This is a genomic window from Chromobacterium sp. Rain0013, assembly GCF_015291765.1.
Taxonomy (GTDB): Bacteria; Pseudomonadota; Gammaproteobacteria; order Burkholderiales; family Chromobacteriaceae; genus Chromobacterium; species Chromobacterium haemolyticum.
The window spans coordinates 4,088,672-4,145,334 of record NZ_CP031514.1; the positions used below are offsets into that span (position 1 = coordinate 4,088,672).

Here is a 56,663-nt window from a genome sequence, read left to right on the forward strand (position 1 = left end):
CTTAAGCGTAGGGCATCATTGCGCGAACAGAGGCCATGTTGGTGCTATCTACCATGGTAGTGCCACGCAGTTGGCGCTTGTTCTTGGTGGTTTTCTTGGTCAGGATGTGACGCTTGAACGCGTAAGAGCGCTTTACACCACCATTGCCCAGTACTTTGAGACGCTTTTTCGCGCTCGACTTGGTTTTCATTTTCGGCATGGACTGCTCCTGCTGAATTTTGATTAGATTAGACGCGAGGTGGTTGCCAGACGGATCTGGAAACGCTTGAAAAACCATCGTGTCACGCTTTTGGGCAGATCGTTGCCGACCTACAAAATCAACACGGCAGAGCGAACCCTGCCGTGTCGATTTGATGATTATACCGATTATTTCTTCTTCGGCGCAATCATCATGACCATCTGGCGGCCTTCGAGCTTGGGAAACTGCTCAACAACCGCAATTTCAGACAAGTCGGCTTCGACTCGCTTAAGCAATTCCAAACCGATGTTCTGGTGGGCCATCTCACGACCGCGGAAGCGCAGGGTGACCTTGGCCTTGTCGCCGTCAGCCAGGAATCGGGTCAAGTTGCGCAACTTGACGTTGTAGTCGCCGTCGTCGGTACCCGGACGGAACTTGATTTCCTTGATCTGAACCTGTTTCTGCTTCTGCTTGGCTTCGTGACGCTTCTTGGACTGCTCGTACTTGTACTTGCCGTAGTCCATCAGCTTGCATACCGGAGGCTGCGCGGTTGGGGAGATTTCCACCAAATCCACGTCACCTTCCTCCGCCAGCGCCATTGCCTCACGCAGACTGACAACACCAATCTGCTCACCTTCTTTACCTACCAGACGAATTTCACGGGCGGTAATCTCGCCGTTGATCCGTGCTTCGCGTTCCTGAGCTATAGCCAAATCTCCTATTAATCTAAACTCAATGCCTGCCGCTGCCGGAATCAGGCCTCAGGCATCTCAGCCTTGAGGCGCGCAATGAGCGCATCCAGCGTAAGCTGCCCCAGGTCTTCCCCGCGGGAGCGTACGGCAACCAACTCGCCAGCCTTCTCCTTGTCGCCGACGATAATCTGGTACGGCAACTTTTGCAGGCTGTGCTCGCGAATTTTATAGCCGATCTTCTCGTTTCTCAAGTCAAGATCAACGCGGAAGCCTTGTTCGCGCAGTTTCGCGGCCACATCGGCCGCGTATTCGGCCTGCGCTTCGGTGATATTCATCACCACCATTTGTACCGGAGCCAGCCACAACGGGAAGGCGCCGGCATGGTTTTCGATCAGGATGCCGAGGAAACGCTCCAGCGAACCCAGCGCAGCGCGATGCAGCATCACCGGGCGCTTGCGGCTGTTGTCGTCGGCCACGTATTCTGCATCCAGACGCTCCGGCAGCATGAAGTCCAACTGCAGGGTGCCGCACTGCCAGGAGCGGCCCAGCGCGTCCTTGATATGATATTCGATCTTGGGACCGTAGAACGCCCCCTCGCCCGGCAACTCCTCCCACTCCACACCGCAGGCGCGCAGCGCTTCGCGCATGCCTTCTTCAGCCTTGTCCCAAGTTTCTTCGGCGCCGATGCGCTTTTCCGGACGCAGCGCCAGCTTGATCGCAACCTTGTCAAAGCCGAAGCGCTCGTACACTTCCATCACGAGGCGATGGAAATCCTTGGCCTCTTGGTTGATCTGATCTTCGGTACAGAAGATGTGACCGTCGTCCTGCACAAAGCCGCGCACGCGCATGATGCCGTGCAGCGCGCCGGAGGGCTCGTTGCGGTGGCAGGAGCCGAACTCCGCATAACGCAGCGGCAGGTCGCGATAGGAACGCAAGCCGCTGTTGAATACTTGCACATGGCCGGGGCAATTCATCGGCTTGACCGCGTAGTCGCGCTTTTCCGACTCCGTGATGAACATGTTTTCGCGGTAGTTGGCGGCGTGGCCGGAACGCTCCCACAGATGAGCGTCCATCATCATCGGGGTGCGGATTTCCTTATAACCTTCGCGGTTCAACTTGTCGCGCATGTATTGCTCGACGCTCTGCCACAACTGCCAGCCCTTGGGGTGCCAGAACACCATGCCCGGCGCCTCGTCCTGCAGGTGGAACAGGTCCAACTGCACGCCCAGTTTGCGATGATCGCGCTTTTCCGCCTCTTCCAGCATGTAGAGATAGGCGTCCAGGTCTTCCTTCTTGGCCCAGGCGGTGCCGTAAACCCGCTGCAGCATTTCATTCTTGCTGTCGCCGCGCCAGTAAGCGCCGGCCACCTTCATCAGCTTGAACACTTTGAGCTTGCCGGTGGACGGCACGTGCGGGCCGCGACACAGATCGGTGAATTCGCCCTCGCGATACAGGCTCAACACCTCGCCTTGCGGGATGGACTCAATGATCTCGGCCTTATAGGCCTCGCCTATGCTCTTGAAGTAGGCAATGGCCTCATCGCGCGGCAGCTCGTAGCGCTCCACCGGAATGTCCTTTTTCGCCAGCTCGGCCATTTTCTTTTCGATGGCGGCCAAGTCTTCCGGCGTAAACGGGCGCTTGTAGGCGAAGTCGTAGTAGAAACCGTTCTCGATCTCCGGCCCGATGGTGACCTGAGCCTCCGGGAACAGTTCCTTGACGGCATAGGCCAGCAAGTGAGCGGTGGAGTGACGAATAATGGACAGACCGTCCGCATCCTTATCGGTGATGATGGCCAGATCGGCGTTGCGAGCGATGGTGTGGGAAGTGTCCACCAGCACGCCGTCGACGCGGCCGGCCAGCGCCGCGCGCGCCAACCCGGCGCCGATGGACGCAGCCACTTCATGAACCGTCACCGGTTTATCGAACGAACGGATCGAGCCGTCCGGCAAGCGAATGTCTGGCATGTCAACTCCAACAAGGCGAGAGAGAAATTTTTAGAAAGCGAAGGGTAAAAAAAAAGTGCGGCCTGAGCCGCACTTTTTTTGCATGGAACAACCCGCAAGGCTCAGCTAGCGTGAGTATGTCGGGTTGTGGTAGTTCGCAAGTTGTACACTTGTAACGCTCCATGCGTTTGAATTTGGTAGGCACGATTGGACTCGAACCAACGACCCCCACCATGTCAAGGTGGTGCTCTAACCAGCTGAGCTACGTGCCTGTCGTCGAGTTGCGAATACTAAACAAGCCCACCCGTCTTGGCAAGCGTTTTTTTCATCGGCCTCAAGAGGGAAATGGGAACAAAGCCCCAGCGGACGCGGCTTACGGTATACTAGCCGGCTGATTTTGCTAAACAAACATACCAGAGCAATCCCCGAATCATGCTGAAGTTTACCGTACATAAAACCTCCGGCGGCGCGCGGCGCGGCACGCTGGAGCTAAACCACGGCACCGTGGAGACGCCGGTGTTCCAGCCGGTGGGCACTTACGGCTCGGTCAAGGCGATGAGCCCGGTCGAGTTGAACGACATCGGCGCCCAGATCATCCTGGGCAACACCTTCCACTTGTGGCTGCGCCCGGGGCTGGAGATCGTCGAACAGTTCGGCGGCCTGCACGAATTCATCGGCTGGGACAAGCCCATCCTCACCGACTCCGGCGGCTTTCAGGTATTCAGCCTGTCCGATATGCGCAAGCTGACCGAGGAAGGCTGCACTTTCCAAAGCCCGATCAATGGCGACAAGCTGTTTCTGAGCCCGGAAATCTCGATGAAGATTCAAACCGTGCTCAACTCAGACATCGTAATGCAGCTGGACGAATGCACGCCGGGCCAGGTGGACCACGCCACCGCGCAGAAGTCTCTGCAGATGAGCTTGCGCTGGGCCGAGCGCTCCCGCCGCGCCTTCGACGATCTGAAGAACCCCAACGCGCTGTTCGGCATCGTTCAGGGCAACCTATATACCGATTTGCGCCAGGAGTCGCTGGAAGGCCTGATGCAGGTGGGCTTCGACGGCATCGCCATCGGCGGCCTGTCGGTGGGCGAGCCCAAACCGGAAATGTACCGGATGCTGACCGAACTGAAGGACATGCTACCCGCGGAAAAACCCCATTACCTGATGGGGGTGGGCACGCCGGAGGACCTAGTGCACGGCGTGGCCAACGGCGTGGACATGTTCGATTGCGTAATGCCAACCCGCAACGCGCGAAACGGCTGGATCTTTACCCAGTGGGGCGACGTCAAAATCAAGAACGCGCGCTACAAGGACGACAAGCGCCCGCTGGACGAGGAATGCGAGTGCTACGCCTGCCGCAACTTCAGCCGCGCCTACCTGCACCACCTGCACCGCGTCGGCGAAATTCTGGGCGCCCGCCTCAACACCATCCACAACCTGCACTATTACCAGGAATTGATGCGCCAGATGCGCCGCGCTATCGAGGAAGACCGTTTCGAGGACTTCCGCCTGGAGTTCGCCGCCAAGCGCGCCCGCGGCGTCAACTAAGGAACCACTCGCTGTCTCGGTCTGTCACAGGCCTGACCGTTGCAAGCATTGGAAAAAGCGGACCAGCATGGCTACAATGGTCCGTTTATTTTGACCAGCCATAACAAATAATCTAAGGGAGTAGTTTGATGTCCTTTATCAGCCCCGCCTTCGCCAACACCGGCGCCGCAGCAGGAGGTTTCGATCTGATGGGTTTCCTGCCGATGATCGCCATCTTCGTGCTGTTCTGGTTCCTGATGGTTCGCCCTCAGCAGAAGCGCATGAAAGAGCATCAGAAGATGCTGTCGGAAATTCAGAAGGGCGATGAAGTCGCCACCCAAGGCGGCATCGTTGGCCGCGTAGCCAAGATTGGTGAACAATTCCTGACCCTGGAAATCGCCAACGGCGTGGAAATTACCGTTCAGCGCGGCTCGGTTTCCGCCAAGCTGGAAAAAGGCACGCTGAAGTCGCTTTAAGGATTCAGCCGACGGCCACCGCAGCGCGCTGCCGGTGGCCGGTTCATTTTCTTTTCCCGAACTAAAACATGAACCGCTACCCTCTTTGGAAATACCTCGTCATTGCGGTGGCCCTGATCCTTTCCGCGATCTACACGCTGCCCAATTTCTACGGCGAGACTCCTGCGGTCCAGGTCTCCAGCTCGCGCCAATCCATTCCGGTGGACACCGCCGTGATGACGCGCGTGGAAGAGGCACTGAAGGCGCAGAACATCACTCCCGACGGCCTGTTCCTTGACGGCGCCAGCCTGCGAGTCCGCTTCAAGGACGCCGACACCCAGTTGAAGGCGCGCGACGCCATCCAGCACGCGCTGGGCGACAATTACATCATCGCGCTGAACCTCCTGTCCGCCTCCCCCGCCTGGCTGACCAGCCTGAAGGCGCATCCGATGTTCCTCGGCCTCGACCTGCGCGGCGGCGTGCACTTCCTGCTGGAAGTGGACATGAAGGCCGCCATCGACAAGACGATGGAACGCTACGCCGGCGACCTGCGCCGCGAGCTGAAGAACAAGAAAGTCCGCTACGGCGCGATCAAACGCAACGGCAACACGCTGGAAGTGCAACTGCGCGACGCCGACACGCTGAAGTCCACGCAGGACGTGGTCTACCGCAGCCTGCCCTCGCTCACCGTCAAGAGCGACGACAGCAACTACCGGCTGACGCTGACCCTGAAGCCGGAGGAGATCACCAAGATCCAAGGCGACGCGGTCAAACAGAACATCACCACGCTGCATAACCGCGTCAACGAACTGGGCACTTCCGAGCCCATCATTCAGCAAAACGGCCCGAACCGCATCGTCGTGCAGTTGCCTGGTATTCAGGACACCGCTCGCGCCAAGGACATCATCGGCCGCACCGCCACCTTGGAAGTGCGCATGGTGGAGGATGACCCGAGCAAGATGGCCGACGCCATGGCCGGCAACGTGCCCGCGGGCTACGAGCTACTGGACGAAGCCTCCTCGCGCGGCGTGCAGAAAATCCTGGTGCGCAAGGACGTTGAGCTGACCGGCGACAATATCAACGACGCCCAGGCCGGCTTCGACGAAAACGGCGCGCCCGCCGTCCACATCAATCTGGACTCCGCCGGGGCCTCCATCTTCCGCCAGGTAACCGCTGAGAACATCGGCAAGCGCATGGCGATGGTGCTGGTGGAAAAAGGCCGCGCCGAAGTGGTCACCGCGCCGGTGATCCGCTCCGAAATCGGCGGCGGCCGCGTACAGATCTCCGGCAGCATGAACCCGGCCGAAGCCAACGACACCGCGCTGCTCTTGCGCGCCGGTTCGCTGGCCGCGCCGATGAACATCGTCGAAGAGCGTACCGTCGGCCCGAGCCTGGGTCAGGAAAACATCGAGAAGGGCTTCCACGCCACGCTGTGGGGCTTTGCCGCCATCGCCACCTTCATGATCCTGTACTACGGCATGTTCGGCGTGTTCTCCGCGCTGTCCCTGGCGATCAACGTCTTCCTGCTGCTGGCGCTGTTGTCGATGATTCAGGCCACGCTGACCCTGCCCGGCATCGCCGCCATCGCGCTGGCGCTGGGCATGGCCATCGACGCCAACGTGTTGATCAACGAGCGCATCCGCGAGGAACTGCGCAACGGCGTGCCGCCGCACTCGGCGATCCAGGCCGGCTACACCCACGCTTGGCACACCATTCTGGACTCCAACGTCACCACCTTGATCGCCGGCCTTGCGCTGCTGATCTTCGGCTCCGGCGCGGTGCGTGGTTTTGCCGTGGTGCACAGCCTGGGCATCCTGACCTCGATGTTCTCCGCGGTAGTCGTTTCCCGCGGCCTGGTCAACCTGTGGTACGGCCGCCGCCGCAAACTCACCACGCTGGCCATCGGCCAGGTGTGGAAACCGGAAAACAAAGGATAAGGACCGGACATGGAGCTTTTCCGCATCAAACGGGACATCCCGTTCATGAGCTACGGCCGGCTCACCACGACCATTTCGCTGGTGACCTTCATCCTGGCCGTGTTCTTTCTGGCCACCCGCGGCCTGAACTACAGCGTGGAGTTCACCGGCGGCACCGTGCTGGAAGTGCAATACCAGCAGTCCGCCGACCTGGGCGCCATCCGCGACAAAGTGGACGAGCTGAAGCTGGGCGAATCCACAGTGCAGAGCCTGGGCAGCAGCCGGGATGTGATGATACGCCTGCCCAACAAGCCGGGCGTCACTTCCGCCCAGCTGTCTGAAAAAGTGATGGGCATGCTCAAGGCCAGCGACAGCGCCGTGCAGCTGCGCAAAGTGGACTTCGTGGGCCCCAGCGTGGGCGAGGAACTGGTGACTCATGGCCTGACCGCCACCATCCTGGTGTGCGTGGGCATCATGATCTACCTGGCCATTCGCTTTGAGTGGCGCTTCGCCATCGCGGCCATCATCGCCAACATGCACGACGTGGTGATCATCCTGGGTTGCTTCGCCTTCTTCCGCTGGGAGTTTTCGCTGACCGTGCTGGCCGGCATCCTGGCGGTGCTGGGTTACTCGGTCAACGAATCGGTGGTGGTGTTCGACCGGATTCGCGAGAACTTCCGCAAACCGGGCATGAAGGGCCATAGCGTGGCCGAGGTCATCGACAACGCCATCACCGCCACGATGAGCCGCACCATCATCACCCACTTCTCCACCGAGATGATGGTGGTGTCCATGCTGCTGTTCGGCGGCCCGGCGCTGCACGGCTTCGCCATGGCGCTGACCATCGGCATCGTGTTCGGCATTTACTCGTCGGTGCTGGTGGCCAGCCCGATCGCCCTGTGGCTGGGCGTGAAACGCGAGCACATGATCAAGCCGGTGAAACCAAAAGAAGAAGCGGTCGTCTGATCACTTCTCCAAACGCTGGCCGGCTTGTCCGGCCAGTTTTACATTTAACCCGAGCAGCACCCTTACCGAGCGCAACGACATCATGGAAGCCATCACTTTTCTGATCGACTTCATCCTGCACATCGACACTCATCTGACCCAGCTGGTGGCCGCCTACGGCCTCTGGATCTACGCCATTCTGTTCCTGATCGTGTTCTGCGAAACCGGGCTGGTGGTCACCCCCTTCCTGCCCGGCGACTCCCTGCTGTTCGTCGCCGGCGCGCTGGCCGCCATGGGCCAGATGAACCCGCACTTGCTGGTGCTGCTCCTGATTGTCGCCGCCATCCTTGGCGACGCGACCAATTACGCCATCGGCCGCAATGTCGGCATGAAGCTGTTCGATAAATTCCCGCGCATCCTGAAGCCGCAATATCTGGACCGAACCCACGCCTTCTACGAACGCCACGGCGGCAAGACCATCATCTTCGCCCGCTTCGTGCCCATCGTGCGCACCTTCGCGCCCTTCGTCGCCGGGATCGGCAAGATGCACTACCCGCAGTTCCTGCGCTACAACGTGGTGGGCGCCATCGCCTGGGTGGTTGGCTTCACTTACGCCGGCTATTTCTTCGGCAACCTGCCCTTTGTTCGCAAAAACCTGGAATTGCTGATCTTCGGCATCATTCTGGTTTCCTTCCTGCCGGGGCTGATTGAAATCTGGCGCCACAAGCGCGCGGCCGCCCGCGGCTGATCCGTAGTAGAATCGACAAGGTCGCCCAAAGACCTGTTCAAAGCCTCGCGGGACAAGGCGAGACAAGGCGAAAACGGCTGAAGAAGCGGAGTGTACAGACTGTACATGAGTATTCTGAAGACGATTTCGACGCCGTATCTCCAACGCGCAGCAGACACTGAACAGGCTCTTCGCGCGGCCTTTTGCTTTGACATCACGCCCACATGCCGCTCATGAAACGCATCCAACGCCTGCCCGACCACCTCGTCAACCAAATCGCCGCCGGCGAAGTGGTGGAACGCCCCGCTTCCGCGCTCAAGGAGATACTGGAAAACAGCCTGGACGCGGGCGCCTCCAAGATCACAGTGGACCTAGCCCAGGGCGGCATCAAGCTGCTGCGCGTCACAGACAACGGCAGCGGCATCGCGGCGGAAGACTTGGCGCTGGCTCTGGACCGCCACGCCACCAGCAAGATCGCCTCGCTGGACGATCTGGAAAACGTCTCCACGCTGGGCTTCCGCGGAGAGGGTCTCGCCAGCATCGCCTCGGTGTCGCGGCTGACCCTGGTCAGCCGGCCGCCGGACGCGGAACACGCTCATCAAGTCATCGCCATCGACGGCGCGCTGCACCCGGTGGAGCCTGCGGCCCACTCGCCCGGCACCAGCGTGGAAGTGGTGGATATCTATTTCAACACTCCGGCCCGGCGCAAATTCCTGAAAAGCGAGAATACCGAATACGCGCATTGCGAAGCCGTTTTCGAACGCATCGCACTGGCGCATCCGCACGTTGAATTCATGCTGCGCCACAACGGCAAGGTCATCTGGCGCCTGCCGGCGCAAAGCCTGGCCGAACGCGTGGGCGCGATGCTGGGCAAGGACTTCGTCGCCGCCGCCATCGAGATCGACACCGCCGCCGGTCCGTTGACGCTCAGCGGCTTCGTCGCCTCTCCCACTTATTCCAAGGCCAGCCGCGACGCCCAGTACTTCTACGTCAACGGCCGTTTCGTCCGCGACAAGACCGCGCTGCACGCGCTGCGTCAGGCCTATCGCGACGTGCTGCACCACGAGCGCCACCCCGCTTACGCGCTATTCCTGACCATGGAGCCGTCCGGCGTCGACGTCAACGTGCACCCGACCAAAATCGAGGTGCGCTTCCGCGAATCGCAGGCCATCCACCAATTCCTGTTCCACAGCGTGCACAAGGCCTTGGCCAGCACCACCGCCGGCGCCGCGCCTACCGTTCAGATCGCCAACGCGGATAACGAAGCGGAGGCCGCTCCCGCGCTGCCCCAGGGCGAATCCGCGCCGCTGTTCGACAAATCATTCAGCCGCACCGCCGCACCGCCTTCCGGCGGCTCCTCGCCGCAAACCGGCTTCCGCTACCAGCAGCAAGCGATGCCGCTGCACGTGGCCAGGGAGGCCACCGGCATCTACGACAAGCTGTTCGGCGGTCTTCGCGAGGAAGAGCGCGCCCAGACCGCCGCGCCGGCGCCCGTGGAATACAGCCTGCCGCCGCAGCGCGTGGCCGCGCTGCCGCAAAGCGCGGACGGCATTCCGCCGTTGGGCTTCGCGCTGGCGCAGCTACACGGCGTCTATATCCTCAGCCAGTGCGAAGACGGGCTGATTCTGGTGGACATGCACGCCGCCCACGAGCGCATCGTCTACGAACAACTAAAAACCGCGCTGGAAGCCGACACCATTCCAATGCAGCCCTTGCTGCTGCCGGTATCCTTCGCCGCCGATCGCATGGAAGTGGCGACCGCCCACGAACACGGCGAGGAAATGAAGCGGCTGGGCATCGAACTGGCGCCGCTGTCTCCCACCCAGATCGCCGTACGCGGCGTGCCGGTGTGGCTGAAGGACGGCAACCCGGTGGATCTGGCGCGCGCGGTGCTGAAGGACGTGCGCGAATTCGGCCTCAGCCAGGTGCTGACCGAGCGCCGCAACGAACTCTTGGCCACCATGGCCTGCCACGGCGCGGTACGCGCCAACCGACAGCTGACGCTGCCGGAGATGAACGCGCTGCTGCGCGACATGGAAGCCACTGAACGCTCCGGCCAGTGCAACCACGGCCGCCCCACCTGGACCCGGCTGTCCATGCGCGAGCTGGACAAGCTGTTCATGCGCGGCCAATAAACGATGCGCGTCACCGTTCTGGCGGAAAACCACAGCCTGCGGCCGGACCTGATCGCCGAACCCGGCCTGGCGCTGCTGATCGAGGACGGCGAAGAGCGCATCCTGTTCGATACCGGCCGCAGCGACGCGCTGCTATACAACGCCAGCCAGCTGGGCGTCGATCTCGCCACGCTGAGCCGGGTAGTGCTCTCCCACGGCCATTACGACCACAGCGGCGGCCTGCCGGCGCTAAGCCGGCTGCTGCGCGAACGCGCGGCGCCGCTGCTCCCGCTGCTGGCCCACCCCGAGGCCTTCCAAGCGCGCGAAGCGCGGCTGGGGCCGATCACGCTGCGCAAACTGGGCGCGCCGCTTGCCGCCGCCGAACTGGAAACCAGCTTCGAGCTGCAACTGCACGCCCAGCCTCACGCCTTCGCCGACCGCTATGTCTTCCTCGGTCAGATTCCGCGGCTGCGCCACGCCGAAGGGCGCGGCACCCTGGGCCGCCTAATCGACGCGCGCGGCCACCGGCCGGACCCGGTGGCCGATGATTCGGCACTGGCCTATCGCGGAAAGCAAGGTCTGATCATCTTCAGCGGCTGCGCTCATTCCGGCATCCGCCACATCGTCGACTACGCGCGCGAAGTGTGCGCCGAACCCCGCGTCCACGCGGTGATAGGCGGCTTCCACCTGCGCAGTGCCAGCCCATGGCGCGTCTGGCAGACCCGCCGCTACTTTCAGCAATTGGCGCCGGACCGCTTGTTCGCCTGCCACTGCACCGGCTACGCCCGTCACGCGCTGACGCTCCAGCATCCCATCGCCGCCGGCAGTCAACTGAATTTCGACTAAACCTGTTTCGATAATTCCTGCCGCGAAAAAACGACAGTTCGCTCGCCTCGCTACTATTCACGGTCAAGGTGCCGCATTGCAGCATTCCGCCCGCCGCGCCTCCCCTCTCCCAAGCCCCCAAACAGCGTAAGCGCCGCCCAGCCGGGCTTTGGCCGGTTGGGAAATTCGCTCCCGCTCTGGCACTAGCAAACAGCCGCGTAAATACACCTGAAAAAAAGAACAGGTGTGTGCTTAGTCCCTCCATGCACATGCTTAGACCCAATACCACTTACATACAACTTTAATACAACTTAAATACAAGTCGGCGCTTCCCGCCGGCCTTTCGCCCCCGCCTTTTTCCAAGAAGGAGATGGACTGTGAGCAAAGCCTTACTGCTGCTGAAAACCGGCCTGGCCGGCACCGCCGTGGCCGGCGCCGCGCTGCTGGCCGCCCAGCACGCCCCCACCGCCGCCAAAGCGCCGGCCTCCGCCGCGCGCGACAGCCTGATCAGAACCGCGGCCGCCAGCTGCGCGGACCCGGCCTGGAGCTCCGGATCGATCTACACCGGCGGCCAGCGCGTCAGCTACCAGGGCCAGACCTGGGAGGCCAAATGGTGGACTCAGGGCAACACGCCCGCAGCCGGCGACGCCAGCCCGTGGAAGCTGATAGGCCAGTGCGACGGCGGCGGCGGAAACCCGACCGAACCGCCGCTGGTGCAAGTGCCGCCGCCCACCGGCAACGCGCTGTGCCGGCCGGAAGGCCTGGCGCGCACCGACGGCGTGGACGTGCCGTATTGCGCGGCCTACCAAAAAGGGGGCGCCGAACAACTGGCCAACGGCAGCCGCAAGCGTCTGATCGGCTACTTCACCAGCTGGCGCACCGGCAAGAACGGCCAGCCCGCCTATCTCGCCAGCGACATCCCCTGGGGCAAGCTCACCCACATCAACTACGCCTTCGCCCACGTGGACGGCAACAACCGCCTGTCGGTCGGCGAGAACAATCCCGGCAACCCGGCCACCGACATGAGTTGGCCGGGCGTGCCCGGCGCTGAGATGGACGCCAGCCTGCCCTATAAGGGCCACTTCAACCTGCTGACCCAGTACAAGCGCAAATATCCGGGCGTCAAAACCCTGGTTTCGGTGGGCGGCTGGGCCGAAACCGGCGGCTACTTCGGCGCGGACGGCAAACGGGTCAACAGCGGCGGCTTCTACAGCATGACCATCAACGCCGACGGCAGCGTCAACCAATCCGGCATCGACGCCTTCGCCGACTCCGCCGTTGCCTTCCTGCGCAAATACGGTTTCGACGGCGTGGACATCGACTTCGAATACCCAACCTCGATGAACGACGCCGGCAACCCGCTGGACTGGAGCGTGGCCAACGCCCGCCGCGGCTCGCTGAACAAGGGCTTCAACGCGCTGACGCGAACGCTGCGCGAACGGCTGGACCGCGCCGCCGCCCAGGATGGCCGCTACTACCAGCTCACGGCCGCGGTACCGGCATCCGGCTATCTGCTGCGCGGCATGGAAGCCTTCCAAAGCCTGCGCAACTTCGACTTCGTCAACGTGATGTCCTATGACCTGCACGGCGCCTGGAACGAGTTCGTCGGTCCCAACGCCGCGCTCTACGATGACGGCAAGGATGCCGAACTGGCACGCTGGAGCGTGTACACCACCGCGCAATACGGCGGCATCGGCTATCTGAACACCGACTGGTCCTACCACTACTACCGCGGCGGCCTGCCGGCGGCGCGCGTCAATATCGGCGTGCCCTACTACACCCGCGGCTGGAAAAACGTCAACGGCGGCAGCAATGGACTGTGGGGCACTTCAGTGGGCGGCAACTGCCCGACCGGTCTGAAAACCTGCGGCGACGGCGCAGTGGGCATAGACAATCTGTGGCACGACCTGGACGAACAAGGCCGTGAAGTGGGCGCTGGCTCCAACCCGATGTGGCATGCCAAAAACCTGGAGAAAAACCAGGCCGGCAGCTATCTGTCCGCCTATCTGGACCCGAGCAAGCCGGAAAACCAGCTCAACGGCAGCTACCAGCGCTTTTACAACGACACTCTGAGCGCGCCGTGGCTATGGAACGCCGGCAAGAAGGTATTCCTGTCCACCGAGGATGAACAATCTATCGCTAAGAAAGCCGCCTGGGTCGACGCCAACAACGTCGGCGGCGTGATGTTCTGGGAACTGGCCGGCGACTACGACTGGAAACAGGACCGCAACGGCGGCAAGGGCGAGTACTTCATCGGCACCACGCTGACCAGCCTGCTGTACAACGCCTTCAGCAAACCGGCCGCCGTCAGCGTCAAACCCGCCGCCGCGCCGGCAGCCACCGCGGCGATCGACGTGGGCTTCTCGCTTGACGGTTTCGCGCTGGGCGACAGCAATTATCCGATCAACCCCAAGCTGACCATCACCAACCGCTCCGGCAGCAGCCTGCCTGGCGGCACTGAGTTCCAGTTCGACGTGCCCACCTCGGCGCCGTCCAATTTCGCTGACCAGTCCGGCTTTGGGCTCAAGGTGATCAGCGTCGGACACAGCGGCAACAATATCGGCGGCCTGAAGGGCGACGCTCATCGTGTCTCGGTCAAGCTGCCGTCGTGGCAAACGCTGGCCCCGGGTCAGAGCGTCAGCCTGGCCGTGGTCTACTATCTGCCGATCTCCGGTCCGCGCAACTTCAGCGTGACCCTGGCCGGCAAGACCTATGCCATCCGCGATGAGGCGCCCTACCTGCCTTACTTACGCTGAACTCCCTCGTTCTCCTCAGTACCTTCCAAGCCGGGTTCGCCCGGCTTTTTTTCTGCGCCGTCTTCCGTCGGCAGTTGCCATTGCATCAGCTCGTTCAAGCTGGCCAGCGCCGCTTGCGGCGTCAGGCCGAGCACCGGCTTTTTGCCGTCGAGAAAGCGTCGATAAAACAATAAGATCTGTTCGGTTTTCATCGCTGTGGACTCCCGCTGTGGATGCGAGTATTGTCGGCGCAATATGAGGCAATAAAAATTGCTGACTTTGAATCAGGAAACTTCCCCTTATGTCCGCGCGGCTCGCCCAGCAATACCAAAAACTCCACCGCCATTTCGCCGGCCAGACCGAGGCCGTCTCGCTGCAGCAGCTGGCGGATCTGCTGTTCTGCACCCGCCGACACATGCGCAGCCTGCTGCAACAGATGCAGGCTCAAGGCTGGATAGCATGGCAAGCGCGGGCCGGCCGAGGCATGCGCTCGCGGCTGAGCTTTCTGCAAGCTCCGGAGCAGCTGCAACGGGAACGCGCCGCGCAACTGCTGGAGCAAGGCAAGGTGGAACAGGCGGTGGACCTGCTGGGCGACGACCGCGGCGAACTGGCGCCCTTGCTGCTGGCGCGGCTGGGTAAACGCTGGAGCCAAGACCGCCAAGTACTGGGCGTGCCCTACTACCGGCCGTTGCCCAATCTCTACCCCGGCACGCCGCTGCGCCGCTCGGAACGCCATCTGGTTGGGCAGATTTTCAACGGCCTAACCCGGATAAACGAGGAAAAAGGGGAAGTGGAAGGCGATCTCGCCCATCACTGGAACCAGCACAGTCCGCTGGAATGGCATTTTCACCTGCGCCCGGCGGTACGCTGGCATGACGGCGTCGAACTCGGCGTCGCCGATGTCCAGGCCTCGCTGCTGCGGCTGCGCGCGCAGCCGCTGTTTTCCCACCTGGCTGCGGTGCGGCCGCTGTCGCCGCGCAGCCTGGCGCTGGAATTGAGCGAGCCCGACCAGTGGCTGCCCTGGCTGCTGGCCGACAGCGCCGCTCTGATCTTGCCCGCCGACCACGCCTCGCGCGCCGACTTCGCCTCCCGCCCGGTGGGCACCGGCCCCTATCGCGTGGCCGCCAATACCCGCCACCAGCTATGCCTGCAAGCCTTCGACGACTACTTCGGCTACCGCGCGCTGCTGGACCAAGTGGATATCTGGATGATGCCGGAGCTGGGCGAGCAGTTGGAGCACGGCGACGGCCAAGTCTGCGGCCTGGAAGTGCGTATCAACCCGCGCGAGCCCAGCGTGCAAACCGAGATGGCGCTGGAGTCCGGCGTGTATTTCTTGCTTGCCGACAGCCGCTCGCCCCTCATGCGCGATACGGCGCTGCGCGACTGGCTGGCCCAAACACTGACCCCGTTGGCCGTCATGCACGAAACCGCGCCGGCGGTGCGCCAGTACTGGGCCCCGGCCGCGGGCTTGCTTCCCAACTGGCACCACGCCCAGCCCCCCCTGAACCTGCAGCCGCCGGCGGGGCTGAGCATGCTGCGGCTGGCCTATTACGAACAGCATCCGGAGTACCAATTGATCGCTGCCGCGATGGCTCGCTGTCTTCTAAGCCACGGCGTGGCGCTGGAGTGCCGCGCGCTGCCTTACGCCGACTGGGAACAGGGGCAGGCCGAGGCCGACTTATGGCTGGGTTCGGTCAACTTCGCCACCCGGCCGGAATACTCTGTGGCCGCCTGGGTGCTGGGCACTCCGCTGCTGCGCCGTTGTCTGGAGCCGGCGCTGCCGCTAACGCAATGGCGCCAAGGCTGGCGCCAGGGCCTGTTTCACGCTCAGGACCTGTCCGCCGCCGTGGTCCAACAACGCTGGATGCTGCCGCTGTTTCACAACTGGCTGCGCCTGCAGGGCCCGGCCCAGATGCAGGGCGTGCGCCTCAACAGCCTGGGATGGTTCGATTTCAAATCCGCCTGGCTGCACCCGGACAGCTGAAACGGAGGATGACAATGACGCTTCATGCATCCATATAATTTCATATAAAGATACTTGATGTGAAATATCTTCCCAGGAATACATATCCATGGCATAATCGCCGCCATGGACAAAATCGACACCATTATTTCCCAGTGGCGACGCGAGCGCCCCGACCTCGATAGCGCCAGCATAGGCATCATTGGCCGGCTGGCGCGGCTGGTCACTCATGTCGAACGGGCGCTGGCCGACAACTTCGCCCGCTTCGGGCTCAAGGACGGCGAATTCGACGTGCTGGCCACGCTGCGCCGCGCCGGCGCGCCCTATCAGCTCTCCCCCACCATGCTGTACACCACGCTGTTGCTGACCTCAGGCGCGATCAGCAAGCGGCTGGACCGGCTGGAAAACGCCGGCTGGGTGGAGCGCCTTCCCGACCCCAACGACCGCCGCGGCATGCTGATCCGATTGAGCCCGACCGGGCTGGAACTGATAGAACAGGCGATGAGCGCCCACATCGCCACCCAGGAAACCGCGCTGTCCGCGCTGACCGAGCCACAACGCGAGCAACTGGCCGCGCTGCTGAGCCAATGGCTGCAAAGTTTCCCAGGAGAAGCGCAAGCCGAGCCCAAGCTCATGCCTAGCCTCGCCCCCACCGAAAGAAGAACCTCATGAAGCAAGACACTCCCGTTCAGCGCCCGCTATGGCTGGCGTTGTCCATCATCCTGGTGGGCCTCAACCTGCGGCCCGCCCTCGCCGCCATCGGTCCGCTGCTGGATCAGTTGCGCCACGCCACCGGCATGAGCTTCAGCGATGCCTCCCTGCTCACTACGCTGCCGGTGGCCACCATGGGCGCCGGCGCCTTTTTGGGGAGTTGGCTGGAACGCCGCGCCGGCGCGCGCCAGGGGGTGGTCATCGCCCTGCTGCTCATCCTCTTGTCCAGCGCGCTGCGCTGGCTGCCCGCCAGCTTCAGCGCGTTGTTGGCCACCGCCTTGATGGCCGGCATCGGCATCGCGCTGGCCCAGGCTTTGATTCCCGGTTTCATCAAGCAGCATTTCCCGCATAAGGTCTCCGCGTTGATGGGCTTCTACATCACCGCCATCATGGGCGGCGCCTCGCTGGCCGCCGCTGGCGCGCCGTGGCTGGCCACGCATAGCGCGCACTGGCGGAACGGGCTGGCCGCCTGGGCCGCGCTGGCCGTGCTGGCGCTGCCCTGCTGGCTGCTGAGCGCGCCGCGCGGCGTTCCCGGCGGCGGCTCCGCCGCCCGAGCGCCGCAATTCAGCCAGATTCCGCGCGCCTGGCTGCTGGCCTTCTATTTCGGCATCGGCACCGCCGTGTACGCCAGCTCGCTGGCGTGGTTGCCCGCCTTATTCGTACAATTGGGATGGAGCCAGCAGCAAGGCGGCCTGATGCTTAGCTTCATGACCGGCATGGAAGTGGTGTCAGGCTTGACCATTCCGCTGCTGTCGGCGCGCAGCCATGACATGCGCGGCTGGCTGACTCTGGTGCTGCTGGCGGTGCTGGCCGGCCTGCTGGGCATGGTGCTTGCGCCGCACGGCGGCCTGCTGTTGCTGTGGGTGGCGCTGCTGGGACTGGGCGTGGGCGGCCTGTTCCCGCTGACCATGATCCTGACGCTGCACCACTATGAAGACGCGCGCAACGCCGGCCAGCTGTCGGCTTTCGTGCAGGGGATCGGCTATCTGATCGCCGCGGTGGCGCCGTTCGCCGCAGGTTGGATCCGCGATGCCACCTCCAGCTTCAACCTGGCCTGGCTGTGCCTGGCGCTGTTGATCACCGGCCTGCTGGTGCTGACCCGCCGCTTTGCGCCGCAGGGCTACGCCGAGGCGATGCAAGCCCCCGCCGCCGTCGCCGCGCAAACCCGCTAACCCCAGGGCGGCGCTGCGCCGCCCGGCAAACCAGCAGGAGAAAACCGATGAGCAACGCAATCCCCTTCAGCCTGAGCAATCCCGCCGGCCTCTACGACCCGGCGCCCAACGGCTATTCCCATCTGGCCATCGTCAACCCCGGCAGCCGCATGTTGCTGGTGGCCGGCCAGGGCGGCGAAAACGCCGCCGGCGAGCTGGCAGACGGCTTCGAGGCGCAAGTGCGCCAAGCCTTGGCCAATCTGCGCACCGCGTTGGCCGCCGGCGGCGCCGATCTCGCCCACGTCGCCAAGCTGACGGTATTGATCGTCGATCACAGCGAGGCGCGGCTGCAGGCCTTCGGCGCGCTGTTAAGCGCCGCCTGGGGCGCGCTGCCAACGCCGACCTGCACCCTGATCCCGGTGCCGCGGCTGGCCTTGGACGGCATGCTGTTCGAAATCGAGGCCACCGCCTTCCTGCCCGCCTGAGGCGAAGCCAACCCGCCATGCACTTGTTCAAACGCAGCAGGCTTTAAACCGACGATTAGACCATCAGATATTGATTCCACAGCTGATTGCGGAAACGGCTGGCAGGATCCAATACCCGCTTCAGTGCCAACAGCTTTCCGGCGCCGGGATAAGCCTGGTGGAATTGCTCGCGGCTGGCATGCAGCTGATAAGGCAGGTAATAGCTGCCGCCCTGAGCCAGCGCGGCGTCTATCAATTGGCGGGTCCATTGCCCCACTTGGCGCCGCGCGGCTTCGTCCTTGCCTTGCCGGTAATACAGCACCAGCGAGAACACCTCCTGCCGCGCCCAGGCCAATACGGTGCCAGCGTCCGCCGGTGAATGCCGAATCGACACATTGAGTGCGGCCACCTTGTGCGTTTCCAGAATCGTCGCCATCGCGGCGACAAAATGCTCCAGTTTAGCCACCGGGACAAAGTACTCCTGCAACACGAAGCTGTGCTCAGCATCCGCGATGCGGCCCAGCGAGGCCACATCCAGGCTGGCCTCCCTGTTGCGCCAGAGCACGGCGGCGCGGGCGAAGCGCAACGGATCCGCGATCTTCTTGCGCAAGACTGGCCCACCAGGCAATTCTGCCCAGGCACGGATCGCGCCCTCTTGCAGCCAATAGCGCTGTCCTTGAGGCGTTAGCCGGCGGCTATCCGTCAGCGATTTATCACTCACGCGCCAAGTCACTGCGGTCGCCATCTGGAAATAAGGCGGCGCCAGATCGGCGTTGTGCATCACCGCACGGCTGTCAGCGCGAACATGCTTGAAGAAGAAATCGCGGTAGTCATCCAGACTCATGCGATTGACCTGCCGCTCCAACCGCTGGTTGTCCGTCAGTTCCAGCTCTACTTCGCAGATCACGCCTAGCGCGCCATAAGCGCCTATCGCCGCAAAAAACACCTCCGGCCGCTGTTGGCGGCTGGCCGACAGCAAACTGCCGTCGGCCAACGCGATCACGATGGAGCGCACCGCGTTCACCAGCGGCCCCAGGCCGACGTAACGGCCGTGGGCGTTCACCGACAATGAACCGCCAATGCTGAAGTTGGCATAGCTCTGCATGATTTTCACAGCCAACCCATGCGGGTCTATCCATTGCTGCAGCTCACGCCAGCTCATGCCGGCCTGAACCCGCGCCAAGCGCAAGCGCGGCTCCAGGCTGAGTAGGCGATTGAAGCGTCGCATGTCCAGATGCAAACTACCCGGACTGGCTATCTGCCCACCCATGCTGAAGCGGCCACCGCCTATCGACACCGGGCCGGGCCACTGCCGCAGCGCTTGCTGAATGTCAGCATTGCTGCGCGGCGTCGCCACTTGCGCCACAGCCACCGGATTCATACCAGTGATGTCGTTGACCACTTCACCGGTGGCTGTCGCCCCCCAGGAGAGCAGCGGCTGGCATAGCGGCGCCGCCGCACTCAACAGCCCGGCTTTGAGCAGGGCGCGGCGCAGCGGATCGACAGTGGAGGCAGGGACGGGACGGAGAGTAAAGGGAGGTCTCGGCATGCGCGGCAGTCTACGGACAGCCCGATGTCATGACAAGACGGCGCGACACGCGCCGGGTCCGCGTCAACGCCGCGGCATGAAGCGCACGTAGTCCCCTTCGCTCACCTTGCCCTGCGACTGCACCGCGCCGACGGCGAAATTAGGCTGCACCTGACTGATGATGACATCGCCGGCCAAGGTCTCCGGCACGCCCAGCTCGCGCCCGGAGATCAGATCCCGCACCGGTTGCGCGCTCTTGCGCTGGTAGACCAGGAATTTGTCGCCGACCGCAACGCCGTCCAGCGAGCCGGCGTTGATATACACCTGACGCGCGTCGACCAGTTTGACGATGCGGGCGGAGAACGGAATGCAAGAGATCACGTCTCCAATCCGGCTCACCGCCTGATCCAGCGCCCGGTTCACCGCCTGGCCGTAATCGCTCTGCCAGAACGCCGCCGAGGCAAACGGCCGCGGCGGATTGGGCGTCACGTCGCCCTTGGCCAGTTCCGACACCCGGTCTCTGGCCAGCAGCGCGCCGGTCAGCGCGTCGTAAACCCAGACTTCGGCGTCGAACTGGCGCTCAGTGGGCACGTACTTGACCCCGCCGCCAAACAGGCCGGCGAACGGCCCGTTGTAGAAGGTTCCCTGCTGACTGGTGTTATTGGACTCGTAGAGGGATTTGCGCAGCCCCTTGGCGGTGGCGCCGGTGGCGAGCACCCGCCCGGCCACCACAAACTGTGCGTCTTCGGATTGGCCGATGCGTCGGGCGATCTCCGCGCCGGCGGCCGGTTCGGCCACGCGCGAATCCGGCAGCACCGACACTGTGTTGGCGTCCAGCAGGCTGTACATGCGGTTGGCGCCCAGACGCCGCGACAGCTCGGTGGGCAGCCCGGTGGCCAGCTCCGGCATGTCGGACGCCTCCGCCGGCCGGTCCACCTGGAAATAAGTGGTGACGATCTTGCGACGCAGGCTGCGGCCCGGCGGCATCGCGCAGGCGGGCTCCTTGCCGCGCGCGGCGCCGGAGGGCTTGCCGGTGTCCACCTCCACCAATACATGGTAGAGCTTGCCCTGCTGGAATTCCTGCGTCACTTTGACCGCGCCCTGCGCCGGCGCCAACGGCGTCAGCGAGCCGGACTCGCTGCTTTTACCGTAATCCAGCCCCTGCGAAGCCTCTACTCGCGCGCCCTGGCGCAGCGCCACCATCTTGAGCGCGTCCTGCAACGCCTGCTCGCGCGCGGCGGCGACGCCGTTGTCCAGCGAAGCCACCCCTTCGGCGCGCATGATCTCGGCGCCGGCCGGACAAACAAAAGCCGCCGCAAACGCGGCGGCCAACAGGGTACGGAAACGAAACCGCATCATTGAGCCATGTAGTAGTTGCTGTTGTAGCGCGCCGCGCCGCAATTGCCCTCGGCGCACTGCAGGCCGGACGTGGCGTTTTCCTGCGAAGCCTTCATCACGCTGCCGGTCTTGTCCAGCGCTTGGCGGAACTGCTTGTAGAAATCCTGATCCAGCGTGATTTCGGCCACGGCCTCGCTGGTGCCGTCCGGCTTCATGCTGTTGGAAACGATGTTCACCCCGCGCAGGTAGGCATCCACGTAAGTACGGAAGCTGTCGCTGTTGGCGATCATGTTCGATACCGAGCTGTTGCCCACCAGCTTCATGCCCTGTACCTGTTCGGCGATGGCTCGGAAAGCATCCAGCCGGGCGGCACGCAGGGCCAGCAGTTTGCGCTGCGACGGCGTCAGGCTGGAGGTGTACGGCGCCGCGCCGCTGCCCACCACCCGCACCACGATGGGCTGATAGGGGTTCACTTCCTTGACCACCACCTTGGGGGCCTCGGTTTCAATGCCCGGGCCGACGAAACCGACGCCGCTCGGCGTCATTCCCGCGGCGGCTCGCGGCGCTTCGGCGGCCTGCGGCGAACGCTCGGCGGTGGCGCAGGCGGACAAGCCCAGCAAGACGGACAGAAAGCAGGCAATACTGGGAATCGTTTTCATGGCAAATACCGTTGGATGTTGCTGGAATTATGAAGCGATCTAAGCGAACGTCAACCGCAACATCGGCATTCCTATGCAAAACTTGAATAAAAACAAAATCCCGATCGCGTCAGCAAGCGCCTACGCCGGCCCGGTTCAACTGCCGCGCAGAGGAAAACCCGGCAGCCAGCGCGGCCTTCTCCTTGGACAGCCCCGCGCCGCGCCATTGACTGGCCAGCGCCAGCCGCAGCCCGGTGTGATAGTCGTGCACCGATACGCCGGCGTGCTCGCGGAACAAGCGCGACAAATGCCTGGCGCTGACGTGCACCTGGCCGGCCAAGTCCTCCACCCTCCAGGCGCGGGCCGGATCAGCGGCGATCAAGTCCTGCGCCTTGTGCACCGCCGGGTGCAAATGGTTGCGGTGCGTCAGCCACGGCGACAACTCCGGGTCGCCGGCGGAACGGCGGAAATACACCACCATGTGGCGCGCCACATCGCGCGCCAACGACGGCCCGGCGAGCTGCGCGATCAGTTGCAGAGCCAAGTCCACGCCGGCGGTGATGCCGGCGCTGCTGCTGATCGGCCCGTCCTGCACGAATACGCGGTTCTGCTGCACCCTGGCCTGCGGCGCGAGTTGCTGCAAACGCTGCAGCAGAGTGTGGTGAGTGGTGCACTGACGGCCGTCCAGCAAACCGGCTTCCGCCGTCAGCAGGCTGCCGGAGCAAATGCTGGCCACGCGCTGGCGGCTGGGGTCCACCTTGCGACGCAGCCAACGCACGATCTCGCGCGCCTCTGGCCGCGCGTAAGCCTCGATCGAATGGGCGGCGCCGCTGATCACCACCAGCGCCTCGTCGGGCAGAACCTCAGGCAATGGCGAGGCGCCCTCAAGGCTCAGGCCCAGCGAGGTGGGCACGCCGGATACCGGCGCGATGAAGTGTGATCGAAACGACGCCCCCAGTTGCGCGGCGATGCGGAAAGCGTCGGCCGGGCCGGCCAGATCCACCAGCAGCAGATTGGGCGGCAACACGAAAAAGATATCAAGCGCCACGCGTCGCCTCCCCCCCGCGCAAGCGCGCCAGCCAGCGCGCGCCGAACACGTTGACCGCCAAGCCGGCCAGCAGCAGCAAGCTGCCGGCGGCTTGCAGCGCGCTCAAGCGCTCGTCCAGCAACACACCGGACGCCAACACGCCCACCACCGGCACCAGCAGCGAAAACGGCGCCACCTTGCCGGCCGGGTGGCGCGACAGCAATCGGCTCCACAAGCCGTAACCGAACAAAGTGGCGACAAAGGCCAGATAGGCCACCGCGAACCAGGCCTGCGGCGTGAAATGCCCCAGAGCGGCGGCGATGCGCTCGCCCCCCTCCAGCCACCAGGACAGCAGGAAGAACGGAATCGGCGGCACCAGGCTGGACCACACCACCAGTCCCAACGGCTGCACGCGGTAGCCGGCGCGGCCCATCTGCCGCACCACCACATTGGACAGCGCCCAGCTGAAGGCGGCGGCGATGGTCAGCCCCAGACCCACCGCCGTCATGCTGCCGCCCTTGCTCAGGCCGATCAGCGCCAAACCGCACAGGGCCAGCAGCAAGCCGGCCATCTGGCTGGCCTGCCAACGCTCGCGCAGCCACAAGCCGGCCAGGATCAAGGTGAAGAAAGCCTGTGATTGCAGCACCACCGAGGCCAGGCCGGCCGGCATGCCCAGCTTGATGGCGGTGAACAGGCAGGCGAACTGGCCGACGCCCACGCACAGACCGTAAAGCAACAGATAGCGCCACGGCAGCGACGGCCTGCGGACGAAGAACACAGCCGGCACCGCGGCCAGGCAGAAGCGCAGGCCGCCCAGCAACAAGGGCGGCACATCGGACACGCCCCATTTGATCACCACGAAGTTGACGCCCCACACCAGCACGATGGCCAGCGCCTGCAGCAAATCACTCCACGGCATCGTCGTCTCCTTGCGCCAACGCACCCGGCCACACCACCGCCTGAGCGACGATGACGCGCTCGCCGTTGAAGGTTGCCGCCGGCGAACCGTGCAGCCGGTACCCCAAAGCCAGCGCCTCGCTGACGCGACGGCAGAAGCCGGCGTCGTCCGGGCCGGTCAGCAAACGATAGGCCGGCATGTCGTCGGGCGGAAGGATGGACCGCATGCAATTCTCCCATGGCTGCGCGGCGGGCCCCGCCCGCCGCATTCATTTTGTATCTCGCCTCACACTACGAGCCTGTTCACGATCTCGAGAGCAAGAGCGAGACAAGGCGAAAACGGCTGAGAAAGCGGAGTGTACACACGGTACATGAGCATTTCGAAGCTGTTTTTAACGCCGTATGCCAACGCGCAGCAGATCGCAAACAGGTTCTAACATCAGATAGTTGCAATGGCGATGGTCAAATACCCTCGATTCAGCGCGCCAACTTGGCCAGCGCCTGTTCCACGCTGACAATGTCGGCGAAACGGCCGGCCAGCACCAGTTCGGTCTTGGCGCGAATCTCCGCCGGGCTGAAAACCTGGCCGCTATGCGGATGAGTCATCGCAAACGTCAACGTGGCCTCGGTGACGAAGTCCACTTCGTAGCCCAGGTCGGACGCCACCCGGGTGGTGGTTTCGCAGCATTGCTCGGTGCGGATGCCGGACACGATCAAACGCTGGATGCCGTGGCGAATAAGCCAGGGCTGCAAGCCGGAATCCGTCAAAGCGTTGTGCACGTGTTTGACGAAGGTGGCAGCCGGACGGTGACGCAGCCACTCCAGCGGCCGCACCAGGCCGGACGCGGCGGAAAAGACCTCGTCGCCGTCTTCGTGCAGAATGTTGATCACCGGCGCGCCAAGCGCCTCCGCGCCGGCGATCAATTGCTGCAGTTTGTCCTGAAAAGCCGAGACCTCGTCCTCGTTCCAATACGGGCGATGACGGAATGATTCTTGTGCGTCAATCACCAACAAGGCGGTTTTCTTCATGGCGGTTTCTCCCTCGCGTCCAGGCTGGACGCTGTTGAACACAACACAGCCCGAATGCTACGGACTCGCGCGCCTTTATTTAACGCTGATTACGGACAAGCCACTGTCAAATACGGACATCGTGCCCACCGCTTGCGGAGCAGCCGGCGCGGCCGCGATCTCGGCGGCCCTGGCCGGACCGTGCGGCTGGAACTCGTCGTACAGCAACCACAGCGCGGTGGCGGCCATCAATACCCCCATGCTCAGATTAAAACCCAACAAGGCGCGCGGGCTGGCGAGCCAAGCACGCAAACGTTCGCCGGCCCAGGCCCAGACGCCGATGCACGGCAGGTTGACCACGGCGAACACCGCCGCCAGCATGGCCGCGCCCAGCCAGCGCTGACCGTCCGCAGCCGGCATGAACAGGATGGCGGCGTTGATCACCATCACCCAGGCCTTGGGGTTCAACCATTGAAACAGCGCCGCGCCGACAAAACCCAGCGGCCGCGCCGCCGCGCCCGCCTCAGGTTGGCCGGCGCGGGCGATCTTCCAGGACAGCCACAATAGATAGGCGCACCCCATCAAGGCCAGCGGCAAGCGCGCGGCCTGGATGCCGTCCAGCAACAGCGACAACAGGCTGCCCACCAGGAACACTTGGAAGGCGCAACCCAGGCTGATGCCCAGCATGTGAGGAATGGTGCGGCGAAAACCGAAATTGACCCCGGACGCGGTCAACATCAGATTATTGGGGCCGGGGGTGATGGACATCACCGCTACGTAGGACAATAGGGCGAATTCAGGCATGGCGGGCTTCTCTTTCACTTGCTCCGCGCCGTCCATCGACGCGGCATGGCGATACAAGGGGCCAACGCGGCCCCGTTTTCCCAATCCATGCTACGCAGCGGCTCGCAACGCCAACAGCCGCAGCTGTCACCTTTCGCAGTGGTGACAGCGCAGCATTTCCTCAAACTGTCACCATCGCCTATCATGGGTACTGTGTCTGTCTACCGTCGCCCAAGCGCGGCAAGCTGTCCTCATGGAACCCATTGTCGCCCCCCAAGCCCCCACGCTGTATCAGCAACTGGCCGACGATCTGTCGCTGGCCATCAAGCGCGGCACGCTGCCGCCCGGCGCCAAATTGCCGTCGGTGCGGCGCACCTCGCAAAGCCGCCAGCTCAGCCTGAACACCGTGGTGGCCGCCTACCGGGTGCTGGAAGATCGCGGCTTGATCGAGGCCCGGCCGCAATCCGGCTACTACGTGCGGGCGCGGCTGCCGTCGCCGGCTCGGCCGGCGGCCACCCTCAGCAGCCCCGCCGCGCCCACCCGCCCACAGGTCCTGGGCCTGATCGACACCGTGCTGGAGGCGCAGCAGAACGAGGACTACATCGACCTGGCGCTGGCCTGTCCGCATGGAGGAGACTTCTATCCCGGCAGCAAACTGGGCCGGCTGATGGGGCAGATACTGCGCCGCCAACCCGGCATGGTCAGCCGTTACGCGCTGCCGCCGGGCTCCTTGCGGCTGCGCACCCAGATCGCGCGCCGCGGCCTGGAACTGGGCATGACCCTGCAGGCTCAGGACATCGTGCTCACCCACGGCTGCATGGAAGCGCTGCAATTGGCGCTGCGCGCGGTCACCCGGCCCGGCGACACAGTGGGGCTGGAATCGCCCACCTATTTCAACCTGCTGCCGCTCATCGCCAGCCTGGGTCTGAAAACGGTGGAAATTCCCACCGATCCGCAAACCGGCCTGTCCATCGACGCGGTGGAGCTCTTGCTGGCGGAAAAACGCATCAACGCGCTGGTGGCAATGCCCAATGTGCACAACCCGCTGGGCGCGACCATGCCTCTGGAAGCCAAGAAGCGGCTGGCGAGGCTGATCACTCGCCACCAGGTGCCGCTGATCGAGGACGCCTTGTACGCCGAGCTACAGTTCGGCGACACCCTGGCGCCGGCGGTCAAGGCCTTCGACGACGAAGGCTGGGTCATCGTCTGCTCCAGCTACACCAAGACGCTGGCGCCGGATTTCCGCATCGGCTGGATGGAAGGGGGCCGTTTCGGTCACACGTTGCGCCAGCTCAAGTTCGCCTCCTCCGTGGCGGAGCCGGCGGTGCTGGCGGAAACCCTGGGCGCCTTCCTGGAGTCCGGCGGCTACGACCATCATCTGCGCGCGCTGAAGCGGCGCTACGCCGCCCACGTGGAGAAGGTGCGCGGCATGATCGCGCGCCACTTCCCGGCCGGCACTCACGCCACGGCGCCTTCCGGCGGCTTTCTGATCTGGGTGGAGCTGCCCGAGGACATCGACGCGGTGGCGCTGTTCCATGCCGCCATCGCGGAGAAAATCAGCATCATGCCCGGCCCGCTGTACTCCCCCAGCGGCCGCTATCCCAACGCCCTGCGGCTGTCCTGCTGCTATCCGCTGGACGAACGCTATCTGGCGGCGCTGGCGCGCGTCGGCGTTCTGGCAGGCCAGCTCCGACGTTCATAACCCCCGTCGGCAACGCCTCTGCGCGTCGGGCCCGGACATGCCCGCGCTCCGTCGCGCCCGACGACATGCCTAAAGGCGTCCGAGGGTTTTTATGAATGACTCATATTGCTATTAAGTAGTTGGCCTTTTTGCAATCCATGCCTAACAATTAAACAAGACCTGAGCGCGCCCGCAGCGGGCTCGAGCGCAAAAAGAGACTTCATGCCGACGACCAAGAAACCAGCCGCCGACAGCAGGTCCGCCGCCGGCAAACACCAGCGCCGTCTGCGCGATCTGCTGAATCGCTACGACGCCGCCTTCTCCGCTGGCGCGTCGCTGGACAGCTTGTTACGCCAACTGGAACAACTGCGCGATTACGCGCTGCGCCACGCCATCGGCGAAGCGCAGATCTTGTCCGCGCTGGCCGCCCAACCCTTCCTGCCTCAGGACAGCGCCGCCGGACGGCAGGCGCGGCAGATGCTGACGGACATGACTCACAATCTGGGACGGCAACTGCTGCAGCCGGCGCAGCCCTCCTCCGCCAAGCCGCTGTCGCCGGCTCAGGCCATGCTGGAACAATTGGAAGACGGCGTGCTGCTGCTAGAGCCTGCAGGCCAGCAAGTGCTGTACGCCAACGCCGCGCTGATGGAGTGGCTGGGCCTCGCCGACGCCCCCGCCTATCCTGTCGCACTCTCCGCGCTGGCGCCCGGCAGCGGGCTGACCGAAGCGTTGCGTCCGTTGCTGGCCTTGCCCAAGGACAAGCCCAGCCAAATCGCCGCGACCCCGCTGCGTCGGCCGGGAGGCGAAGTCGGCCATGCCGACATCCGCGCGCGGCCGTTGCGGGCGGATGATCATGACTGCCTGTTGCTGACCTTTCACGACGCCACCGACCGGCTCACCTCCGAACAATTGCTGACACGCCATCTGGACATCCTCGCGCAACTGGCCGGCCTGTCCGCGGAACTGGCCAGCCAGCCGGCCGAACCGCTGTGGGCGCGCATGAGCGGCCTGCTGGAGCGCGTGGGCCGCTTCCTCGGCGCGGACCATTGCCTGTTGGCCCTGCTCGATGTCGACGGCAAGCAAGTGCGCATCGCCCGCGAGTGGCGGCGCGAAGCGCGAGGAGCCGGCCCTCCGGCCGAATCGCCGGTCATTCCTCGTTCCAAGCTCTACTGGCTGGAACAACAACTGGGCCAGCAGCGCACGTTGCAACTGAACGACAGCGCCGACGCTCCGGAAGCCGCCGACGTGCTGCGACAGTTGCTGGGCGACAACGGCCAGAGCGCGCTGCTAGCCACGCTGCGGCCTCGCCAATGCTGGCGCGGCGTGCTGGCGGTCAGCGCGCCGGCCCCCCACAGCTGGCTGTGGATAGAACAACACATGCTGCAATCGGTGGCGGACATGTTGTCCAACTTCCTGGATCGCAGCCAGCACCACAGCGACGCCCAACGCCGCCAGAGCGAGGCGTTGGCCCAGGCGCGCGTCGGCCATTGGGAATGGCGGCGCGGCGACTCCGCGCCGCATTGGTCCGACGAGCTGTATCAACTGTGGCGGCTGGACCCTGCGCGGCCTCCCCCGCCGCTGACTCAATTGCCCGCGCTGCTGCCGCCCGGCGACTGGCCTCCGCTGCGCCGCTGCCTGCGCCACGTATTGCGCCGGCGCGAAACCGCTCAACTGGACCATCGCATCCTGCTGCCGGACGGCGGCAACCGCTACGTGCGCCATCACATCGCGCTGGAACAGGATGACCGCGGCCGCGTCCTCCGCCTGAGCGGCACCTTGCAGGACATCAGCGAATTCAAGCTCCGCGAGCAGACCCTGCAACAAGCCGCGGCGGTCTACGAGCACACGCTGGAGGGCGTGATGATCGCCGACGCCGACCTGCGCATCCTCGACGTCAACTCCGCTTTCAGCGCGCTCACCGGCTACGCCCGCGCCGATCTTCTGGGGCAAAGCACGCGCTTATTGTATTCCGGCCGCCACGACGTCGGCTTCTATCGCAGGCTGTGGCAGGCCGTGACGGAGCACGGCCGCTGGCAAGGCGAGATCTGGAATCGGCACAAGGACGGCAGCGTGGAGCCGGCCTGGCTCACCGTCACCGCGGTGCGCGACGGCTACGGCGCGGTGCGCAACTATGTCGGCGTGTTCTCCGATATCGCCCAGATCAAGAAATCCGCCGCCGAAATGGCGCAGTTGGCCCATTACGACCCCTTGACCACCCTGCCCAACCGGCTGCTGTTTCTGTCACGGCTGGAGCATGCCATCCAGACCGCCAAGCGCGAACGCCGTCGCGTGGCGGTGCTGTTCATCGACCTGGACAACTTCAAGCAGATCAACGACACCCGCGGCCACGGCGCCGGCGACCGGCTGCTGGTGGAAGTGGCGGCCCGCCTCAAGGACTGCTTGCGCGCCAATGACACCGTGGCCCGCATCGGCGGCGACGAGTTTCTGATCCTGCTGGAGAACCAGAAAGCCGACAACCCGGTCATCGACATCGCCAATAAAATCGTCAAAGCCTGCTCCCGCCCTTTCCAACTGGAGGAACAAGAGGTGGAAGTGGGCTGCAGCGTCGGCATCAGCATCTATCCGCGCGACGGCCAGGACGCGGAAACCCTGATGCGCAACGCCGACGCCGCCATGTACCAGGCCAAAAACGACGGCAAGGGCGCCTTCCGCTTTTACACCGAGGAGTTGACCCAGCGCGCGCGGCTACGGGTGGAACAGGAGCGCGAACTCCGCCTGGCGCTGGAGAGACGAGAGCTGTTTCTGGTGTTCCAGCCCAAATACCACCTGCAAAGCGGCGCCCTCGTCGGCGCCGAGGCCTTGCTGCGCTGGCAACACCCAAGCCTGGGTCTGATTGGGCCGGACACTTTCATTCCGCTGGCGGAGGAAACCGGCCTGATCATTCCAATCGGCAGCTGGCTGATCCGCCACGCCTGCGGCATCTTGCGCCGCTGGCAGGATGCCGGCATCTCTCCGGGCGTGCTCAGCCTCAATATCGCCGGGGCGCAAATCCAGCGCGCCCCCATCCTGCAAACGCTGAAACAGGCGCTGCGCGACTGCCGGATTCCGCCGAGGCAGATCGAACTGGAAATCACGGAACGCTTCGTGATGAGCAATCCGGACGCGCATCTGAAAGTACTGCGCGAACTGCGCCAGCTGGGGGTTGGTCTGTCCATCGACGATTTCGGCACCGGCTACTCCTCGCTCAGCTACTTGCGCCAACTGCCGGTGCAAACGCTGAAAATCGACCAGTCCCTGGTGCGCGGCCTGCCGGACCACGAACACGAGGCCAGCATCAGCCTGGCCATCATCTCGCTGGCCAAAACCCTGCGTCTCGGCTTGGTGGCGGAAGGCGTGGAGAACGAGGCTCAGCGGCGTTTCCTGCTGGACGCCGGCTGCGAACACGGCCAAGGCTTTCTCTACGCACGGCCGCTGCCGGAAGACGAATTCGCAGAACTGGTCAAAAACGGCGGTTTGGCCCCGCCCCGCCCCTGAGAGCCTGTTCAAAGTCTCGCGGGCCAGGGCGAGACGCTGAACAGACGCCATGCCGCCAAGGCGAAGAAACCGGCTTGCCGATCAGATTTTCAACACTGCGGCGGCGGCGGCGGATAAATCCATCTCCCTGATTTTTTTGTGAAAACCGCCTCTTCGCCGCGCCTGATTCGGCCATTGCCGGAAAAATCCTTGTATTTTTCTGACAAATCAGTGCGTTAGATATATAATACCGTTCGCCTCAGATTTTCTGATCGTTCCGGCAGCTGCCTGCTGGACGCTCCGCCTTGCCTGAGGGCTGCCTGTGAAGCCAGCCCCTCCCTAGCTTGGTTACCGAATAGACGCGCCAATAGCACCCGCTCGCGGCAGTCCACGTGACTGCCGCTGTGGCTGTTGGCCTACCGTATTAGAAAGGAATCGTAATGTCCAAAGAAGACATGATCGAACTGGAAGGTGTTGTCATTGAGATGTTGCCTGAGTCCCGCTTCCGCGTGCGCCTGGACAACAACGTCGAAATCCTGGCCTATGGCTCGGGCAAGATGAAGATGCACCGTATTCGCGTTCTGGTAGGCGACCGCGTCACTGTAGAGATGTCGCCCTACGACTTGACCAAGGGCCGCATCAATTTCCGTCATCCGACGGCGCCGGCCGGCGGCGGCACTCCTCGTCCGCATCACAACCGACGCCGTTGATCTGCCGGCATGATCCGCTATCGCGGTCATGCCCTGGAGCAACATTTGCGAGTCAATGAACTCAAACCAGGCGATTACATCGCCGAACAACACGATAGCGCCGCGATCACTTTTACCGTGATTGCGGTCCATGCAGCAGGACGTCACTGTCACATCACCTTTTCGTCAGAATTGGGCCTGGATTCCGCCAGCTACCCGCACGACGCCTGGATCAACGCCTCTCGCCCCTGAGACGGCCGCGCAGTTACGATTGACGCCCAAAGCCGCACCCGCCCGGGATCTCACCCCGGCGCCAGCCGCGGCCGCTTCCGCCTTGTTTGTCCGAGCCCGGCTTAGCCGCGGGTCGGCCGCATTGCCGCGTCAATCTGATTCTTCCTCAAAAAGTCATTTGACATATCTAGAATTGGTTCCATAGTGGTATCTATGCCGCGCATCGCGCACGGCAGAAACCACCCAAGGGGCCTAGAAACACCATCGCAAGCGGTGTATGGAGTCCAGCGCGACGGCGCTGCCGGACCGCGCATTCGGTTTGTCCGGGCCCTTATAAACGGCTGCCCGATTCACGCGGCGTCAACCGCGGCGGCAGCTCGACAACAGGAGCCAACATGCGCAAACCCTTCTCCGCCCTGCTGCTCGGCCTGGCCTGCCAGGCCGTCTTCGCCGCGCCCTGGAACGCCGGCGCCGTCTACCAAGCCGGACAACAAGTCCAATGGCAAGGCCAGGACTGGCAGGCGAAATGGCGCACCCGCGCCGAAACGCCGGCCGCCAATCCCAGAGGCAGTTGGACGCCGGCGGCGGCGGCCAAGGCCGCGGCGCAGGCCGAACCGGGCCAGCCTCAACCGCCCACGCTGCAGCAAGCGCTGCAATACGAGGCAGGCCTGACCGACACCGCTTTCTTCCGCAACGTCAAAGCCTCGATCCGCACCTTGCCCAACGCTCAGGTGGAGCAAGTTGCGCCGGGCCGCGCCGCCAATCCGCTGAACGTGCGCCGAGTGGAGCGTCTGCTGTCGGCAGCCAAGTGGGAGTATTACTTCTCGCGCCGCGACGCCAGCTATAGCTACCAGCGCTTCCTGCAGGCCATCGCCAAGTTTCCCGCCATCTGCGACGACTACAGCGATGGCCGCGACGGCGACGCCATTTGCCGCCACAGCCTGGCCACCATGTTCGCCCACTTCGCCCAAGAAACCGGCGACCATAACCGCAGCGACACGGTGCCGGAATGGCGACAAGGCCTGAAATACCTGCGCGAAATGGGCTGCGACGAAACCGGCCCCGGTTGCGGCTATAACACCGAATGCGCCGACCCGGTATTCAACAAGGTGTGGACCTGCGGCAAAAACGCCGACGGCAGCTGGAAAAAATACTTCGGCCGCGGCGCCAAACAGCTGTCTTACAACTACAACTACGGTCCTTTCTCCCAAGCCATGTACGACGGCGACCAATCGGTGCTGCTGAAGAATCCGGACCTGGTGGCCTCCACCTGGCTCAACCTGACCTCGGCCACGTTCTTCTTTGTCTTCCCGCAGCCGCCCAAGCCATCGATGCTGCACGTGCTGGACGGCACTTGGGTGCCCAACGCAGCGGACAAGGCGGCTGGAGCCGGCAACAACTTCGCCACCACCATCCAGATCATCAACGCCGAGTGCGGCGGCGGCACCGAACGTCAAGCGGCGCAGAACCGCATCGACTACTACCGTCAGTTCGCCAAAGATCTGGGCTGGGACTACGGCAACGAACAGCTGTCATGCGCCAATATGCAGCGCTTTAGCGCCGCCAGCTCCGCCGCCTACAACATCTATTGGGAAAAAGACTGGAAATGGGGCAATGACTACAAATGCCAGTTGGTGAGTTACCAGACGCCCTACAGCGCACTGCAAGCCGGCAACTACCAGCGTTGCGTAGAGGACAACTGGAACATCAAGCTCAAATGAAATCGGCCGGCCCCGCTCACACGGGGCCGGCCTCACCAACGACTCTTGTTCACCCGTGCATCACCTCCCTGCCCACAGGTTCCGTCTCGTGTTCACGATAAGCCATCGCGACTAAACGCCGCGTCAATCCGGCCGCTGCCGCACTAAAAATCGCATCAAGAACCTTAGAAGCTGTTTGAGTTCTGGTGTACGGCGCTCTATTTGCTCAAAAATGGCCGCCAATGGCGAATGTTACCCAGCGACTTACCCTAGCAGCCAACGATGCGCCTGCTTTAGCCGTTGGAGCGAGCCCGACCCGGATGGTGCCGGCCTCATGAACGCGGCTGGGCAGCGGCGGCGTTTGCGGCCCTGCCGCCGGAACTGAAACGGGGGCCGACGCGACAGACGGAGCGGGAATATTGAAACTCCGCCAACCAGCACTATGCCGCCGAGAGCCGGCGCTGTTACCCTCTGCGCAGACGATAACGATGGATATGTGGATTGGGCTTGAAACAGATAGGATTGCTGCTCGCGGCGCTGGCCGCGCAGCCGGCAACCGCGGCGACGCTGGACATGGTCTACGGCGCGGTGGCCTCAGACCCGTACATGAGCGGCGAAGGCGATCAGGTGCCGCTCCACCCCGGCGCAGTAGTGGAAATGGCGCAGGCGGCGGCCAAGGGCTGCCGGATCGCGCTTAAACTATCGCGGCTGCCGGGCAAGCGCCTGCTCACCGAGATGCAGCACGGTCAGCACGATGCCGCCTTCATGTTTTCACACAATAAAGAACGCGAAGCTTATTTCAACTACCCGATGCAGGGCGACGAGCCGGACCCCCGCTACCGGCTGACCACGCTGGCCTACTCCTTGTACGCGCTGAAAAGCGCGCCGCCGGCCTGGAACGGTCAAAACCTGCCGGCGCTGGGCGCCATCGGCGTCAACGCAGGCTGGTCCATCGCCGACGATCTGCGCGCCAAGGGCGCCAGGGTGGAGACGGCAAAAGACACTGAGATGAACTTCCGCAAGTTGCAGGCGCGTCACATTGCCGCCTACGCCACGCAGAACCACATCGGCGACCGCTATGTGGAGGAACACCCTCAAGCCGGCTTAATCCGCCTGCAGCCGCCGCTGTCGCGCAAAGACTACTACCTGGTGCTCGGCAAACGCTGGCACAAGGACAACCCGGGGCTGGCGCGCTGCCTGTGGCAGCAAATCGGCAAGCTGCGCGAAACCATGCTGCCCGCGCTGCTGCGCCAGCCGTGGTACCGGCAACCCTGAGCCGGAACGCCTGGTTTACTCCTTCCGCGCTTTTCGCTTCTCTCCACATGGCCCCGCCCTGCCGCGGCATGCCTCTGGACACGGCCTCTCGCCCAGCGAGGATGTGCGTTTTCCGCGTCGCCGCTGATGTGCCGACATTGATTTTCGTCATATTGATTCTTATTTAAATAAGACAAATGATTGCAGATTCATGACAGCATTCGGATAATGCTAAACGTTTATTTAAAATCATCCGGCGACATGCAAGCGCTCTAAGAACGTGTTTGCGATCTCGCGAGCTAAGTCTAGACAAGGCGAAAACAGCTGAAAAAGCAGACTGTACGCACCGTACATAAGCATTTTGAAGCGGTACTCACCGCCTCACGTCTCACAACGCCCAGCAGATCGTAAACAGGCTCTTAGCGCTCGTCCGTCCCGGCCGGCGTCACAAGGAGATAGCAATGGGTTTCTGGAACAAGGCCGACACCACGCGACAGCAAGCGGAGCTGTTGCAATGCAGGCAGGAAGCCGAGCAACTGCGCACGGAGCTGCGGCACACCCGCGCCCGCGCCGACGAGGCGGAAAGCCAGCTGGCGGCCAGCCAGGCCAAGAACCAGGAACTCCACGGGCTGATCGCCAATTTATCCGCCTTCGCCCAATCGATGACCGATACCCAGCAATCGCTGGCCACCCTCTCCAGCGTGATGAGCCAGGAGAAAGACCGCGCCGTCGCCGCTCAGGGCATTTCGCTGCACAGCCGCCAATCCATAGACCAGATCGCCGCCGATCTATCCAAGCTGGCCGGCGCCTCGCAAGGCGCGGCGGAAAAAGTGGGGGAGCTGGACGCGCGCGCCCAAGAGGTGGGCGGCATCGTGCAATTGATCCGCGACATCGCCGACCAAACCAATCTGCTGGCGCTGAACGCCGCCATCGAAGCCGCTCGCGCCGGCGAGCAGGGACGCGGCTTCGCCGTGGTGGCCGACGAAGTGCGCAAGCTGGCCGAACGCACGGCCACCGCCACCGCCGACATCGCCAAACTGGTGGAGCAGATTCGCGGCGACAGCGCCGGCAGCCGCAGCCAGATGGGCCAACTAGCCGAGCAGGCCGCCCGCTTCAGCCTGGACGGCGAGACCGCCGCCGGCACCATGAAGCAATTGCTGGATATGTCCACCAGCATGGAAGGCAGCATCGCCGCCTCCGCGCTGCGCGGCTTCTGCGAACTGGCCAAGATGGATCACCTGATCTACAAATTCCGGGTCTACCAAGTGATGTTCGGCTTGTCCGACGAAGACATCGGCCACTTCGGCTCCCACCAGCACTGCCGCTTCGGCAAGTGGTATTACGAGGGCGAAGGCCGCGCCAGCTTCTCCCACCTGCCCGGCTTCCGTGAAATCGAAGCGCCTCACGCCAAGGTGCACACTGCGGCGCTGGACGCCTTGCGCGCCCATGCCGAAGGCGACAGCCGGGCCGCGGTGGCACAGGTGGCGGCGATGGAAGCCGCCAGCCTCCAAGTGTTGGCCGGGCTGGAACACATGGCCGGCGCAGGCGCCGCGGAACCGCGCCATGACTGAAACCACGTTCACCATCCGTCCGTTGCAAGCCGGCGACTACGCCGATTGGCTGCCGTTATGGCGTGGCTACAACGCCTTCTACGGCCGCGAAGGCGCGACCGCGCTGCCCGAGGAGGTGGAGAGGGAAACCTGGCGCCGCCTGCTCTCGCCGGCGGAACCGGTACATGGGCTGGCCGCGGTCGCCGGCGACGCGCTGCTGGGCATCGCCCATCTGCTCTACCACCGCAGCACTATCCAGATTCAGGACGCCGCCTATCTGCAGGACCTCTACGTGGCGCCGGCGGCCAGGGGAAGCGGCGTCGCCCGCGCGCTGCTGCGGGCTGCCGCGGACCGGGCGCGCGCCGACGGCGCCGTGGCGCTGTACTGGCGCACCGCCGGCGACAATCACGCCGCGCGCCGCTTGTACGATCAGGTTGCGGAGCTGGCGGACACCGTGATCTACCGCCAAATCTTGTGAACCCACCGGATCAGCGCAGCACATCCAGCAAGATATCCGCTATCAATCCGCTGGCCGCCACCAGCACCAGATCCGCGCCCACCGCCCGCCACTCGTAGCCGGGGTGGCGCGGCAGCTGGCTCAGCAAGGGCGCCGGCAACACCTGCTTTGCGATACCGGGCGGCAAGGGCTTGCCGCGCGCCAGGCGCTTGCGCATGCCGGGCGGCAGCGATTTATAGCCGGTCGCCCCGGAGTCCAGCGCCAAGCGCCGCGCCGCGGCGACGCTGATACCCGCCGCAACCCAATCCCTGTCCGTCCGCGCCGGCGACGCCTCCCTGTCCTGATCTTTATACTTGTGCTTTCCCTGCCCCTCGCCATGCCCCTTGCCTTCCGGCGGATTGGCCAGCGTCGGTGCGGCCAACGCCACCGCCAACAACAGCGCCGCCCATGATTTCCATCGCTTCATCTTCGTCTCCCGTCGCGCAAAGTCCGCTTTGCATTATCGACCAGCCGAGGACAAGAGTTTCCCCCTCCCAGCCAGTCCACTCAAAAAATATATTGATCACTACATAAAATGTAGAATACGCTACATAAAAATGGAGCGCATTCATGGACTGGCTGCTGTTGATCACTTCCTTGCCCACCGAAAACGCCACCGCGCGCATGCGCGCCTGGCGCGCCTTGAAAGCCAGCGGCTCCGCCGCGCTGCGCGACGGCGCCTACCTGCTGCCCGGCGGCGACGCCCGCCTGCAACAGCTTGAGGCCATCGCCGCCGATATCCAGCAACACGGCGGCGTCGCGCGCTTGCTGACCTGCCGGCCGTTGGACGGCAGCGATTTTCCGCCGCTGTTTCAGCGCGACGCCGACTATCAGCAGCTGCGACAGGACATTCAGGAACAGATGCGCGGCCTGGACCCGGACAACGCCGCCGAGCGGCTGAAACAATGGCGGCGGCTGGGCAAGGCCCTGGCCGGCATCGCCGCCATCGACTTCTTCCCCAACGCCGGCCAAGAACAGACCCAGACGGCCTTGCAACAGCTGGAAGCCGCCATCCAGCAGCAATTGTCGCCGGGCGAGCCGCATAGCCTGGAGATGCGCATCCCGCGACGCGCCGCGGCCGAGCACCAGGGCCGGACCTGGGCCACTCGCCGCCGCCCTTGGGTGGACCGGCTGGCCTCGGCCTGGCTGATTCGCCGCTTCATCGATCCGCAGGCGCGCATTCTGTGGCTGGCGGCGCCCGGAGACTGTCCGCCGGACGCCTTGGGCTTCGACTTCGACGGCGCCGCTTTCACTCATGTCGGCGACAAAGTCAGTTTCGAAGTGCTGCTGGCCAGTTTCGAGCTGGACTCGCCGCCGCTGCGGCGGCTGGCCGCGCTGGTCCATTATCTGGACGTGGGCGGCGCGCCGCCGCCGGAAGCCAGCGGCGTGGAAACCGTCTTGGCCGGCCTGCGCGCCGCGCTGAACGACGACGATCAACTGCTGGCAGCCGCCTCCAACATCTGGGACGGGCTGTACCAGCAATTCGCCAAGGAAGCCTGAACATGCCGCCCGACCGTCCCCTAACCCCTCCCGCCCCCGTCGGTTTCTGGCAAGCCGTCCAATTTTGGCTCAAGCTCGGCCTGATCAGTTTCGGCGGCCCGGCCGGCCAGATCGCCATCATGCATCAAGAGCTGGTGGAGCGCCGGCGCTGGATTTCCGAACGCCGCTTCCTGCACGCTCTGAATTACTGCATGTTGCTGCCCGGACCAGAGGCTCAACAACTGGCCACCTATATCGGCTGGCTGCTTCACCGTGGCTGGGGCGGCGTCGCCGCCGGCGCGCTGTTTGTGCTGCCGTCCTTTTTCCTGCTAGTGCTGCTGTCCTGGATCTATGTCGCTTACGGCCACCTGGCTTGGATCGCCGGTCTGTTCTACGGCATCAAGCCCGCGGTGGTCGCCATCGTGGCCCAAGCGGCCTGGCGTATCGGCACGCGCACGCTGAAACGGCCCTGGCTGTGGGGTGTGGCGCTGGCCTCGCTGTGCGCCATCGCGCTGTGGCAAACGCCGTTCCCGCTGATCGTACTCACCGCGGCCTTGATCGGCGCGCTGGCCGGCCGGCTGCGGCCGCGCTGGTTCCAGGCCGGCGGCCACGGCGGCGCGGACGCGCATTTCGGCCCGGCGCTGATCGACGATCACACCCCGCCGCCGGCTCACGCCCGCTTCTCCTGGCTCCGGCTCTGCCGCGCCGCGCTGGCCGGCCTGCTGCTATGGTCCTTGCCGATGGCGCTGCTCGCCGCCGTCTACGGCTGGCACGGCGGCTTTACCCAAATGGGCTGGTTCTTCACCAAGGCCGCCCTGCTGACTTTCGGCGGCGCTTACGCGGTGCTGCCCTATGTCTATCAGGGCGCGGTGGCGCATTACGGCTGGCTAAGCGCCGGCCAAATGCTGGATGGCCTGGCGCTGGGCGAAACCACGCCGGGGCCTCTGATCATGGTGGTGGCCTTCGTAGGCTTCGTCGGCGGCTACGCCAAGGCGCTGCTGGGCCCGGACCACCTGTTCCTGGCCGGCGCGCTGGCGGCGGCGCTGGTCACTTGGTTCACCTTCCTGCCCTCCTTCATATTTATCTTGGCCGGCGGCCCGCTGATCGAACACAGCCATGGCCAAATCCGCCTGACCGCGCCGCTGACCGCCATCACCGCCGCCGTGGTCGGCGTGATCGCCAACCTCGCCCTGTTCTTCGGCTGGCATGTGCTGTGGCCGCAGGGCTGGCGCGGAGGCGTGGACTGGGCCGCCTCCGCCATCGCCGCCTTGGCGGCCTGGGCGCTGCTGAAACGACAGGTCAAAGTGATGCCGGTGATAGCCGGCGCGGCGCTGGCCGGCCTGCTGCTCAGCCTGTGGCGTCTGCCGTGAACGAATTCCCACTTCAAGAAAGGACCGCGCGCATGCAGCCACGCATCCCCGCCACCATCTGGGCCCTGGGCCTGGTCAGCCTGTGCATGGACATGTCCTCCGAGATCATCCACGCGCTGTTGCCGGTGTTCCTGGTCTCCACCCTGGGCGTCAGCGCGCTGACCCTGGGCATTATCGAGGGCCTGGCGGAATCCACCGCGCTGATCCTGCGCGTGTTCTCCGGCGCCATCAGCGACTACTGGGGCCGGCGCAAAGGCTTGCTGCTGCTGGGCTACGGCCTGGCGGCGCTGAGCAAGCCGCTGTTCCCGCTGGCGCACAGCGCCGAAACCGTGCTGGCCGCGCGGCTGATGGACCGCGTGGGCAAGGGCATACGCGGCGCGCCGCGCGACGCGCTGGTGGCCGATGTCGCGCCGCCGGAAATCCGCGGAGCCTGTTTCGGCCTGCGCCAGTCCATGGACACCATAGGCGCTTTCGCCGGCCCGCTGCTGGGCATCGCGCTGATGTTCTGGCTGGCGGACGACATCCAGCAAGTACTGTGGTGGGCTTGCCTGCCGGCCCTGCTGGCGGTGCTGCTGATCGTCGCCGGCGTGCGCGAACCGGCCGGCGGCGAGCGCAAGCCCTTCCGCTCGCCGCTGCGCCTGGGGTTGCTGCGTCGATTCTCCAGCCGCTACTGGTGGATCGTCGCCATCGGCGCGCTGTTCACCCTGGCCCGTTTCAGCGAGGCCTTTCTGGTGTTGCTGGCGCAGCGCCACGGCCTGCCGCTGAGCTGGTTGCCGCTGGTCATGGTGGTGATGAGCCTGGTCTACGCGCTCACCGCCTACCCGGTGGGCGTGCTGGCCGACCGCTGCAGCAAGAGCATGCTGCTGGCCATCGGCCTGCTGATCCTGATCCTGGCCGATGCCGCGCTGGCGCTGTCCGGCTCCATCGCCATCACCCTGACCGGCATCGCCCTGTGGGGGTTGCACCTCGGTTTCACCCAAGGCTTGCTGGCCACGCTGGTGGCGGAGGAAACGCCGGCCGATATGAAGGGCACCGCCTTTGGCCTGTTCAATCTGGTCAGCGGCCTGTGCCTGCTGCTGGCCAGCGTGCTGGCCGGCTGGATGTGGGACCGCCACGGCAGCGCCAGCACCTTCATTGCCGGCGGCGCACTGGCCGCCGCGGCCTTGGCGGCCACCTTGCTGTGGCATTGCCGGGAACGGCGGCTTGCCAGTCAAACCGCCTAGCAACCTGTTCAAAATCTCCCGGGCGAGGACGAGACGAGGCGAAAACGAACGCCGCTCCGGCCATGGACAAGAACACGGGCAATGCGGTGAAATACGACATCATAAAAACAGCAAGCAACCGCCATGTCCCACACCTTTGTTTCCTCCATCGTCTGGCAACGGCTGGACGCTCCCGGCCACGATTACGCCGCCTTAGAACACAGCGAACTTGGCCCGCGCCTTAGCGGCTGCGCCGTCTTCGTCGAAGACGGCGTCAACTGCCTGCTGCGCTATCAGGTGGACTGCGCGCCGGACTGGAGCACCCGCCGCGTCGAGGTGAGCGGCTACCGCGGCGGCGAAACCATAGCTTTGCTGCTGGAAACCGACTCTGACCGCAACTGGCGGCTCAACGGCGCGGAACAGCCGCAGGTGCGCGGCTGCGTCGACATCGACCTGGCCTTCACCCCGGCCACCAATCTGCTGCCCATCCGCCGCGGCCGGCTGGACATCGGCTCGGCGCTGGAGCTGAGCGCCGCCTGGCTGCGGTTCCCGGCGCTGACCCTGGCCCCGCTGCCTCAGCGCTACACCCGTCTGTCCGAGTTCGGCTACCGCTACGAATCGCGGCAAGGCGCGTTCCAGGCGGAGCTCAGCGTCAGCCCTGACGGGCTGCCGCGCGAGTATCAGGGCCTGTGGCGGGAGGCGCGCTGACATGGCCGCGACTTGCATCCGCCCGGCCGCGCCGGAAGACTTTGACCGCCTGGCCGAAATCGAACGCGCCGCCGCCGCCCGCTTCGATCCGCAAGACCTGCCGCCGGCGCTGGCCGGCGACGCGTTGCCCCGCGACGAACTGGCCGCCGCCCACGCCGCCGGCCTGCTGTGGGTGGCCGCCGACGCCGACGGCGCGCACGGTTTCCTGCTGGCGCGCCGCTGCGGCGACAGCCTTCACCTGCAGGAAATGGATGTCTGCCCCGGACGCCAGGGGCAAGGCCTGGGTTCGGCGCTGATCGCGCACGCGGAAACTATCGCGCGCGGGCAGGGACTGAGCCGCCTTACGCTGACCACGTTCGAGCATCTGGCCTGGAACGCGCCCTACTACCAAAAGCGCGGTTTCCAGCCCCTCGACGATGCCGGCTGCCCGCCCTTCCTGCTGGCCCTATTGCGCGCCGAAGCCGAACACGGCCTCAAGCGACGCGTGGCGATGCACAAGCCGCTGCGTTGAATCCGCCCGACAACACCGCAAGATTGGTCAGGCGCGCGGCGGCGCGGCGGCGCTAGACTGGCGGCGCCAAGGAGGAAACCATGCGGCACGACACCGCCAGCCCGCGCCTGGACAAAGCGCTAGCCTATATCGACGCCCATCTGGACGCCGACCTGAGTCTGGAACGGCTCAGCCGGGTAGCCGCCTGCTCGCGCTTCCATTTCCACCGCCTGTTCCGCGCCCGCTTCGGCCTCAGCCTGCACCAATACGTGAGGCTATGCCGGCTGCGCCGCGCCGGCGAACGGCTGGCCTTCCGCCGCTGCTACGTGCTGGATATCGCGCTGGACAGCGGCTACCGCAGCCCGGAGGCCTTTGCCCGCGCCTTCCGGCAAGCGTCGGGGCAGGCGCCGTCGGCCTTTCGACGGCGGCCGCGCTGGCTGCCTTGGCGTCAGCACTTTCACGCCCTGTTCCAACTGAGGAGCCACTCCATGCCATCCCGCCAAATCCCGTTCGCCGTCGACATCGTAGACTTCCCCGCCACCCCGGTTGCCCTGCTGGAACACCGCGGCGATCCCGCGCTTTTGGGCGACAGCCTGCGCGACTTCATCGCCTGGCGGCGGGAAAACCGCCTGCCGCCCAGCGCCGCCGCCACCTACAACCTGCTGTACGAAGACCCGGAAAACTGCGCCCCGGCGGACTACCGCTTTGGCCTGTGCGCCGCTTTCGACGGCCCCATCCCCGCCAACCGACAAGGGGTGCGCGCCGCGCAGATTCCAGCTGGACGCTGCGCCCGGCTGCGCCACATCGGCTCCGACGACGCTCTGGCCGCCGTCGCGCGGCGCTTGTACGCGGAATGGCTGCCCGCCAGCGGCGAAACTCCGCGCGATTTTCCGCTGTTTCTCCAACGCATCCGCTTCTACCCGGACGTGGCGGAAAACGAAGCCGTCTGCGATCTGTTTCTGCCGCTGCAAACGCTTGTGCCGAAAATCGGCTCCGCCGCGACATTAAAACAATAGCAATCCGGATATTCCAAAAACATTCCCTCAAGCGCCTTTTGCCGGCTTTGGGTAAACTAGCTCGCGTTAAATGCAGGGGTAATACACAATGCGCGCTCTTTTTCTGACTCGAATAAAAAAATGGATCATCAGCGTATTCAATCCGCCCTACCAATTGGTACTGTGCGACAGAATGCTCAAGAAGAACTCCAAGGAATATCTCTATCTGTTCAAGCTTTACGGCAGCCACGACTTCGTCAAGCTTTCCCACGCCGACATCCTGGCCAGCAATCAGATTCTGTCCGCCATCCGTCCGCGTGACCTGATAAAAATAGCGCTATTGGAAAACAACCGGAAAGAAGAAGAGAAACGCTGCAAAGTGGAGGAAGAACTGCGCGGCAATCAATACCGGATTCATTTGCACGGCAATAGCGAAACTTTTTCCGGCGAAAGCATCTGCCGGAATATCGACTATTTCGCGGACCTGCATCCGCAGGAAGTCTGTAAGATCGCCTACGCCACAGGGTTTCAGAAAGGCCGCGCCGTCTCCGGCCACATCAGCCGCGCGGCGGCCGAGGCCCGCCGCCAGGACACGCCGGCGGCGGACGGCTCAAGCAAGGTGCTGGCCTTGCGGCGCGCCAGACCGCGCTAAGAGCCAGTTCAAAATCTAGCGAGCAAGAAGCGAGACAAGGCGAAAACCGCTGAGAAAGCGGAATGGTCAAGTGGTACATGAGCATTTCGAAGCGGTACTCACCGTGTCACGCCTCACGAAGCGCAGCAGATTATGAACAGACTCTAAGAGCCTGTTCAAAGTCTCGCTCTTGCTCGTAGGATCGTAAACGGCTTCTAAATCATCACGGTCTGGCTGCGGAAGCCTGCGGCGTCGAACTCCAGCAGCTTGTAGCCCCGCGCATCCACGGTGTCCAACGCCGCCGTGCCCTTGCGCCACTGAAAACAGCTGGCCGGACAGACTTCCAGCGCCACGCCGCGCGCTTCCAGCCGGTAATCCCCATGCGCATGGCCACACAGCAGCACTTGCAAGCGCGGCGTTTCCTCCATCAACTCCCAAAACCGCTCCGTGTCTTGCAACATGCAGCTGTCCAATAGCGGCGTGCCCACCGCCGCAGGATGATGATGCAGCAGCACGGCGCAGCGCTTCCCGGCGCTCTCGGCTCCGGCCAGCCGTTGCCGGAAGGCGGCGGCCGCGCGCTCGTCTATATGGCCGTCATCCGTCCCTGGCCGGACCGAATCCAGCGCCAGCAGCAGCCAGTCCGCCGTTTCCAGACGCTCCAGCGGCCGCATGAAGTCGTAGCGGCCCAACACCTCGGCCGCCAAGGGCGCGGCGTCGTGGTTGCCGGCCAGCCAGTACACCGGCAGGCCCGTCCGCTCCAGCCGCTGCGCAAAGCGCTCGTAGGAGGCGGCGCTCTCATCCTGGGAAATGTCTCCGGTGACCAGAATCGCGTCCAGCTCCGCCGCGTGCCGCCGTTCCAATTGCTCCAGCACCCGGTCAAATTCGCGATAAGTGTCGTAGCCCATCAACTGGCCGCCGGCCTCGGCGAACAGGTGCGTGTCGGATATCTGCGCGGCTCTCATTGTCCCTCCTCCGTTGCGTATTTGTTTCTCTTGACGTCTTCGCCGTCCTCCTTGAACACCGCCAAGGGGTTGTAGGACACGCTCCAGTCAAAGTAATCGGTCTTTTCTATTCTCTTCACCACCCCCACCAGGTAATAGCCCACCGGCAGCAAGGCGATGGAAACGAACACTTTGTAAGACCAGGTGGTGGCGATGATGTTGAGCAGTTCCTGCCCGCTATAGCGCGACGACAGACTGATGGGATAGGCCGTCGTCAGCAGCACCGCCTGGGCCAGCATGGACGCAATGACATAGCGGATGAAAAAGAAACGGCCGGCGAAAAAGACCTTCATCCGGGATACGACAAACCCATTGCAAAAATAAGAAGCCGGCACCGAAATCCAGGTACCCACCATCACTCGCCAAAACTCGTTGAACAATAGGTAGTACTGCTTGGAAATTTCGTTATTATCCGGCTGCAACAAGGCGAAAGCATTGATGATCAAAACAAAAAATGTCTGGCACACCACTAGAATCCACACTGTGCGCCCGCCCAGCTTATAGCCGTACACCTCGGTAGACACCGTGGACAAAAGATAGCAAAGCGAAAACACAATGCCGCTGGCGGTGATTTTCAAGCCGTAAATGTCCAGCGTCTTGTACACCAGCGAATCGCACACCACCATGATGGTCACCGACAAACCCACAATAAAACCATAAACTCTGAACTGTTCCACACCTTCATCCTGCGCTAAAAGTCTTAATCGCTTTGACCGCCACGCCGAGCACCTTGAAATCCCGGCATACGAAAGGCTGCAAATCATGCATCAAGGAAATGCTTGAAAACAGAAAATGCTCGCCGTCGATGAATATCCGGCGGAAACAAGGCTGCTGGCCGGCCATGCTGACCAAAACCACATCGCCGTCCGTCGGACGCTCCTGCCGAGCCACGATGAAAACGCTGCCCTGGGAAAAACTGGGGAACAGCGAATCATTGTTCAACAACACCGCAAACGCCTCCGCGGCGTCAAAGCCGGCGGCATCCACAAAATAGCGTTCCGGCTCGATAATCATTCCATCAAAAAACAGGGCCAACTCGGTGAATTTGATCAAGGGCACCGCTATGGCCGCAGGACTGCCGACGGCTTCGCCTCCCAGATCGCTCTCCACGAAATCGCTCAACTTGACATCGAAAAACCGCGCCAGCTCCATCAAGGTCAGCAACGTGGGGTTGCCCACGCCGCGCTTGATATTGTTGATCGTCGCCACGCCCAGGCCTATCGCCTCGCTTAATTGCGCGGCGTCTACGCCGGCGCGCCCCATCAGACACGTCAGGTTTTTCGACGCCTTGCTCAACAAGGCGCCATGCTCGGCTTCCTCTTTCCACACCGCCCTGCTCATTCAGCCCTCCATGCAAGTCAAACCCGGTTTGATTCGATTTTTAATTTCATATCCCAACATGCGCGCCCATTTTAAACGCAAGCGCCAAACCAGACGCAAGCATCAAACCATATTGTTCTTGTCAGGTTATTTTTTTGTAATTTCATCACTACTCTTTTAAACAAAAAGACAATATAATAATTTTGCAACACTATATCATTCAAGGCATTGCGCAAGATACTCGCGAGCCATAAATTTAAAAGAAGAAAAATATCAATAAGAACAATTAAAACGACGCAACAGCCCGCCATCGCGCAATGCAAAGGAAACGCTTAAATGAGAATTTCAGAAGATGAATTCGCGCTGGACGTCATTGACGGCGAGCCCGCCATCATTACCCAAGCCAGTGTGATTGGACAGCCGGGCAGCGAATGGGAAGGCTCCCCGATATTCAAGAAAACTTATTTGCTGGAGCTGATCAGCCGCAGCCTGGAGCATGAGGTCATCAAGCCGGAAGATATCCAAAGCCTGATCCGGGTCGCGAAAAAACTCTGATAGCGCCGGACGCCTCTTCCGCCGCCGCCTCCGCTGTTCCCTGCTCCGGGCTTGGGTACGCCGGGCCATTGCAATACAATGGCGTATCCACCGCCGCCTAGCCCTTCCCTCGCCCGCCCGGCACAAGCGGAAGGCGGCTCAACACCACAGGCCCACACATGCCCCATCTGACACTGGAATACAGCGGCAATCTGGCCGGCTTCGCCGCCGCGGACGCGCTACTGGACATCAACCGCGCGCTGCTGGCCAGCGGCCACTTCGAAGAAGCCGACATCAAAAGCCGCGCCGTGGCCTTGGACGCCTGCCGCATCGGCATCCACGATCTGCCCCGCGGCTTCGTCCACGCCAAACTGGCCATACTCAGCGGACGCAGCCCCGAGGAGAAACAGCAGCTGTCCGAGCTGAGCCTGCAAGCGCTGGCAGACAGCGCCGCGTTGCCGTCGGGCATGGAAGTGCAATTGTGCGTGGAAATCCAGGAAATAGACCGCGCCAGCTACCGCAAACGCCTCATCGCCCGTTAACGGAGAAACATCGCATGACAGCGCTCAAACTCGCATCCCGCGGCCTGCTGGCCGCCGCCCTGCTCGCCGGTCTGGCCGGCGCGGCCCACGCCGCAGACGACATCGACCGCGTCAACCTGGAAGGCACGCTGGGCCAGGAACGCATCGGCATGAGCCTGCTGGTGAAAAACGGCAAAAGCTTCGACGGCGGCCACTACTTCTACGGCCGCTATCTGAAGGACATCCCGCTGCGCGGCCAGCTGCAAGGCGAAACCCTGCTGCTGAGCGAACCGGGCGGCGGCGTGTTCAAACTGCGCTTCAAAAGCAACGGCAGCGCCGACGGCCAGCCGCTTAGCTTCGACAACAGCGTGGGCCTGGACGGCGACTGGACGCTGAAAACCAAGACGCTGCCGGTGACGCTGACCATGGGCGACATGGCGCCGGCCTCCGAAGGCCGCTGGTATCGGGACGTCACAGAGGAAAGCGACGCCGCTTTCGAAGCCCGGGTGCAAGGCTTCCTGCGCGCAGCGCTTGCCGGCGAGGCTCAGCAGGCCAGCCGCTACGTGCACTTTCCGCTTAGGATCAACCACAAGGGCGGCAGCCGCCAGATCGCCAACGTCCGCCAGTTGCAAGCCGAATGGAGCGATATTTTCACTCCGGCCTATCTGGAGCAACTGAAACAGCCGATGCCACACAATCTGTTCGTGCGCAACGGCCAGGCGATGCTGGGCAGCGGCGTGGCCTGGTTCGACGCCAAAGGCGCGGCGGCGCTGAATCTGCCGGACTGAAGCCGACGCGCCCAAACAAACAGAGCGGCCAAAGCCGCTCTGTTTTCATTGGGGCCTGCCCGCTATTGCGAAAAAGCGGCGAAACGCCCGGAAAAATGTTTTGGCGGAGGGAAAGCCAGGTCGCCCGTCTTGCTGGTCCGCAGGCCCAGAGCGACTAGCGACTCCGCCAATACCACCGCCGCTCCCACCCCCTCCACAACCGGCAGGCCAATCGCCTCTCCGATACGGGGAGCCAGATCCGCCATCCCCGCGCACCCCAGCACAATGGCGCCGATGCCATCCTCGTCCCGGGCCTTGCGCGCCTCCTCGACGATAAGCCGGTAAGCGAGGTCGGGGTCTCGTTCCAGATCCAGCACCGGCACCTCTGCGGCGCGCACCCGCCGGCAAAGATGGGCATAGCCATAGCTATGCAATAAATGCTCGGCGATCACGCAAGTGCGGCTCAATGTGGTGACCACCGAAAAACGCGTGGCGATCAAGGACGCCATTTGGAAAGCGGCCTGCGCGATCCCCACAACCGGAGCGCGCACCAGTTCCCGCGCCGCGTTCAAACCGGGGTCGCCAAAGCAGGCCACAACGTAAGCGTCGCAGCCTTGCCGCGCGCCCTCCATGACCTCCTCGCATACCCCGATCACACTGACCGCTTCGTCAAAATGCGACTCAATCGACACCGGCCCATCCTCAGGATTCCTGGCCACAATCAAGGTGTCGGGTCTGGCGGCCCGCACCGCGGCCAAACGGATACGCTCGGTCATATCCGCGGTCGTATTAGGATTAATCACGCAAATCTTCATGAGCACGCTCCATGAACAAACGCCATTTATCGGCCGCTGCGCCGCTTGGCGATACCGTGCAACACAGCCCTCAAATCCGGCCCGGCGGCGCTCTGTTCTTCAAACTGACAGTTGCCCTCCACAGCGTCCAGGTGACGCCGCATCCACTGCACCGCGTCATCCACTTGTCCGCTCTCCATCAGTTCGAGAATCTGCTGATGATCGGCATGGCGGCATGAACCGGCAATCGGCGTGCCGTAGCGGGCAATGATCAAAGAGCTGCGCACAATCAATTCATGCAGGATATCGGTCAAGAGTTGATTCCCGGCGATGGACAATAGCCGCAGATGGAAGGCGCCGGACCACGTAATGGCCGCCGATCGGTTCTGCTCGTGCTGGGCCTTGCACTCTTGCCGCAGCGCGTCCGCCAGCGCGGCCAGATCTTTCTTGCGCAAATTGGCCATGGCCTGCGGCAAAGCGCCGCACTCGATCAACCTTCTGGCGGCGAAAACATCGCGCGACTCCTGCACCGTCGGCTCCGCCACCGAGGCCCCTTTATTCGGACGTAAATCAACCAGCCTAGCAATCGACAGACGCTGCAAGGCCTTGCGCACCCCTGCGCGACTCACGCCAAAAGCCTCCGCCAGCGCATCCTCCGGCAATTTAGTGCCTGGCGGCAACTGCGCCTCGTAAATGGCCGTCAGCAGATGCTCGTACACCAGCGCGTCCCTGGCTACGGCCTCATCCAAAGCCACGTCATCCTCCTTGCTACGCCCTGACACCATTCCCCCTTCCGAGCTCCATCCGCGACGCAAAACAACGCCGACCATCAAAACAACAAAATTGTTCACAATAACTAGCAAGATTGTACACAATAAAAAACGCAAAATACAATGCGCCATTAGTGTCCAAATAAAAAAAGCATTTAAATCAGCGGATTGGCAAATGGCCTGCTAAAGCAATGTTTTGTAACAAAATAGACGGCAATCAAGTCTTACAAAACCATAGCAATGGTCCTTTATTTTGTATACGAAAACAAATAAATCGTAGACAAAAAAGGAGAGACTCACCCCCATCAGGAGTCACCCTATGTCAGAGCAACGCCCCGCCAGCTATAGCGACCGGCTATACAATGAAGACCTCGGCGCTCTCAAGCAGCAGAACTGGAACTGGTACAACATCTTTGCCTTCTGGATGTCGGACGTGCACAGCGTTGGAGGCTATGTGTTTGCCGGCAGCCTGTTCGCTCTAGGCCTCAACGTCTGGCAGGTTCTGCTCTCCCTGCTGATCGGCATCTGTCTTGTGAACCTATTCTGCAATCTGGTGGCCAAACCCAGCCAACAAGCCGGCATCCCTTATCCCGTGGTCTGTCGCATGTCTTTCGGCGTATACGGCGCAAACGTGCCCGCCATCATCCGCGGGCTGATCGCCGTGGCATGGTACGGCATACAAACCTTCCTGGCTTCCAGCGCGCTCAACATCATACTGCTGCGCTTCTTTCCTCAACTCGCAGGCCTTACCCACGGCAGCCTGCTAGGCTTGTCATACCTTGGCTGGCTGGGATTCATGATTATGTGGACGCTGCAGGCCATCGTGTTCTGGCATGGCATGGAATCCATCCGAAAATTCATTGATTGGGCCGGCCCCGCGGTGTACGCCGTCATGCTGCTACTCGCAGCGTGGATAGTCTGGCGGGCGGGCCCCTCCAATATCAGCCCCACGCTGAGCGAAACAAATCATCAGGGCCTTCTCGCCCTGGGCCAGATGGCGATCGCCATCGCCCTGGTGGTTTCATATTTTTCCGGCCCCATGCTCAACTTTGGCGACTTTTCCCGTTATGGCAAAACATTCGAAGAGGTCAAACGCGGCAATTTCTGGGGCCTGCCGGTCAACTTCCTGGCGTTTTCCATCGTCACCGCGGTTATCACTTCCGGAACCCTGCCGGTATTCGGCCGCATGATTACCGACCCCATCGAAACCGTCGGCAGAATCGACAATACGCTGGCCGCCGTGCTGGGAGGCTTCACTTTCGTCACTGCGACGATTGGCATCAACATCGTGGCCAACTTCGTTTCCGCGGCTTTCGACTTTTCCAATGTCGCCCCCAAACACATCAGTTGGCGGACCGGCGGTTTCATCGCGGCTTTTGCCTCGATTTTCATCACGCCCTGGAACCTGTTCAACTCCCCTCAGGTCATCCACTATACGCTGGACGTACTGGCCGCTTTTATCGGCCCCCTGTTCGGCATACTGATTGCCGATTTCTACCTGATCCGTCATCGCGTCATCCATGTCGACGACCTCTACAGCAATCGGGCTGGAGGCCATTACTGGTACCAAAACGGCGTCAACCCCAAAGCCCTTTACGCCTTGGCCCCCTCCGTGCTCATTGGTCTGATCATCATCTTCAGCTCATGGGAAACGCTTGCCAACTTCAATTGGTTCATCGGCTGCGGGTTGGGGTTTTCAACTTACTACCTGCTGATGAGGCGACACGGCAAAACACTTGCCCTGGTCGCGCCGGACGCTGTCACCAGCCAGCCATAGCAGGCCTGTGACCCGCCCCCCTGATTCCGCGTCGCGCCTTCTGGGATCAGGCTCTCCACAAGGTTTTGTTCGCGGCTTTCAAAACCTGTTTATGTTCTCGCGAACCGGGCGAGACAAGGCGGAAAAGGCGGAGAAAGTGGAATGTACTGGTGGTGCGCGAGCATTTCGATGACGGTTTCAATGCTGTATCGCCGACGCGCAGCAGATTGTAGACGGGTGCTAAGCAGAGCGGCGATCACATCCCAAGGCAAGAGGGACAAAATACCGATTCAAAAACCGAGAACATAGCGAGAGGGCGGCCACGGCCGCCCTTTCTTCATGGCGAAACAATCCGGCGTCAAAATATGCTGCATTGCAGCATGAAACGTTTTATGCTGAAGACTGCCCACCCGCCACCGGAGCCCGTCATGACAGCCGAACTCTCCGATCCGCCCCGCCTCCGCCTTAACGAACACCCGCAGCGCCGGCAACTTAACCACGAAGCCCACGCCAGGCCAGCGCTGCAGATAGCCGCCGACAACCGGATCAGCTACCTGGCCTATCTGCACCGCCACATCAGCCGAGAACAGGAAAACTGGCTATGCAGGGAGCTGGCCCAACAGTTAGGCCAGCCCGTCCAGGACCCCGAGGCCGGTCAATTTCAACTGGACGCCCCGTTTGGCCTCGTGCGCTGGGAACGGCACGGCGAATTCTCCAGTTTCACCATTCTTGCCCACGGCGCGGAATCCAGCCCCTTCGCCCAACCCGCTTTGCAGGCCCTGCCGGCGGCCTGGCTGCATCTGTTGCCCGGCAACGTGCTGGTGGCCGCCCATGCCGCCTTGCTGTCGCCCGGAGCGCTGCCGCTGCGCATCGAGGACCTGGCCGCCCTATGCTTCAACGGCCATGAACTGGCGGGCGCGGAGATAGGAGACGGCGCCGGCCGCGCTTACACCGATTTCCGCATCCATCCGGACGGTTTCTCCCGCTATCTACTGGCGGACCTCTACATGGGCCGCCGCCAAGCCGGCCGGATGCTGCAGCGGCTGCTGGAGCTGGAAACCTACCGCATGCTGGCCCTGCTGGCGCTGCCGGTGGCCAAAAGCATCGCCCCGGAGCTGGCCAAAGTGGACGAGGAACTGGCCGAGCTGACCGGCGCCATAAGCGGCGCGGCCGCCGACAGCGAACCGCAGCTGCTGCACCGGCTGACCGAGCTGGCCGGCGCAGCGGAAAACGCGCTGTCCCGCACCGACCACCGCTTCAACGCCTCTCTCGCCTATTACGACATCGTCCGCAACCGCGTCGCCGAACTGCGCGAACGCCGCATCCACGGCCTGCAACCCTTCCAGCAATTCGTGCAACGCCGTCTGGCCCCCGCCATGGACACCTGCCGCGCCGTGGCCTTTCGCCAGCGCGAGCTGGCCGCGCGGGTCAACCGCGCCACCGCGCTGCTGCGCACCCGCGTGGACATCCGCCGCGAACGGCAGAACCAAGCGCTGCTCACCTCGATGGAACGCCGCGCCGCCATGCAGCTGCACCTGCAACAAACCGTGGAAGGCCTGTCCATCGCCGCCATCACTTATTACAGCGCCGGCCTGATCGGCTATCTGTTCAAAGGCGCCAAGGCCGCCGGCCTGCCCATCAACGTGGAATTGGCCACCGCCGCAGCGGTGCCTTTGCTGGCGCTGGCCATCGCGCTGGGCCTGCGCCGGGCGCGGTCCGCGCTGCGACGCCATGGCGAAGCCTCCAACGCGCCAAACGGCTGAAACCTGCCCATTCAGGCAACCAGCCCGCGGCCTCATCGGCTATACCGAAACCATAGCGCGGACCACCGCCGCGAACTTTGCCGGCGCGGGTCCAGTCAGAAAAACGCCGTCCCCGCTTCAGCCCGACGGACAGAACCCACTGTCCGCGGCCGCGCCGGCCAAAGGAGAAACCGATGAACGACACGCTATGCGCCGCCGCGCAGTCTTCCTTCGCCCTGAGCCCCAGCCTGACCGCCTCGCTGCGGCAACTGGACGCCTACCAGGCCAATCTGAACATTGAGCAGATCCAGCGGTTTCACGATTCGCTGCAACTGGGCCCGGATGATCTGCTGCCCTTCCGCCAATTCAGCGACGAACGCTACCGCCGCAACCAGATCTATCTCAGCCCCTGGTGCGAGCTCTTGCTGCTCTGTTGGCGCAGCACCCAACGCAGCCGCATCCATAATCACCGCGGCAGCCTGTGCGGCTTGCGCGTGCTGCAAGGCACCGCCACCGAAACCGTGTTCGAACGCACCGATCATGGCTTGGTGTACGCGGTGGAGTCGCACCGCCTGGAAAGCGGCAGCCTCACCATCAACAGCCATCTGGACATCCATCAGATCTCCAACCTCCAGCCCTACGGCGACGACCTGGTCACCCTGCACCTGTACTCGCCGCCGCTGCGCAAAATGGAGCTGTTCAGTCTGGAGTCGCCCCAAGTGGAACGCCCCGGCGACTCCATCAGCTGGGTGTACGAAATCTGACGCCGCGGCGGCCTTCTGGCCGCCTTGCTCCGCCGGCTCTACAATACAAATCCCCGCACGCACCAGGCCCAATCATGCCCTCCGCCCTCCCCGCCGAATTGTTCGCCGATCTGCTCACCCACTTTCCCTGGCTGGACAGCGCCCAGCCCCCATGGCACTGGCTTGGCCAGTTGCCCGACAGCCTGGCGCGGCAATGCGCCTTGCTGGACCTCGCGCACTGGGCAGTGGACGGAGACATCGCCATCCATCGCAGCGCTACGATAGAAGCCGGCGCAGTGCTCAAAGGCCCTCTGCTGATAGGCCCCAATTGCCGCGTAGCCGCCCACGCCTATTTGCGCGACGGCGTGGCGCTGGCCAACGACGTGACGGTGGGGCCGGGATCGGAACTCAAAACCTGCGTCGTCGGCCCCTACTCGCGGCTGGCTCACTTCAACTTCGTCGGAGACTCCGTGCTGGGCGCGGACGTCAATATGGAAGCCGGCGCCGTCATCGCCAATCACTGGAACGAACGCCGCGACAAGACCATCACTCTGCGCTGCCGCCAGCAAGCCTGGACGATGCCCACGCAGAAATTTGGCGCATTGGTGGGCGACCACAGCCGCATCGGCGCCAATGCCGTGCTCTCTCCCGGCACCCTGTTGCCGCCGCACGCCGTGGTGGCGCGGCTGGAGCGGGTGGAGCAAGACCCAGGACAGGGATCAGCCTAAACCCTCGCAATCCCCGCGCCGACAAAGCGGCCAGCGGAGTGCGTAGATCGGCTTGAGGGCATAATGACAAACACCCCGCGGCGACGGGGTGCTTCTACCCTGTTCAAAGTTAGCAAGCAAAGCAAGGCTTAAGCGAAAAGAAGCTCCCGCTCTTATGGAGAATCAACCCCTGCCCATGAAAAACAAGCTCAAACTCTCCCGCTCCATTGTCAGCTATGACGCCCTCAGCGATATCGACGAAACGTTCAACCTTGGCGATGAAACCCTACTGTTCTCCTTGAAGGAAGACATTCTGCAAATAGAGTGCGAGCCACTTGGACTTCTGGTTGATGTTGGCTGGTATCCGGAATTCAATCCGCGCGGTCGTTTTCGCATTTATGTGATTCAGCATGGAGACTGGGATCAACCGCTGGAAGAAAAAACCGCCAAGAACCTGGCACAGCTATTCGACGCGCTGACAGCCATCATTGAGCGGCACGCGTTATGAGCGCCTCCGATCCAGCCGAGACTCAACTAGCCGCGCGGCTTCTACAGTGCCCTGAAAGCCAGAGCGCCTAAGAACCTGTTTACGATCTGCTGCGCCTCTTGAAACGCGGCTCAATGAGTGCGACTTCAAAATGCTCATGTAGCTTGTGCACACTCCGCTTTCTCAACCGTTTTCGCCTAGTCTCGCAAGAGCGCAAACAGGTTTAAGGCGGAACAGGCAGCCCCGTCCCGCTTCCGGCAGCACATCAACGCCCCTGTCTCAGCCTGCCGACGCGCGGCAGGCCAAAACAGGAACTCAGACTAGCTTGGCCAACATCATGTCCGCCGTCTGTAAAGCGCCCTCCACCCAACCTTGGGCGTCGGAATAAGCCTCGCCGCACACATACAGCGGCTGGCCGTCCAGCGGCTGGATGATCTGCTGTTTCACTTCCCAGCTTTTCACCCCGATGTTCCAGCTGTTCCAGCCGCCGCCGAACGGGTCGTCGCCCCAGTCTCGGAAAGCGGCGTTGCGCACTTTGGGCGTATAGGACAGGCTGTGCATCACCGTCAGCTGGCGGGTAACTTCCTCGGTCATCATGCGCGGGGCCTTGTAGCGGTGCCAGCTCAGTTCATTGGCGCGCACATGGTCATCCGCGCCGATGAAGGGATCGGCCAGCTCCGCCACCTCCAGGCCCTTCTTCCAGGCACTGTGACGACGGCCGCGCAAGCCGTCCCAAAAACCGGTGTTGTCGCCGTCGTCGTAGCTGGCCAGCAACATGGCGTGACCGTGCAAGGCGGACTGGCCGTTGCTGCGCGGCCAGTAATAAGTCTGGCGCACTGGCAAATCGGTGACGGAACGGCCGGACTTGACCGGCACGTATTCGCCGTCGGCCTTGCTGTAACCGGTATTGAGCCACCAAGGGCTGTTGTAGGTGGTGAACAGCTTGAACAGCGGCCGCGGGGTGACGCTGGCGGTCAATTGCTGAAAGCGCGCGGACTCCTGCAACCAGGGGCTGGTGGCGGACAGTAGTTCCAGCGCGCGGCGCGGCATTGCCAGGATAAGGGTCTTGGCGGACACGGTGCGGCCCTGCGCCTGGAACTGAAAGCCTTGCTCGCTGCGCGTCACGCCGCTGACCGGCGCTTCCAGGCGCACCTCGCCGCCGGCTTGTTCAAACAGCTGGGCCAACACCAGCGGCACTTGCTGAAAGCCGTTGCAAAACCCCATGTATTGAGCCGATACGCTAAAGTCCGACAAAAACCACGGGATGGCGTCGGCGGCGTTCCAGTTGCACAGCGTGGAGTCGTAACCGCCGGTGTCTTCGGCGTATTGATAGGCTTCTCCGGTGATCACGCGGAACAACACATTCCAGAAACCCTGCTGGTACAGCGGCACGCCGCCGAAGCTGGCGCCCTGCGCCATTAGCCGGCGTTCTTCCTCGGTCAGCGATTTATTGGTGATGCCAGGCACGATTTGTTCGATGGCGTCGATGATGACGCTGCCGCCGGTTTGGCCCCGATCCAGAAAGTTGAGCCGGTACGGCACTTTGTCCGGCTCGGTAGTGAAGTCTTGCAAGCGCAGGTAAACCCCGCGCAGATAGGCGATGTTTTGCGGTTCGTCCACCGGGAAACGGTAAAGCTCGATCTGTTCCGGCGCCGGCAGCAGCGCGTTCAATTCCTGGATCAAGTCGTAAATCAGCGGCTGTACCTCCGGCAGGATGCGCATGCCGCCCAGTTCCGCCACCATGTCGGGGATGTCCGGCGGCCGCACCGACAGCAAGCGGCCGCCGATGTGATCGCTGGCCTCGAACACCGCGATCTTGCTCTGGGGATAATGCTGTTGCAGCCGCCAGGCGCTGTACACGCCGGACACGCCGCCGCCGACAATGGCGATGTCTATGTTTTCGCTAGCCATGTTTGCTCGTCCTCGCTGAGTGAAGCCGGGATCAGAAAATCACCGGCACATTGGCCGGCTGGCCGTTGTCCGTATTGCGCTGGGCATCCCCGTCC

At 63.3% G+C, this 56,663-nt stretch carries 55 protein-coding genes, 1 tRNA gene and 1 pseudogene (1 of these 57 cut by a window edge); 36 read left to right on the top strand and 21 right to left on the bottom strand.

Going from position 1 to position 56,663, the window contains the following annotated elements; all coding sequences use genetic code 11:
• Position 1: 1 nt before the first annotated feature.
• The 4 genes from rpmI to DXT74_RS18610 all read right to left on the bottom strand — a co-directional run bounded on the left by rpmI (position 2) and on the right by DXT74_RS18610 (position 3,085).
• Entirely contained in the window at positions 2–199 is a 198-nt protein-coding gene (gene rpmI, locus DXT74_RS18595) for a 50S ribosomal protein L35 (RefSeq protein WP_019103239.1), read from the bottom strand.
• Positions 200–366: 167 nt separating this feature from the next.
• Positions 367–891: a translation initiation factor IF-3 gene (gene infC, locus DXT74_RS18600; protein ID WP_081556240.1), complete on the bottom strand. Its 525-nt coding sequence runs from the start codon at positions 889–891 to the stop codon at positions 367–369.
• Between the two features lie 41 nt (positions 892–932).
• Positions 933–2,834: a threonine--tRNA ligase gene (thrS, locus tag DXT74_RS18605; RefSeq protein WP_019103237.1), complete on the bottom strand. Its 1,902-nt coding sequence runs from the start codon at positions 2,832–2,834 to the stop codon at positions 933–935.
• A gap of 174 nt (positions 2,835–3,008) precedes the next feature.
• Positions 3,009–3,085: transfer RNA gene (locus tag DXT74_RS18610), tRNA-Val, on the bottom strand.
• Between the two features lie 160 nt (positions 3,086–3,245).
• Here DXT74_RS18610 and tgt point away from each other — a divergent pair.
• From tgt to DXT74_RS18650, 8 genes are all read left to right on the top strand, one after another.
• Positions 3,246–4,361: a tRNA guanosine(34) transglycosylase Tgt gene (tgt, locus tag DXT74_RS18615; RefSeq protein ID WP_019103236.1), complete on the top strand. Its 1,116-nt coding sequence runs from the start codon at positions 3,246–3,248 to the stop codon at positions 4,359–4,361.
• Positions 4,362–4,489: 128 nt separating this feature from the next.
• Entirely contained in the window at positions 4,490–4,816 is a 327-nt protein-coding gene (gene yajC, locus DXT74_RS18620) for a preprotein translocase subunit YajC (RefSeq protein ID WP_019103235.1), read from the top strand.
• 68 nt (positions 4,817–4,884) lie between these two features.
• Positions 4,885–6,732 (top strand): protein translocase subunit SecD, encoded by a 1,848-nt coding sequence (gene secD / locus DXT74_RS18625; RefSeq protein ID WP_194426727.1) that lies wholly within the window; start codon positions 4,885–4,887, stop codon positions 6,730–6,732.
• A gap of 9 nt (positions 6,733–6,741) precedes the next feature.
• Positions 6,742–7,677 (top strand): protein translocase subunit SecF, encoded by a 936-nt coding sequence (gene secF / locus DXT74_RS18630; protein WP_043633823.1) that lies wholly within the window; start codon positions 6,742–6,744, stop codon positions 7,675–7,677.
• A gap of 82 nt (positions 7,678–7,759) precedes the next feature.
• The gene (locus tag DXT74_RS18635) at positions 7,760–8,404 is read left to right on the top strand and encodes a DedA family protein (RefSeq protein WP_043633826.1); all 645 of its coding nucleotides are present in this window, start codon (positions 7,760–7,762) and stop codon (positions 8,402–8,404) included.
• A 212-nt stretch (positions 8,405–8,616) separates the two neighbouring features.
• Positions 8,617–10,518: a DNA mismatch repair endonuclease MutL gene (gene mutL, locus DXT74_RS18640; protein ID WP_194426728.1), complete on the top strand. Its 1,902-nt coding sequence runs from the start codon at positions 8,617–8,619 to the stop codon at positions 10,516–10,518.
• Positions 10,519–10,521: 3 nt separating this feature from the next.
• Positions 10,522–11,343 carry an MBL fold metallo-hydrolase gene (locus DXT74_RS18645; RefSeq protein WP_194426729.1) on the top strand — a complete coding sequence of 274 codons (822 nt, stop codon included), beginning with the start codon at positions 10,522–10,524 and terminating at the stop codon, positions 11,341–11,343.
• A 356-nt stretch (positions 11,344–11,699) separates the two neighbouring features.
• Complete coding sequence (locus tag DXT74_RS18650; protein WP_194426730.1) at positions 11,700–14,078, top strand: glycosyl hydrolase family 18 protein; 2,379 nt, start codon at positions 11,700–11,702, stop codon at positions 14,076–14,078.
• Here DXT74_RS18650 and DXT74_RS18655 read toward each other — a convergent pair.
• On the bottom strand, positions 14,066–14,269 hold the full coding sequence (locus DXT74_RS18655; protein ID WP_043633835.1) for a hypothetical protein: 204 nt from the start codon (positions 14,267–14,269) through the stop codon (positions 14,066–14,068). The two genes, DXT74_RS18650 and DXT74_RS18655, sit on opposite strands and share 13 nt — an antisense overlap.
• A gap of 89 nt (positions 14,270–14,358) precedes the next feature.
• On the opposite strand from DXT74_RS18655, the gene sgrR reads away from it, so the two are divergent.
• The 4 genes from sgrR (at position 14,359) to DXT74_RS18675 (ending at position 18,367) form a co-directional block, all read left to right on the top strand.
• Entirely contained in the window at positions 14,359–16,041 is a 1,683-nt protein-coding gene (gene sgrR, locus DXT74_RS18660; protein ID WP_194426731.1) for an HTH-type transcriptional regulator SgrR, read from the top strand.
• Between the two features lie 105 nt (positions 16,042–16,146).
• A complete protein-coding gene (locus DXT74_RS18665; protein WP_194426732.1) occupies positions 16,147–16,692 on the top strand; it encodes a MarR family winged helix-turn-helix transcriptional regulator in 546 nt (181 codons plus the stop codon).
• Positions 16,689–17,903 (top strand): cyanate transporter, encoded by a 1,215-nt coding sequence (locus DXT74_RS18670; RefSeq protein WP_194426733.1) that lies wholly within the window; start codon positions 16,689–16,691, stop codon positions 17,901–17,903. The genes DXT74_RS18665 and DXT74_RS18670 overlap by 4 nt, the downstream gene beginning before the upstream one ends.
• Positions 17,904–17,950: 47 nt before the next feature.
• Positions 17,951–18,367: a RidA family protein gene (locus DXT74_RS18675; protein ID WP_194426734.1), complete on the top strand. Its 417-nt coding sequence runs from the start codon at positions 17,951–17,953 to the stop codon at positions 18,365–18,367.
• Between the two features lie 55 nt (positions 18,368–18,422).
• On the opposite strand, the gene DXT74_RS18680 is transcribed toward DXT74_RS18675, so the two are convergent.
• The 8 genes from DXT74_RS18680 to DXT74_RS18715 all read right to left on the bottom strand — a co-directional run bounded on the left by DXT74_RS18680 (position 18,423) and on the right by DXT74_RS18715 (position 25,586).
• Complete coding sequence (locus DXT74_RS18680) at positions 18,423–19,895, bottom strand: FAD-binding oxidoreductase (RefSeq protein ID WP_196783788.1); 1,473 nt, start codon at positions 19,893–19,895, stop codon at positions 18,423–18,425.
• A gap of 63 nt (positions 19,896–19,958) precedes the next feature.
• Entirely contained in the window at positions 19,959–21,230 is a 1,272-nt protein-coding gene (locus DXT74_RS18685; RefSeq protein ID WP_114154497.1) for a flagella assembly protein FlgT middle domain-containing protein, read from the bottom strand.
• Positions 21,230–21,871, bottom strand: a complete 642-nt coding sequence (locus DXT74_RS18690; RefSeq protein ID WP_043633845.1) for an LPP20 family lipoprotein — start codon at positions 21,869–21,871, stop codon at positions 21,230–21,232. The genes DXT74_RS18685 and DXT74_RS18690 overlap by 1 nt, the downstream gene beginning before the upstream one ends.
• 109 nt (positions 21,872–21,980) lie before the next feature.
• Positions 21,981–22,898 carry a GlxA family transcriptional regulator gene (locus DXT74_RS18695; RefSeq protein WP_114154445.1) on the bottom strand — a complete coding sequence of 306 codons (918 nt, stop codon included), beginning with the start codon at positions 22,896–22,898 and terminating at the stop codon, positions 21,981–21,983.
• Positions 22,888–23,796, bottom strand: coding sequence for an EamA family transporter (locus DXT74_RS18700; RefSeq protein WP_043633852.1), 909 nt, complete (start codon positions 23,794–23,796; stop codon positions 22,888–22,890). The genes DXT74_RS18695 and DXT74_RS18700 overlap by 11 nt, the downstream gene beginning before the upstream one ends.
• Positions 23,783–23,974: a DUF1737 domain-containing protein gene (locus tag DXT74_RS18705; protein WP_196783919.1), complete on the bottom strand. Its 192-nt coding sequence runs from the start codon at positions 23,972–23,974 to the stop codon at positions 23,783–23,785. The genes DXT74_RS18700 and DXT74_RS18705 overlap by 14 nt, the downstream gene beginning before the upstream one ends.
• Before the next feature lie 277 nt (positions 23,975–24,251).
• A complete protein-coding gene (locus DXT74_RS18710; protein ID WP_194426735.1) occupies positions 24,252–24,803 on the bottom strand; it encodes an isochorismatase family protein in 552 nt (183 codons plus the stop codon).
• A gap of 75 nt (positions 24,804–24,878) precedes the next feature.
• Positions 24,879–25,586, bottom strand: coding sequence for a LysE family translocator (locus tag DXT74_RS18715; RefSeq protein ID WP_114154499.1), 708 nt, complete (start codon positions 25,584–25,586; stop codon positions 24,879–24,881).
• 232 nt (positions 25,587–25,818) lie between these two features.
• Here DXT74_RS18715 and DXT74_RS18720 point away from each other — a divergent pair, with 232 nt between their 5' ends.
• From DXT74_RS18720 to DXT74_RS18755, 9 genes and pseudogenes are all read left to right on the top strand, one after another.
• The gene (locus tag DXT74_RS18720) at positions 25,819–27,267 is read left to right on the top strand and encodes a PLP-dependent aminotransferase family protein (protein ID WP_043633861.1); all 1,449 of its coding nucleotides are present in this window, start codon (positions 25,819–25,821) and stop codon (positions 27,265–27,267) included.
• 201 nt (positions 27,268–27,468) lie between these two features.
• On the top strand, positions 27,469–30,741 hold the full coding sequence (locus DXT74_RS18725; protein ID WP_194426736.1) for an EAL domain-containing protein: 3,273 nt from the start codon (positions 27,469–27,471) through the stop codon (positions 30,739–30,741).
• A gap of 419 nt (positions 30,742–31,160) precedes the next feature.
• Positions 31,161–31,430 (top strand): translation initiation factor IF-1, encoded by a 270-nt coding sequence (gene infA, locus DXT74_RS18730; protein ID WP_019104365.1) that lies wholly within the window; start codon positions 31,161–31,163, stop codon positions 31,428–31,430.
• A 45-nt stretch (positions 31,431–31,475) separates the two neighbouring features.
• Positions 31,476–31,661 (top strand): hypothetical protein, encoded by a 186-nt coding sequence (locus DXT74_RS18735; RefSeq protein ID WP_143330311.1) that lies wholly within the window; start codon positions 31,476–31,478, stop codon positions 31,659–31,661.
• A 374-nt stretch (positions 31,662–32,035) separates the two neighbouring features.
• Complete coding sequence (locus tag DXT74_RS18740) at positions 32,036–33,361, top strand: glycoside hydrolase family 19 protein (RefSeq protein WP_081862564.1); 1,326 nt, start codon at positions 32,036–32,038, stop codon at positions 33,359–33,361.
• 486 nt (positions 33,362–33,847) lie between these two features.
• Complete coding sequence (locus tag DXT74_RS18745; RefSeq protein ID WP_194426737.1) at positions 33,848–34,615, top strand: transporter substrate-binding domain-containing protein; 768 nt, start codon at positions 33,848–33,850, stop codon at positions 34,613–34,615.
• A gap of 683 nt (positions 34,616–35,298) precedes the next feature.
• Positions 35,299–35,724, top strand: a pseudogene (locus DXT74_RS23240) (methyl-accepting chemotaxis protein); the annotation flags it as partial.
• Positions 35,725–35,823: 99 nt separating this feature from the next.
• Positions 35,824–36,165 carry a CZB domain-containing protein gene (locus DXT74_RS23245; RefSeq protein ID WP_256870422.1) on the top strand — a complete coding sequence of 114 codons (342 nt, stop codon included), beginning with the start codon at positions 35,824–35,826 and terminating at the stop codon, positions 36,163–36,165.
• Positions 36,158–36,622, top strand: a complete 465-nt coding sequence (locus DXT74_RS18755) for a GNAT family N-acetyltransferase (RefSeq protein WP_194426738.1) — start codon at positions 36,158–36,160, stop codon at positions 36,620–36,622. The genes DXT74_RS23245 and DXT74_RS18755 overlap by 8 nt, the downstream gene beginning before the upstream one ends.
• Positions 36,623–36,632: 10 nt before the next feature.
• On the opposite strand, the gene DXT74_RS18760 is transcribed toward DXT74_RS18755, so the two are convergent.
• The gene (locus DXT74_RS18760) at positions 36,633–37,067 is read right to left on the bottom strand and encodes an anti-virulence regulator CigR family protein (RefSeq protein WP_194426739.1); all 435 of its coding nucleotides are present in this window, start codon (positions 37,065–37,067) and stop codon (positions 36,633–36,635) included.
• A 143-nt stretch (positions 37,068–37,210) separates the two neighbouring features.
• On the opposite strand from DXT74_RS18760, the gene DXT74_RS18765 reads away from it, so the two are divergent.
• The 7 genes from DXT74_RS18765 to DXT74_RS18795 all read left to right on the top strand — a co-directional run bounded on the left by DXT74_RS18765 (position 37,211) and on the right by DXT74_RS18795 (position 43,536).
• Positions 37,211–38,140, top strand: coding sequence for a chromate resistance protein ChrB domain-containing protein (locus tag DXT74_RS18765; protein WP_194426740.1), 930 nt, complete (start codon positions 37,211–37,213; stop codon positions 38,138–38,140).
• 2 nt (positions 38,141–38,142) lie between these two features.
• Positions 38,143–39,489: a chromate efflux transporter gene (chrA, locus tag DXT74_RS18770; protein ID WP_194426741.1), complete on the top strand. Its 1,347-nt coding sequence runs from the start codon at positions 38,143–38,145 to the stop codon at positions 39,487–39,489.
• Between the two features lie 32 nt (positions 39,490–39,521).
• Entirely contained in the window at positions 39,522–40,712 is a 1,191-nt protein-coding gene (locus DXT74_RS18775; protein WP_052370362.1) for an MFS transporter, read from the top strand.
• 123 nt (positions 40,713–40,835) lie between these two features.
• The gene (locus tag DXT74_RS18780; protein ID WP_081556221.1) at positions 40,836–41,399 is read left to right on the top strand and encodes a putative glycolipid-binding domain-containing protein; all 564 of its coding nucleotides are present in this window, start codon (positions 40,836–40,838) and stop codon (positions 41,397–41,399) included.
• A 1-nt stretch (position 41,400) separates the two neighbouring features.
• Positions 41,401–41,910: a GNAT family N-acetyltransferase gene (locus tag DXT74_RS18785; RefSeq protein ID WP_194426742.1), complete on the top strand. Its 510-nt coding sequence runs from the start codon at positions 41,401–41,403 to the stop codon at positions 41,908–41,910.
• 80 nt (positions 41,911–41,990) lie between these two features.
• On the top strand, positions 41,991–42,905 hold the full coding sequence (locus DXT74_RS18790) for a GyrI-like domain-containing protein (RefSeq protein ID WP_194426743.1): 915 nt from the start codon (positions 41,991–41,993) through the stop codon (positions 42,903–42,905).
• A gap of 172 nt (positions 42,906–43,077) precedes the next feature.
• The gene (locus tag DXT74_RS18795; RefSeq protein WP_043633890.1) at positions 43,078–43,536 is read left to right on the top strand and encodes a hypothetical protein; all 459 of its coding nucleotides are present in this window, start codon (positions 43,078–43,080) and stop codon (positions 43,534–43,536) included.
• Positions 43,537–43,730: 194 nt separating this feature from the next.
• On the opposite strand, the gene DXT74_RS18800 is transcribed toward DXT74_RS18795, so the two are convergent.
• Genes DXT74_RS18800 through DXT74_RS18810 form a run of 3 tightly spaced genes read right to left on the bottom strand, consistent with a single transcriptional unit; the run spans position 43,731 to position 45,857 of the window.
• Complete coding sequence (locus tag DXT74_RS18800) at positions 43,731–44,477, bottom strand: metallophosphoesterase (RefSeq protein WP_114154471.1); 747 nt, start codon at positions 44,475–44,477, stop codon at positions 43,731–43,733.
• The gene (locus tag DXT74_RS18805; protein WP_052370365.1) at positions 44,474–45,193 is read right to left on the bottom strand and encodes a VUT family protein; all 720 of its coding nucleotides are present in this window, start codon (positions 45,191–45,193) and stop codon (positions 44,474–44,476) included. Before DXT74_RS18805 ends, DXT74_RS18800 begins: the two co-directional genes overlap by 4 nt.
• Positions 45,194–45,197: 4 nt before the next feature.
• The gene (locus DXT74_RS18810) at positions 45,198–45,857 is read right to left on the bottom strand and encodes a helix-turn-helix domain-containing protein (RefSeq protein ID WP_043633896.1); all 660 of its coding nucleotides are present in this window, start codon (positions 45,855–45,857) and stop codon (positions 45,198–45,200) included.
• A 315-nt stretch (positions 45,858–46,172) separates the two neighbouring features.
• Here DXT74_RS18810 and DXT74_RS18815 point away from each other — a divergent pair, with 315 nt between their 5' ends.
• The 3 genes from DXT74_RS18815 (at position 46,173) to DXT74_RS18825 (ending at position 47,679) form a co-directional block, all read left to right on the top strand.
• On the top strand, positions 46,173–46,391 hold the full coding sequence (locus DXT74_RS18815; protein WP_043633899.1) for a hypothetical protein: 219 nt from the start codon (positions 46,173–46,175) through the stop codon (positions 46,389–46,391).
• Positions 46,392–46,549: 158 nt separating this feature from the next.
• The gene (locus DXT74_RS18820; RefSeq protein WP_043633904.1) at positions 46,550–46,912 is read left to right on the top strand and encodes a 5-carboxymethyl-2-hydroxymuconate Delta-isomerase; all 363 of its coding nucleotides are present in this window, start codon (positions 46,550–46,552) and stop codon (positions 46,910–46,912) included.
• 14 nt (positions 46,913–46,926) lie between these two features.
• Entirely contained in the window at positions 46,927–47,679 is a 753-nt protein-coding gene (locus DXT74_RS18825) for a hypothetical protein (RefSeq protein ID WP_194426745.1), read from the top strand.
• Between the two features lie 62 nt (positions 47,680–47,741).
• Here DXT74_RS18825 and DXT74_RS18830 read toward each other — a convergent pair whose 3' ends face one another.
• On the bottom strand, positions 47,742–48,473 hold the full coding sequence (locus tag DXT74_RS18830) for an aspartate/glutamate racemase family protein (protein ID WP_194426746.1): 732 nt from the start codon (positions 48,471–48,473) through the stop codon (positions 47,742–47,744).
• Between the two features lie 26 nt (positions 48,474–48,499).
• On the bottom strand, positions 48,500–49,207 hold the full coding sequence (locus tag DXT74_RS18835; RefSeq protein WP_194426747.1) for a GntR family transcriptional regulator: 708 nt from the start codon (positions 49,205–49,207) through the stop codon (positions 48,500–48,502).
• Between the two features lie 334 nt (positions 49,208–49,541).
• Between DXT74_RS18835 and DXT74_RS18840 the strand changes: the two genes are divergently transcribed.
• From DXT74_RS18840 to DXT74_RS18860, 5 genes are all read left to right on the top strand, one after another.
• Positions 49,542–50,999, top strand: a complete 1,458-nt coding sequence (locus tag DXT74_RS18840; protein ID WP_114154477.1) for an NCS1 family nucleobase:cation symporter-1 — start codon at positions 49,542–49,544, stop codon at positions 50,997–50,999.
• Positions 51,000–51,406: 407 nt separating this feature from the next.
• Positions 51,407–52,741 carry a DUF3422 family protein gene (locus tag DXT74_RS18845; protein WP_194426748.1) on the top strand — a complete coding sequence of 445 codons (1,335 nt, stop codon included), beginning with the start codon at positions 51,407–51,409 and terminating at the stop codon, positions 52,739–52,741.
• A gap of 173 nt (positions 52,742–52,914) precedes the next feature.
• Positions 52,915–53,484 (top strand): cysteine dioxygenase family protein, encoded by a 570-nt coding sequence (locus DXT74_RS18850; protein ID WP_194426749.1) that lies wholly within the window; start codon positions 52,915–52,917, stop codon positions 53,482–53,484.
• Between the two features lie 74 nt (positions 53,485–53,558).
• Complete coding sequence (locus DXT74_RS18855; RefSeq protein ID WP_194426750.1) at positions 53,559–54,191, top strand: LpxA family transferase; 633 nt, start codon at positions 53,559–53,561, stop codon at positions 54,189–54,191.
• Positions 54,192–54,345: 154 nt separating this feature from the next.
• Positions 54,346–54,678: a hypothetical protein gene (locus DXT74_RS18860; RefSeq protein ID WP_162788075.1), complete on the top strand. Its 333-nt coding sequence runs from the start codon at positions 54,346–54,348 to the stop codon at positions 54,676–54,678.
• Positions 54,679–54,972: 294 nt separating this feature from the next.
• Here DXT74_RS18860 and DXT74_RS18865 read toward each other — a convergent pair whose 3' ends face one another.
• Both DXT74_RS18865 and DXT74_RS18870 read right to left on the bottom strand, forming a co-directional pair.
• On the bottom strand, positions 54,973–56,568 hold the full coding sequence (locus tag DXT74_RS18865) for an FAD-dependent oxidoreductase (RefSeq protein ID WP_194426751.1): 1,596 nt from the start codon (positions 56,566–56,568) through the stop codon (positions 54,973–54,975).
• 31 nt (positions 56,569–56,599) lie between these two features.
• Positions 56,600–56,663 carry the 3' end of a thiamine pyrophosphate-binding protein gene (locus DXT74_RS18870; RefSeq protein ID WP_194426752.1) on the bottom strand. 1,850 nt of this gene lie beyond the right edge of the window, so the window shows 64 of its 1,914 coding nt (coding positions 1,851–1,914); its start codon lies off the right edge, out of view; the stop codon is at positions 56,600–56,602.

Bases quoted from the DNA above. Each gene is read 5' to 3' on its own strand.
- rpmI (WP_019103239.1), bottom strand. From the start codon at position 199: ATGCCGAAAATGAAAACCAAGTCGAGCGCGAAAAAGCGTCTCAAAGTA.
- thrS (WP_019103237.1), bottom strand. From the start codon at position 2,834: ATGCCAGACATTCGCTTGCCGGACGGCTCGATCCGTTCGTTCGATAAA.
- tgt (WP_019103236.1), top strand. From the start codon at position 3,246: ATGCTGAAGTTTACCGTACATAAAACCTCCGGCGGCGCGCGGCGCGGC.
- yajC (WP_019103235.1), top strand. From the start codon at position 4,490: ATGTCCTTTATCAGCCCCGCCTTCGCCAACACCGGCGCCGCAGCAGGA.
- secD (WP_194426727.1), top strand. From the start codon at position 4,885: ATGAACCGCTACCCTCTTTGGAAATACCTCGTCATTGCGGTGGCCCTG.
- secF (WP_043633823.1), top strand. From the start codon at position 6,742: ATGGAGCTTTTCCGCATCAAACGGGACATCCCGTTCATGAGCTACGGC.
- DXT74_RS18635 (WP_043633826.1), top strand. From the start codon at position 7,760: ATGGAAGCCATCACTTTTCTGATCGACTTCATCCTGCACATCGACACT.
- mutL (WP_194426728.1), top strand. From the start codon at position 8,617: ATGAAACGCATCCAACGCCTGCCCGACCACCTCGTCAACCAAATCGCC.
- DXT74_RS18645 (WP_194426729.1), top strand. From the start codon at position 10,522: ATGCGCGTCACCGTTCTGGCGGAAAACCACAGCCTGCGGCCGGACCTG.
- DXT74_RS18655 (WP_043633835.1), bottom strand. From the start codon at position 14,269: ATGAAAACCGAACAGATCTTATTGTTTTATCGACGCTTTCTCGACGGC.
- sgrR (WP_194426731.1), top strand. From the start codon at position 14,359: ATGTCCGCGCGGCTCGCCCAGCAATACCAAAAACTCCACCGCCATTTC.
- DXT74_RS18665 (WP_194426732.1), top strand. From the start codon at position 16,147: ATGGACAAAATCGACACCATTATTTCCCAGTGGCGACGCGAGCGCCCC.
- DXT74_RS18670 (WP_194426733.1), top strand. From the start codon at position 16,689: ATGAAGCAAGACACTCCCGTTCAGCGCCCGCTATGGCTGGCGTTGTCC.
- DXT74_RS18675 (WP_194426734.1), top strand. From the start codon at position 17,951: ATGAGCAACGCAATCCCCTTCAGCCTGAGCAATCCCGCCGGCCTCTAC.
- DXT74_RS18680 (WP_196783788.1), bottom strand. From the start codon at position 19,895: ATGCCGAGACCTCCCTTTACTCTCCGTCCCGTCCCTGCCTCCACTGTC.
- DXT74_RS18685 (WP_114154497.1), bottom strand. From the start codon at position 21,230: ATGCGGTTTCGTTTCCGTACCCTGTTGGCCGCCGCGTTTGCGGCGGCT.
- DXT74_RS18690 (WP_043633845.1), bottom strand. From the start codon at position 21,871: ATGAAAACGATTCCCAGTATTGCCTGCTTTCTGTCCGTCTTGCTGGGC.
- DXT74_RS18700 (WP_043633852.1), bottom strand. From the start codon at position 23,796: ATGCCGTGGAGTGATTTGCTGCAGGCGCTGGCCATCGTGCTGGTGTGG.
- DXT74_RS18705 (WP_196783919.1), bottom strand. From the start codon at position 23,974: ATGCCGGCCTATCGTTTGCTGACCGGCCCGGACGACGCCGGCTTCTGC.
- DXT74_RS18710 (WP_194426735.1), bottom strand. From the start codon at position 24,803: ATGAAGAAAACCGCCTTGTTGGTGATTGACGCACAAGAATCATTCCGT.
- DXT74_RS18715 (WP_114154499.1), bottom strand. From the start codon at position 25,586: ATGCCTGAATTCGCCCTATTGTCCTACGTAGCGGTGATGTCCATCACC.
- DXT74_RS18720 (WP_043633861.1), top strand. From the start codon at position 25,819: ATGGAACCCATTGTCGCCCCCCAAGCCCCCACGCTGTATCAGCAACTG.
- DXT74_RS18725 (WP_194426736.1), top strand. From the start codon at position 27,469: ATGCCGACGACCAAGAAACCAGCCGCCGACAGCAGGTCCGCCGCCGGC.
- infA (WP_019104365.1), top strand. From the start codon at position 31,161: ATGTCCAAAGAAGACATGATCGAACTGGAAGGTGTTGTCATTGAGATG.
- DXT74_RS18740 (WP_081862564.1), top strand. From the start codon at position 32,036: ATGCGCAAACCCTTCTCCGCCCTGCTGCTCGGCCTGGCCTGCCAGGCC.
- DXT74_RS23245 (WP_256870422.1), top strand. From the start codon at position 35,824: ATGGATCACCTGATCTACAAATTCCGGGTCTACCAAGTGATGTTCGGC.
- DXT74_RS18755 (WP_194426738.1), top strand. From the start codon at position 36,158: ATGACTGAAACCACGTTCACCATCCGTCCGTTGCAAGCCGGCGACTAC.
- DXT74_RS18760 (WP_194426739.1), bottom strand. From the start codon at position 37,067: ATGAAGCGATGGAAATCATGGGCGGCGCTGTTGTTGGCGGTGGCGTTG.
- DXT74_RS18765 (WP_194426740.1), top strand. From the start codon at position 37,211: ATGGACTGGCTGCTGTTGATCACTTCCTTGCCCACCGAAAACGCCACC.
- chrA (WP_194426741.1), top strand. From the start codon at position 38,143: ATGCCGCCCGACCGTCCCCTAACCCCTCCCGCCCCCGTCGGTTTCTGG.
- DXT74_RS18775 (WP_052370362.1), top strand. From the start codon at position 39,522: ATGCAGCCACGCATCCCCGCCACCATCTGGGCCCTGGGCCTGGTCAGC.
- DXT74_RS18780 (WP_081556221.1), top strand. From the start codon at position 40,836: ATGTCCCACACCTTTGTTTCCTCCATCGTCTGGCAACGGCTGGACGCT.
- DXT74_RS18785 (WP_194426742.1), top strand. From the start codon at position 41,401: ATGGCCGCGACTTGCATCCGCCCGGCCGCGCCGGAAGACTTTGACCGC.
- DXT74_RS18790 (WP_194426743.1), top strand. From the start codon at position 41,991: ATGCGGCACGACACCGCCAGCCCGCGCCTGGACAAAGCGCTAGCCTAT.
- DXT74_RS18795 (WP_043633890.1), top strand. From the start codon at position 43,078: ATGCTCAAGAAGAACTCCAAGGAATATCTCTATCTGTTCAAGCTTTAC.
- DXT74_RS18800 (WP_114154471.1), bottom strand. From the start codon at position 44,477: ATGAGAGCCGCGCAGATATCCGACACGCACCTGTTCGCCGAGGCCGGC.
- DXT74_RS18810 (WP_043633896.1), bottom strand. From the start codon at position 45,857: ATGAGCAGGGCGGTGTGGAAAGAGGAAGCCGAGCATGGCGCCTTGTTG.
- DXT74_RS18815 (WP_043633899.1), top strand. From the start codon at position 46,173: ATGAGAATTTCAGAAGATGAATTCGCGCTGGACGTCATTGACGGCGAG.
- DXT74_RS18820 (WP_043633904.1), top strand. From the start codon at position 46,550: ATGCCCCATCTGACACTGGAATACAGCGGCAATCTGGCCGGCTTCGCC.
- DXT74_RS18825 (WP_194426745.1), top strand. From the start codon at position 46,927: ATGACAGCGCTCAAACTCGCATCCCGCGGCCTGCTGGCCGCCGCCCTG.
- DXT74_RS18830 (WP_194426746.1), bottom strand. From the start codon at position 48,473: ATGAAGATTTGCGTGATTAATCCTAATACGACCGCGGATATGACCGAG.
- DXT74_RS18840 (WP_114154477.1), top strand. From the start codon at position 49,542: ATGTCAGAGCAACGCCCCGCCAGCTATAGCGACCGGCTATACAATGAA.
- DXT74_RS18845 (WP_194426748.1), top strand. From the start codon at position 51,407: ATGACAGCCGAACTCTCCGATCCGCCCCGCCTCCGCCTTAACGAACAC.
- DXT74_RS18850 (WP_194426749.1), top strand. From the start codon at position 52,915: ATGAACGACACGCTATGCGCCGCCGCGCAGTCTTCCTTCGCCCTGAGC.
- DXT74_RS18855 (WP_194426750.1), top strand. From the start codon at position 53,559: ATGCCCTCCGCCCTCCCCGCCGAATTGTTCGCCGATCTGCTCACCCAC.
- DXT74_RS18860 (WP_162788075.1), top strand. From the start codon at position 54,346: ATGGAGAATCAACCCCTGCCCATGAAAAACAAGCTCAAACTCTCCCGC.
- DXT74_RS18865 (WP_194426751.1), bottom strand. From the start codon at position 56,568: ATGGCTAGCGAAAACATAGACATCGCCATTGTCGGCGGCGGCGTGTCC.